Consider the following 53,431-nt stretch of genomic DNA (forward strand, 5'->3'; position numbering starts at 1 on the left):
GCGGCAGCGGCGCCGCACCGGGGCGATCCACCGCGGTGTCATAGCTGTAGCGGATGGGGGGCCAGATCGCCCAGCCGCGCACGATCTCTTCGCCCTCGATCATCCCGTCCTCGGCGTCCGCGATATAGCCTTCGGGATCATCGAAACACAGGTCCAGCCCGCCGGTGGCAATCAGGCAGCGCACCTCGGGGTCGCGATAGGCGGCCTCGGTCTGGAAATCCCCGCCAAAGTCCGTCTCGGGATAGAACTTGAAAATCGGCGTGAAATATTCGCCGCGATAGTTCACGACGATGGGTTTGTCGTTGGCCAGAAACTCGGCAAACAGCGACAGCACGAAGAGCACGAGGAAAATCCACAGCGACCAGAACGCGCGCTTGTTGCGCTTGAAGTTTCGCCAGCGCCGCTGGTTCAGCGGCGACAGCGCCATGCGGCGGCGCTTTTCGGGCTCGACCAGCGGCGGCGCATCGGTGGCGGGGGTTGGCAGAGGCTCCTGCATCAGCCTTCCCTCCGCTCGAAGTCGATACGCGGATCGACCAGCACATACATCAGGTCAGAGATGATCCCGACCAGAAGGCCGATCAGCCCGAAGATGAACAGCGTGCCGAAAACGATGGGATAATCCCGCGCCACCGCCGCCTCGAACCCCAGCCGGCCCAGACCGTCGAGCGAGAATATCGTCTCGATGATCAGCGAAGAGCCGAAGAACACCCCGATGAACACCGCCGGAAAGCCCGCGATCACGATCAGCATGGCGTTGCGGAACACATGACCGTAGAGCACGCGCCCCTCGCTCAGCCCCTTGGCGCGGGCGGTCATCACGTAGTGTTTCTTGATCTCGTCGAGAAAGCTGTTCTTGGTCAGCAGCGTCAGCGTCGCGAAGGCCGAAATGGTCGAGGCCAGCACCGGCAGCGTGATATGCCAGAAGTAATCCTTTACCTTGCCCCATGCGCTCAGCTGGTCGAAATTGTCCGATGTCAGACCGCGCAGCGGGAACAGCTCGTAGCAGGTCGGGTTGAATTTCGCGCCGCTTTCCCAGACCTCGGCCAGACCGGGGATGCGGAAACAGTTCGCGGGCACGAACAGCACCAGCAGCAGGATCGCGAACAGGAAACCGGGGATCGCGTAGGCCGCGATGATCGCACCGGAGGTCCATGTATCGAAACGCGTGCCGTCGCGCACCGCCTTCTTGATGCCCAGCGGGATCGAGATGAGATAGGCAATCAGCGTCGACCACAGGCCGAGCGTGATCGACACCGGCAGTTTCTCCTTTATGAGTTCGATGACCGAGATCGAGCGGAAATAGCTCTCTCCGAAATCGAACATCATATAGTTGGCCATCATGCTGAAAAACCGCTGGATCGGCGGCTTGTCGAAACCGAACTCGCGTTCCAGCTCGGCGATGAACTCAGGCGGAAGACCCCGCGCGCCCACGTAATTCTCGTTCGCGCCCGTGGCCTGGTTTCCCGCGTCGCTGCCTGATCCGGCAAAGCCGCCGAACACGTCACCGCCGCCCTGAATGCGGGCGATGGCCTGTTCGACCGGGCCGCCGGGTACGAATTGCACCAGCGCGAAGTTGACCAGCATGATCCCGAACAGCGTCGGTATGATCAGCAACAGCCGTCTGAGAATATAGGCGCCCATGAATTACCTCAGCGCGCCTGCCGCACGCAGTTCCGCTGCTTTTTCAGCGTCGTACCACCAGAAGTCCAGATAGCCCAGCGCGAAGGGCGGCTGTTCTTCGGGGTGGTCGTACTGGTCGTAATAGGCCGTCCAGAAGACATCGTTATACCACAACGGAATCATGATGAATTCATAGCGCAGCGCCCGGTCGAGCGCGGTCATCGCCGCCTCTTCCTCTTCGCGGGTGTCGGCGTTCAGCGATGCCTCGATGATGGCGTCGACCATCGGGCTGGCCAGCCCCGCGGGGTTGAACAGCGAATAGCTCGCCGCCTCGGACCCGTAGCGCTGCGCAAGCCCCGTGCCGGTCCCGAGGAAGGCCGCGTAGCTGTCGTAGATCATGTCATAGTCGCGGTCCCGCTCACGGGCGGTGTATTGCGAGGAATCGACCTTCTCCAGCACCGCGTCGATGCCATAGTTTTCCAGATTGGCCACGAAATTCTCGACCACGGCGGAAAGCGTCGCCGATCCCGAGGAGTTCAGCAGGAAGGTCAGGCGCAAGGGCTCTCCCTCGGCGTTGCGGCGCATCCCGTCATCGCCCACGGCCCAACCGGCCTCGTCCAGCAGCCGCATGGCGCGGCGGGCGTTGCGCCGGTCCAGCAGGCGTTCCGGCTCAGACACATGCGGCATCCGCACCTCTTCGATCAGCAATTCGGGCGCGACCGCATCGCCCAGCGATTGCAGGAACTCCAGCTCGGCGCCCTCGGGCGTGCCCGTGGCCATCAGCGGTGTATCCTGCGTGAAGGACGCCCGCGGCTTGAACAGCCCGTATTGCAGCGATTCATTGGTCCATTCGAAGTTGAACGCCAGCGATACCGCCTCGCGCACGCGCTTGTCCTGCAGCACCTCGCGCCCGAGGTTGAAGATGAAACCCGTCGGTGTCGGCGGCGACCCGTCTGCGATTTCCTCCTTCACGACATAACCGTCCTGCACCTTGGGGAAATCATAGGCCGTGGCCCACTGGCGCGAATTCCCTTCGGAGCGGAATGTATATTCGCCGGATTTGAACGCCTCGAAGGCCGAATTCTCGTCGCCGAAATATTCCACGCGGATGCGGTCAAAGTTGTTCCGGCCCACGTTGAACGGCAGATCCTTCCCCCAGTAGTCGGGGTTGCGCGCATAGACGATGCGCCGGTTCACATCGACCTCCTCGATCATGTAGGGGCCCGAGCCGGGCGAGGTCTCAAGGCGGCTTTCGTCCAGCCGCGCGCCTGATTCCTCGTACCATTTCTTCGACCACGCGGGCACGAAACCGACCTGATCGATCAGCGACCGGCGCGAGATGCCTTCGGTGAAATAGAACTTGATCGTGTGATCGTCGATCACCTCGACCTTGGGGATCCGCTTGCGCACCGCGTCGGCGTAGGATTGCAGCCCCTGATCTAGCAGCAGGTTGTGCGAAAACGCGATGTCATGGGCGGTCACCGGTGTGCCGTCCGAAAACCGCGCCTCGGGGCGCATGTGGAAGATCACCCAATCCTTGCTTTCGGGATACTCCAGGCTTTCGCACAGCAGGCAGTAGTATTCGCCGTAGACATCCGCGGGGGCCGCTTCGCCGCCCACCCCGTCGCCCAGCAGGCTTTCGAACATGATCGTGCTCAGCGCGCCGCCGCGCCCCTTGCGCGAATAGGGGTTCATCGAATCAAACGTCCCCAGCGTCGAGATCGAGATTTCGCCGCCCTTCGGCGCGTCGGGGTTCACATAGTCGAAATGCGCGTAATCCTCGGGGTACTTCAGATCGCCGTAGAAGGAATAGCCGTGACTGCGGATCATCGTCTCGTGCTCTTCGGCGGGGCTTGGCGTGGCCCAGACCATCCCGCAGCCCAGCGCAATCAGGCCGGACCACAAAAGCGCACGCGACTGCGCGGGCAAGACGGATAGGCGGCGAAGGGGGGTCGGTTTCATCGGCAAGCTCCAATCAGGCTGGTCGGTGGTCGTCTACGCGAAACCTAGGCTAACGATGACCGGTGCCAAGACACAAGTTGCAAACCTGTGATCTGGCGGCAATCCACCTGTAAAACGAAAAAAACCGCCCACGGGTGGGGCGGCCTTTGAGATGTTGCGCTGTTTTGGTAAGATCAGTCGTCGAGACTGTCGAGATAGGCGATCACATCGGCGCGATCTTCGGGCTTGTTCAGACCGGCGAAACCCATCGTGGTGCCCGGTGCCCAATCGCCTGGCGCTTCCAGAAAGCCGTTCAGCGCCGCGGTGTCCCAGGCGCCATCCTTGCCCTGAAGCGCGCCGGAGTATTCGTATCCGTCCGCCGAGGCAATGTCGCGACCGACAACACCGTGCAGGTAGGGGCCGGTTGCGTTCGCGCCGGGCTCAACCTTGTGGCAGGCGGTGCACTTGCGGAACACCTTCGCGCCATCGTCGACGCTGGCCTGCGCCATCAGTTCCTCGAACGGCACTTCTTCTTCGGCCTCTTCGGGCTCCGCGCTCGCGACCTCGATGGAATAGGACGGCTCGCCGTGCATTTCCGCGTGGTAAAGTTCCTCACCGGCCCAGCCGCCCAGCAGGAAAACCAGCCAAGCGCCCAACACACCGGCCGCAACTTTCGTGATAATCATTGAATCCATGGGTCAGTCCGTCATCTGAGTCTATTCTATCGGTTGAGGGGCTATCTATTGCTTTCCCTCCCTACAGGCAAGGTGTACTTACCGCGACGAAACGCCCTTCTTTCAGGATTTTTCGGGAGGATACAGCGATGACAGCCGCTTCGCAGCCGCGCATTGCCTTTCAGGGAGCGCTTGGCGCCTATAGCCACGAGGCCTGTCTGAACGCCCGTCCGGACGCCATTCCGGTGCCCTGCACGACGTTCGAGGGGGTGCTGCGCGCCGTGCGCGAGGGCGACGCCGACCTGGCCATGCTGCCCGTGGAAAACACCACCTACGGGCGGGTGGCGGACATCCACCGCCTGCTGCCCGAAAGCGGGATGCACATCATCGCAGAGGCGTTCGTGCGCGTCCGTATCGCCCTCATGGCGCGTCCGGGGACAACGCTCGACGACATTCGCCACGTGCGTGCGCATCTGGTGCTGCTGCCGCAGGCGCGCCGGTTCCTCATGGAGCACGGCATCACCTCAGAACCCGCCGCCGACAGCGCGGGTGCCGCCGAAGAGCTTGCCGCCGGCGGCCCGCCTCACGAAGGGGTGCTCGCAAGTTCGGTCGCGGCAAAGATCCACGGCCTCGAGGTGCTTGCCGACGGGATTGAGGATCTGGACCACAACACCACCCGCTTCTTGCTGATGGCCCCCGACATCGACACGACACGGCGCAGCGAAAAAATGATGACGACATTCGTCTTCGAAGTCCGCAACATCCCTGCCGCGCTCTACAAGGCGATGGGCGGCTTTGCGACCAATGGCGTCAACATGACCAAACTGGAAAGCTACATGGTCGGCGGCTCCTTCACCGCGACGCAATTCTACGCGGATATCGAAGGCCACCCCGAAGACCCGCCCGTGCGCCGCGCGCTGGAAGAGCTGGAATATTTCACCAACATGCTCGAAATCCTCGGCGTCTATCCCGCCGATCCGGACCGCGCGGGCATCCCGGGCTGAGGCGCGGCTTCACGCCACGCGCTTGTGGCGGTCCTCCAGCGACTTCGCGAATTCCGCGATACGTAGCTTGTATTTCTTGGTCAGCGAGGTCTTTGCCAGCTTCAGCGACTGGACCAGCAGGCGGGCCGACAGGTTCAGCGGCTTGATATCCGTCGACACCATGATCCGCGTGCGGCTGCGCGACAGCGCGACCAGTTCGACCGTCAGCATCGCGATCAGGTTGGGCGAGCGGCACTCGAAAACCATTTCGGTCGGACGGTCGTATGTAACCAGTTCGATGTCGACCTGACGCCGCTTGCCGCGCAGCGGAAAGGATGCGCGCCAGCCCATGCCGACACCGGGCACATTTTTCGTGTCGGTGCGCTGCACCTCGGCTCCGCGCCGCATGGCGGCACGCTCGAAGAATTCGAAATCGCCCAGCATGTCAAAGACAGCCTCAATCGGTGCTTCGATGTCTTCCTTGGTCGAAAACTTCATGCCGCCTCGTTCATTGTTCTGTTTGGGGCGCCCCCGCCCGCGTCGATAATGCGAGCAGGGCATTCGCCGGTCAACATCCCGCGCGCCTAATTGTTAATCGAGTGTATCCTCAAGCCAACGCTCAATCAGAAAATGTGCGATGGCCCCCTTGCGCGCGGGCTTGATCGCCGGATGAAACCCTGCGGAAATATCCATCATCTCCTCGCGGCTGATCCAGCGCGCGTCCTCGATCTCGACCGGGTCGATGGTGATCTCGGTGCTGGTGGCCTGCCCCCAGCAACCGAACATCAGCGAGGCCGGGAACGGCCACGGCTGGCTGGCGAGATAGCCGACTTCGCCCACCCGCACGCCCGCCTCCTCAAAGACTTCGCGGCGCACGGCGGCCTCCAGTGTCTCGCCCGGTTCGACAAACCCGGCCAGCAGCGAATACATCCCCTGCGGCCATCCGGGCGACCGCCCCATGAGAACCGAGTTCTCGTGCGTAATCAGCATGATGACCACGGGATCGGTGCGCGGGAAATGGCCTGCCTTGCAGGCGGGGCACTGGCGTTGCCAGCCGCCCTGCGTCATCTCGCTTTCGCAGCCGCAGCGGGCGCAGAAGCGGTGGATCTCGTGCCAGCCGAAAACCGCCTTGCCGGTCGTGGCCAGTTCCGCATCGCGCGGCGACAGCCACGTCATGATCCGGCGCAGTTCGGCAAAGACCATCCAGTCGGGCAGTTTCGGATGCCGCTGTTCGCTGGGATCCATGAACCCGCCGAGGCTGGCTTCGTCGACCGCATCCGGCGTCCAGGCCGACAGGTCGACCGCAAAGACCGGTGCGCCGTCCTCGCGGCCCAGCAGGATCGGGGGCATGGTGCTGTGGGCCAGGGCGGCGTGGTCCATCGGCAGGCGGATCAGACCCGCAGGCCGCTCCGGTGCGATCAACGGCTTGCCGCGCCACAACACGATCGCGCGCGCATCGGGATCCGCCGCCGCGGCGGCAAGCGCCGCCGGGTCATTGCGCAGCTCCCCGGCGCGGTCCAGCCCCGATCCTCCGAATGTGACATCCTCTGCGTTTTTCATCACGATCCCCCGTGGCTGACCTGTCCGGAACCGTGATCGCGATTGTCGACTTCAACCCATACTGGTACTTACGGGGCATGGGCAAAACACCAATCCTCGCGGCCACCAGCACCGCGCCAGACCGGGCGCGACTGAGAGTTCTGTCGACAACCGATTTGCACGGTCATTTGCTGGCCCATGACTACATCAAGGATCGCCCGACACAAGGTACGGGGCTTGCTTCTCTTGCGCCGCTCATCCACGCGGCGCGAGCCGAGGCGGCGGCCGACGGGCAGATTGCGCTGCTGCTCGACAATGGCGATACGTTTCAGGGCACCACGATGGCGCGCCACCTCGCGCGGCGGCCGGTCGCTGCGGATCACCCGATCGTCGCGGCCCTCAACGCGCTGGAATATGATGCGGTCGGCGTGGGCAACCACGATCTGGATCATGGTATGGACTATCTGCGCGCGGTGGCCGGAGAGCTGCGGATGCCGGTCTTGTCCACGAACCTCGTAGGCGCGAACCTGAGCCCGTTGCGCGCGGACACGATGATCGAGCGCCCCCTGCCCGGCAGCCCCCATGAGATCCTGCGCATCGGCGTGGTGTCGATCATGCCCGCGCAGACCGCCGCCTGGCATGGCGACCGTCTGGGCAATGACCGGATGCTTCTCGATCCGCAGGCTCTGGTGCGCGCGCGGGCCACCGCGCTGCGCGCGGCGGGGGCCGATCTGGTGCTGCTGCTGGCCCATCTGGGGATCGAGGACGGCCCGGGCGCACCGCAGGACAATGGCACGGCCCTTGCCATTGCCCGCAGCGGCACGGTGGACGCGATGATCCTCGGCCATGTGCACCGCCGCCTGCCAAGCGCCGACTACCACGGCTGGACAGGGATCGACGCCGAGGCGGGCGCGATTGCCGGCGTACCGGCGGTGATGCCGGGGCATGCCGGATCGGACCTCGGGGTCATGGACCTTGAGCTGCGCCGCGACGCGGAGGGGCGATGGTGCGTTGTCACGCACCGCAGCACGCTGCGGCGCAATCCGCAGGACGGACCCAGCGACCCGACAATCGCAGGGCTGGTAGCACCTGTGCACCGGATGCTGGTCGAACTGCTCTCCACTCCGGTCGGACGGACGACGAAGGCGCTGCACACCTATTTTTCGCTCGCCGCACCCGGGCCTGCGCAATCGCTGGTCGCGCGGGCGATGCAGCGGATGGTGCGCAAGGCGCTCGGGCCGGACGACGACCGCCCGGTCATCGCGGCGGTTGCGGCCCTTGCCGCGGGCGGGCGGGACGGGCCGGACAACTTTCTGGAAATCCCTGCCGGAACCGTGCAGCGGCGCCATATCGCGGGGCTCAATCCCTATGCGAACCGGACGCTGGGCGTCGCAATCACCGGCGCCGACCTGCACCGCTTGCTGGAGCATTCGGCGACCGTTTTCCAGCAGCTGACCCCCGGCAGCTGCGACCAGAATCTTGTCGATGCAGCCCTGCCCGGTTTCCAGTTCGATACGGTGTTCGGCGTCACCTGCGAGATCGACCCCCGTCGCCCTGCGGGCGCGCGGATCACGAATGTGCAGTATGCAGGCCAGCCTGTCGCAGCCGATCAGCGCTTCGTCCTGGCCACCACCCCGTTCCGGGCGGCGGGTGGAGGCGGCTATGTCGGTCACGCCCCCGAAAACGTCGTTGTGCCCGCGATACCGGGTCTGGAAGTGGCGATTGCGGACAGCTTTCACCCGCACGATCACAATGGTGCAGCGGAGTTCCCTGTGCCATGGCGCTTTGCCGCAGGAGACACGCGCCATGCGCTGCTGCGCACGCATCCGCGCGCACAGGCGTGGCTTGGCGATATCGCGCATCTGGCGCCCGAGCCGCTGATGACCGACAGCGACGGATTTCTGGTGCTGCGCCTGACGCTCTGAGGTTGCAAGGGAAAGCCGGTTTGCCTATATGGGGCATCGAGAGGTTGGTGCGGGCAGGCGCCTCGCCAACCCGGTCAGGTCCGGAAGGAAGCAGCCGCAACGAGTCCCGCTTGGGTCGTTATCAATCTCTCACCCCAGGGTTTTTCACGCCGTGAAAAACGCGGCGGCTCGGCAGGGGCATCCAAAGGATGCTCCCGGGAGGGCCCTGAATTCAATTCAGCATTTTTCTTCGCAGTCGGCGTCCGGGAATCGTGTCAACGCCACAGCGCCTCCCCGCGGGGCCGCGTTACCCACGGGTAACCTGCAGATTTCATTAAATATTATTACAAGATCCTCACCGCACCGCGCGTCCTGTTCACAGTTGCTGCGCCGCGAAGGTATCGCATTGGCCGATCTGGCCCGAATCGTAGCCGCGCGCGAACCAGCGGGCGCGTTGTTCGGATGTGCCGTGGGTAAAGGTGTGGGGCTGCGGAACCCGACCGGCCCGCCTTTGCAGGTAGTCGTCCCCGATCTTGCGCGCCGCGTTCAGCGCTTCTTGCAGGTCGCCCTTTTCCATCAGACCACGCACATTGCTGGCCCAGATGCCCGACATGCAGTCGGCCATCAGCTCCAGCCGCACGGTCAGCGCATTCGCCTCTGTCCGGCTGGCCCGCTGCCGGGCGGCGTTCACCTCGGACAGGATGCCGAGTTCGTTCTGGACGTGGTGCGCGACCTCATGGGCGATCACATAGGCGGCGGCGAAATCACCGCCCGCGCCCATCTGCCGGTCAAGCGCGTCGAAAAATCCGGTGTCGAGGTAGGCCTTGCTGTCCGCCGGGCAGTAGAAGGGGCCGGTTGCCCCATCGGCACCGCCGCAGGGGCTTTGGGTGACGCCGTCGAAGATCACCAGCCTGGGCGGCGTATAGGTCCGGCCGAGCTGGTCGCGAAACACCGCCGTCCAGACATCCTCGGTCGTGGCGAGCACCTGCGCGCTGAAGCCCGCGGCGGGATCGTCCTGTACCGATGCGGCGGGCCGGTCGTTCTGGACCGTGCCGCCCTGCAACAGCGGCGATACGTCGATGCCGGTGAAATAGCCGATCGCCAGCACGGCCAGCACACCGACAAGGCCCAGCCCGCCCTTGGCCGCGACACCGCCGCCGCGTCCGCGTCCGCGCATCTCTACATTCCGGCTGCGCCGTATTCCCCTGAGCCGCATCGTCTTCTCCCGCCGATCCTATCCATATTGCATGAGTAACGCGCCCGCGCCTGATATGTTCAATGCCCGACAGTAACGAACTTGCACAAGACCGAACCGACTGGGCCGAGGACCGTACAATCCTTGCCAATGAGCGCACCTTTGCGGGATGGATGCGCACCGGCATGGCGGCAGTCGCGCTGGCGGTGGGGCTGCGGGCGGTTTTCGGCCAATTCGATCCCACATGGCTGGCCAAGGCCGTTGCGACGATTTTCATCGTGCTGTCGCTCTTTATCTTCTGGGCGGCCGAACGGTCGGCGGCGCAGACCCTGAAACGGCTGAGCGACAATGCCGCGAACCCGCAGCCCATGGGGCGGATGCGCGTGATCTCGGTCATTCTCGCGGTCGGGGCGATATCGGTGGGCGGCATTCTCTGGGCGCTCTAGCGACACGGCCGCAGAGCGCAGGTTTACGGCACGGCTGACAGCGCATACCTTTAGGCCAGCCCCGAATCTTGCCCCAGGACCGATATGTCAGACGCCACAGCCTACCGCGTGCTTGCCCGGAAATACCGTCCGGAAACCTTTGCCGATCTGGTGGGGCAGGATGCGATGGTACGCACGCTCAAGAACGCCTTTGACGCCGACCGCATCGCGCAGGCCTTCATCATGACGGGCATCCGTGGCACCGGGAAGACGACCACGGCGCGGATCATCGCCAAGGGCATGAACTGCATCGGGCCGGAGGGAAACGGGGGCCCCACGACCGAACCCTGCGGCGTCTGCGAGCATTGCGTCGCGATCATGGAAGGCCGCCACGTGGACGTGATCGAGATGGACGCGGCCTCGAACACCGGTGTCGCCAACATCCGCGAGATCATCGACAGCGTGCATTACCGGGCGGCGTCGGCGCGCTACAAGGTCTATATCATCGATGAGGTGCACATGCTGTCGACGGGCGCGTTCAACGCGCTCTTGAAGACGCTGGAAGAGCCGCCCGAGCACGTGAAGTTCATTTTCGCGACGACCGAGATCCGCAAGGTGCCGGTGACGGTTCTGTCGCGGTGCCAGCGGTTCGATCTGCGCAGGATCGAACCGGAGGTGATGATCGCGTTGCTGCGCAAGATCGCCGGGGCCGAAGGTGCGCAGATCGCCGATGACGCGCTGGCGTTGATCACCCGCGCGGCGGAAGGATCGGCACGCGACGCGACATCGCTGCTGGATCAGGCGATCAGCCACGGTGCGGGGGAGACGACGGCGGTTCAGGTGCGCGCGATGCTGGGTCTGGCGGACCGCGCACGGGTGCTGGACCTGCTCGACATGATCCTGCGCGGCGACGCGGCGGGCGCGCTGACAGAGCTGGGCGCGCAATATGCCGAAGGCGCGGACCCGATGGCGGTGCTGCGCGATCTGGCCGAGATCACCCACTGGATATCGGTGGTAAAGATCACGCCGGATGCGGCGGAGGATCCGACGATCTCGCCCGAGGAACGCGACAGGGGCCGGACGATGGCCGACGCGCTGGCGATCCGCGTGCTGACACGGCTCTGGCAGATGCTGCTCAAGGCGCTGGACGAGGTCGCGGGGGCGCCGAACGCGATGATGGCCGCGGAGATGGCGATCATCCGCCTGACCCATGTGGCGGACCTGCCCTCGCCGGACGAACTGGTGCGCAGCCTGCAGAAAACGCCGTCCCCTGCACCCGGTGGCGGTGGCGCACCTGCCCGCCAGGGCTCCTCGCTCGCCTCCGGCCGCTCCTCGCAGGGGGGCACCGCGCCCCAGCAGGGTCATGGCCCGACGGCTGGCGGAGGCGGCGGCGGGACGGTCACCGCACTGGCCCCGCAGGCGCAAGGCGCGCTGGCCCACTACGCCAGCTTCGACCATGTGCTGGATCTGATCCGGTCGAACCGGGACGTGAAGCTGCTGGTCGAGATCGAAACCACCCTGCAACTGGCCGCCTACCAGCCGGGCAGGATCGAATTCGTCCCCACGGATGACGCCCCGCGCGACCTTGCGCAGCGTCTGGGCGCGAAGCTGCAACTGTGGACCGGCAACCGCTGGGCGGTCAGCGTGGTCAACGAGGGCGGCGCGCCCACGATCGCCTCGGTGCGCGACGCGCGCGAGAACGAGATGCGCGCCGAGGCGCAGGCCCACCCGCTGATGCAGGCAGTGCTGACCCAGTTTCCCAAAGCCCGCATCACGGCGATCCGCACCGCGCAGGACCTCGCCAGCCAGGCCACCGAAGAGGCGCTGCCGGAGGTGGAGGACGAATGGGACCCCTTCGAACAGGACTGACCGCGGCGGCCACAGCGCTCCTCGCCGCGACGTCCGCGGCCGCGCAGGACGCCTGCGCCGCACTGCGCCCGGGCTGGAGCGGCGACGCGCCCGCCAGCGTATTCGACGAAACCCTCGCGCTGATGATGACACCGCTGTCCTTGGCGCTGCTGGTCGCCAGCGCCGCTGCCATCCGGTTCCGCCACCAGTGGGGCGCCCTGATCGTGACGCTGGCGTGGTCGTTCTGGATCAGCGCCCTGGTGCTGCTGCCGCCCGATGCCGCGCGCCTCGCCGCAGCAGAGCAGGGATGTATCGGCAGCCCCACCTTGTTCATCGCCCTCGTCGCTGCAATATGTACAGGGATGATCGTTTACACCACGGGCCGCCAGGCGCGCCCCACCGACACGGAGACTTGATATGTTCAAAGGACTAGGCGGACTCGGCGACATGGCCGGGATGATGAAAAAAGCCCAGGAAATGCAGGGCAAGATGGCCGAGATGCAGGAAGAGATGCATAACATCATGGTCGAAGGCGAAGCGGGCGCGGGCCTTGTCAAAGCCACCTGCACCGCCAAGGGCGAACTCAAGGGCCTCGACATCGACCCGTCGATCTTCAACGGCGACGACAAGGAAGTCGTCGAAGACCTGATCCTCGCCGCGATCAAGGATGCCCAGAGCAAGGCCAGCGATCGCGCACAGGAAGAGATGAGCAAGCTGACAGAAGGCCTCGGCCTGCCCGCTGGCATGAAGTTGCCCTTCTGAGCGCAACCGGTGTCTCCATTTTGCCCCTAAACTCAATCCCGCCCCAACCGCAGGAAACCTTCGCTTGAGTTCGACCCGCGACATCGACGCCCTGATCGAACTGATGGCAAAGCTGCCGGGGCTGGGTCCGCGGTCGGCACGGCGTGCGGTATTGCACCTGATCCGCAAGCGCGCGCTGCTGCTGACCCCCCTCGCCGATACGATGCAGACCGTTGCGGCCACCGCGCGCGAATGCGTGAACTGCGGCAACGTGGGCACCACCGATGTCTGCGACATCTGCACCAGCGAAAAACGCGCCACCGGCGAATTATGCGTGGTCGAGGACGTGGCCGATCTCTGGGCGATGGAACGCTCCGGCGTGTTCAAGGGCCGCTACCATGTTCTGGGCGGCACCCTGAGCGCCCTGGACGCGGTCGGGCCGGAAGAGCTGCGCATCCCGCGCCTGATCGACCGCGTGGCGGCGGAAGGCATCACCGAGGTGATTCTGGCCCTGAACGCCACCATCGACGGGCAGACCACGGCCCATTACATCGCCGACCGGCTCGAAGACCGGGTCCGCCTGACGTCGCTCGCGCAGGGCGTGCCCATTGGCGGAGAGCTCGATTATCTCGACGACGGAACAATCAGCGCCGCGATGCGCGCACGCAAGCAGATCTAGGGCCGCGCGCGGCGGCATGAAACAGCCGGCGCTTGGCCAACCGGCACTGTCACGCAAGGTCACGCAAGATCCCGAAAATAGTTGGACCGTCCGTTCCTCCCAGACGGACGGCCCCACCACCGCACAGGATCAAGCCCTTAAAGGACGATCACATCCAGCGGCGGAAATCCGTTGAACCCGACCGAGCTGTAGCTGCTCGTGTAGGCTCCACAGTTACGGATCATTACCTTGTCACCGTCCCTCAGTGCAAGGGGTAGTTGAATCGGCGCCCGCTCGTAGAGGATATCCGCGCTGTCGCAGCTTGGTCCCGCCAGAACGCAGGGGCCTGTCGCGCCGCCGTCATGGGGGGTTGCGAACTGGTAACGGATCGCTTCGCCCTCGGTTTCGGCCAGACCCGAGAAACGCCCGATGTCGAGATAGACCCAACGGTGCATGTCGGCGTCGGATTTACGGCTGACCAGCATCACCTCGGCGGCGATATGGCCCGCCTCGGCGACCAGCCCGCGGCCCGGCTCCGCCATCACGTCCGGCACATCGCCGAAACGCTCGGCCACGGCCTCCATCACCGCAGCGGCGTAGCTGCGTTTGGTCTGCACGGCTTCGCCGTAGAACGCGGGGAAACCGCCACCGAGGTTCAGCAGTTGCAGGTCGTGGCCCGCGGCGCGGGCGGCGTGCCACAGACCGGCCATCTGGTCGAGGACCGGATGCCAGAATTCGGCACGGCGGGTTTGCGATCCGACGTGGAACGACAGGCCGTAGACGACGAGACCCAGAGAGGCCGCAAGGTCCATCAGCGCGGGCAGTGCCACGGGCGCGCAGCCGAATTTGCGCGACAGCGGCCAGTCGGCCATGGAGTTCTCGACGATCACGCGCAGGTACACGCGCGCGCCGGGGGCGTTGGCGGCGATCTTGTGCAGTTCCGCGTCGCTGTCGGCGGCGAAGAGGGTCACACCGGCCTCATGGGCGAAGGCGATGTCGGACGCGCGTTTGATGGTGTTGCCGAACGACAGGTTCTCGGGGCGCGCACCCTGGCCGAGGCAGAGCTCGATCTCGCCGCGCGAGGCACAGTCGAAGCCCGAGCCTTTCTGCACGAGGGTGTGGATGATTTCAGCCGCAGGGTTCGCCTTGACCGCGTAGTGGATCCGCGCCTTTCCCAGACCTGCTTTCAGCGCGTCGTAGGCATCGGCCACGACGGCACGGCTGACGACCAGCGTGGGCCGGTCGAAATCATGCGCAGCGATATAGTCGGCTGCGGGATCGGCAAAGATAGGGGTTGCGGCGCGCAGGGCGCCGGGGACTGTAGCGTTCATGGTCATCTCCAAAGAGCAAGCGGAGCGATAGCCCCAATTGTCGTTTCAAGAGACGTTACCGTCGCTACATAAACGCGGGTCAGTCAGTGTGTAACTGACCGGCCAGAGGCGCGTGCGTTGGCGTCTGTATCGGCCCATTTAAGCCATTCACGGATTCCCGCAATAGGAAAAATGCATCGCGCTGTAATTATTTACGCGGCCCTCCGACTGCGCCAAATTTGTCACGCCCGCGGCCTGCCCGAACGCTCCGGCAGAGGCGCCCCGAAGGGGACGATCAGTCCTCGTCTTCCCAGTCGTCGCCGATGGGTTTTCGGTCGCGCTTGCGCTCTTCGTCGATCATCTCGCGCACTTCTTCGGTCTCTTCCTCGTCCGCCTCGCCGGTTTCTTCGGTGCGGGCCTTGGACTGGCCGAGGGCGAGGGCAAAGGTGACCGGGAAATGGTCCGATCCGATCTTGGGCAGGCGTTTCATCTCAAGCAGGCGGAACTGCGGGTCGTGGAACAGATGGTCGAGCGGCCAGCGCGCCCACCAGTGAAAGGCGCTGAAGGTATTGTAGAACCCGCGCCCCACGCGCGGATCGGCCAGCCCCGATAGCCGCTGGAAACGGCGCGTCGTGGTGGACCATGCCACATCGTTGAGATCGCCGGTGACGATGGTGGGCAGACGGTCCTCGGCGGCTTCCATGCCGACCTTGGCGATTTCGCCGTCGCGGCCCTTGGTATCGTGGTTGATGACAGGCGGTTCGGGGTGCACAACATAGAGCCGGATCTGCGCGCCCGACCGCAGGGTCAGGATCGTCCGGATCGAGGGCACGCCTTCGATCAGCAGGTCGCGCACCTGCGGTTCGGCCAGTTCCAGCCGCGACAGCAGGCAGATGCCGTAGCCCGTATCGCGCGGCACCCGCAACTGGTGGGGATAATGTTCGCCCAGCTCGTCGATCAGCGCGTCGCACCACGCGTCGTCCGTTTCAATCGCAACAAGGATATCCGGCGCCTCGGACCGCGTGAGGTCGATCAGCCGGTCGTAGGCGCGGTTGGACAGTTTCACATTCGCCGTGAGGATACGGATATGGCGGCGGTTGTCTTCGACGAGGGCGCGATCGGCGTCGAGCGACTGCTTGCGCCAGATCGGCGTGAACTTGGCGACATAGACCATCTGGAGCGCCGCGATCGACAGCAGGACGACCACGGTCGGCCCCGCCCCGATGACAAAGAACGCCACCACCGCCAGCAGCAGGGTGATCCAGAAAATCTGCACTCTGGGAAAGGCTAACCCACGGACCGCGCCGAAAGGCACTTTCATCAGGGGAAGGACGCTGGCCAGTACGAAAAGGCCCGTCACTATCTGAATGATCAGACCTGCGATGTCCTGCATGTGCGCCCCCTGTGACATTTTGTAGCTGCCGGAACAGCGATGGCTCAACCGCTGTCCCGGCAATGCGTTCCGTCGGGGGGATTATTTGTCGTCGTCGTCTTCGTCGTCGCCGTCGTTGTCGGGGATCTTGAAGAAGCTTTCCGCATCCGCGAAATCGCTGTCTTTCTTTTCCTCTTCCTCGTCGTCGTCATCGTTGCCCGAGAGCGTGAAGGTTTCGAGACCCTCGATCGCGCTTGGCATCTTCGGTTCGGGATCCATGCCGAGGCTCTGCTCGGTGCTGACCAGCTTGCGGCGCTCGTCGTCGGTCATGACCGCGCCCTCGGCGGCCTTCTTCGCGGCGGCGATCTGGACGGCGGCGTCAAGTTCGGACTGCTTGCACAAGCCAAGCGCGACAGGGTCGATGGGCTGGATGTTGGCGATGTTCCAGTGCGTGCGCTCGCGGATCGCCTGGATCGTCGGCTTGGTCGTGCCGACCAGCTTGCTGATCTGGCTGTCGGCCAGTTCGGGGTGGAACTTGACCAGCCACAGGATCGACGCGGGCCGGTCCTGACGTTTGCTCAGCGGTGTGTAGCGCGGGCCGCGCCGCTTTTCCTCGCCCTCGGCGGCGGCGTTCGGCTTGAGCTTCAGGTTGACCATCGGGTCCTTCTCGGCGGCTTCGATCTGCGCGGCTTCGAGTTGGTTGTTGGCGACCGGGTCGAAGCCCTTGACGCCGGTGGCAACGTCACCGTCCGCGATGCCCTGAATTTCCAGCTCGTGCATATCGGTGAAATCCGCGATCTGCTTGAAGCTCAGCGTGGTGTTGTCGACCAGCCAGACGGCAGTGGCCTTCGGGTGCAGCAGTTTGGCCATGTGACCTCTCCTTAGAACAAGACTTTCCCGCCGCCTGAAACAGGCTGTCCCGGGGGCCGGAACCGTTTCCATTGTGGGGGAACTCAGGCGGTATATAACGGGGGACGTGCCATAAGGAAAGACCTCAGATGATGACCCGCCTGATCGCGATTTTGTGCCTGCTTGCCGCCACGCCCCTGCGGGCCGAAGGCGAACGCGCGGGGGATTTCGATTACTATGTCGTGGCGCTCAGCTGGTCGGCAAACTGGTGCGCGATCGAAGGCGATGCGCGGCGGTCGCCGCAATGCGACGCGGCGCGCGATCACGGCTGGATCCTGCACGGTCTCTGGCCGCAGTACCACCGCGGATATCCGTCCTATTGCCAGACCGCGCAGCGGCCCCCCTCGCGCGGGATGACCGCCGCGATGGCCGACATCATGGGCACCTCCGGGCTTGCGTGGCACCAGTGGAAGAAGCACGGCAGCTGTACCGACCTCAGCGCGCAGGACTACTATGCGCTGTCGCGCGCGGCCTACGCGCGGATCACCCGCCCGGCGGTCTTTCGCAAGGTCGAGCGGCCCCTGCGCCTGCCCGCCGCCGTGGTCGAACAGGCCTTTCTGGAGGAAAACCCCGATCTGACTGCGGATGGCATCACCATCACCTGCCGCAACGGCTATATTCAGGAGGCGCGGATCTGCCTGTCGCGCGACCTGACGCCGGTGCCCTGCGGGCAGGACGTGGTGAAGGACTGTACGCTGAAGGACGCGCTGTTCACGCCGATGCGCTGATCTTCGTCTCTGCCGGCGCCCGCCCCTCGGGGCGGGCCTGCGCCGTGGCGCGGAGGGGGCCGCCCCCCTCCGCCCTGTGCCGCCGGGTCTAGCCCGCGACCTTGAGCACGATCTTCCCGATGTGCCCGCCGGCTTCCATGCGCGCGTGCGCTTCACTGGCGTCGGCAAAGTCGTATTCGCTGTCCATCACCGGCGCGATCTTGCCCGCGTCGAGCAGCGGCCACACCGCTTCGCGCAGTTCCGTCGCGATGGCGGCCTTGGCCTGATCGGACTGCGGGCGCAGGGTCGATCCGGTGATCGTCAGGCGGCGCATCATCAAGGGGGCGAAATTGATCTCGGCGGTCGGGCCGGAGAGGAAGGCGATCTGCACCAGACGCCCCTCCATGTCGAGCGATTGCAGGTTGCGCGCGATATAGTCACCGCCGACCATGTCGAGGATCACGTTCGCGCCACCTTCGGATTTCATCACCTCGACGAAATCCTCCTCGCGGTAGTTGATGCCGCGCACGGCACCCAGATCGGTACAGGTCTTGCATTTCTCCGCCGATCCGGCGGTTGCGAAGACCCGCGCGCCAAAGGCATGGGCCAGCTGGATCGCTGTCGTCCCGATGCCCGACGATCCGCCGTGCACGAGGAACCGCTCGCCGGCTTTCAGGCCGCCGCGCATGAAGACGTTCGACCAGACGGTAAAGAAAGTCTCGGGCAGGCAGGCCGCTTCCTTCATGCCCATGCCCTGGGGGATCGGCAGGCAGTGGGCGGCCGGCGTGGCCACATATTCGGCGTAGCCGCCGCCGGGCAGCAATGCGCAGACCTTGTCGCCCAGCGACAGGCCCGACACGCCCTGCCCCAGCGCCACAACTTCGCCGGATGCTTCGAGCCCGGGCAGATCGCTTGCGGTGGGCGGCGGGGCGTAGTTGCCCGCGCGCTGCAGCGCATCGGGGCGGTTGACGCCTGCGTAGGCGACCTTGAGCACGACCTGCCCCGGTGCCGCCTCGGGCATGGGCCGTTCGGTCAGTTTCAGCACATCGGGGCCACCGGGTTCGGTGATTTCAACGGCTTGCATGGTCTGCGACATGGGGTCCTCCTGATTGATATGCGGGCGCACGGGCCCTTTGACGGGCAACATAGGCGAGCCCGTGGGAATGTGCACCCCCCGACGATATGGCGGCGGCGCGCGACGGGTGATAAGGCGGAAACCATGGAACCGTTGCTGTCCCCGACCGCGCCCGCGCGCTTTGCCCTGCACCCGCAGGCGCGGGTATTTGCCGGCGACATCGCGCTGGCCCCCGCCCCCGCGCCCGAGGACCGCTGGATCGGTCCGGCCCCGCTGGCCCAGCGGCTGGCGGCGGTGATGGGGGCGGTGGCGCAGGGCGTGCCGTTCTGCCTGTCCGACACCCGCCCCGCCGGTTTGCACAGGCTGGGACCGGACCGGTTTGCCACGCTGACCGGCGGCAGTGCCGGCCGGCCCAAGGTGGTGGCCCGCAGCCAGGCGAGCTGGACCGCAAGCTTCGAGATCGCCGCGACGCGGTTCGGGATCGGACCGCGCGACAGCGTGGCGGTCATCGGTGATCCGGTGCATTCGCTGGCTCTCTACGCGGCGGTCGAGGCGATGCATCTGGGGGCCGGTTTCCACGCGCTGGGCGATCTGGCGCCGCAGGCTCAGGCCGCGCGGATGCGTGCCGCCGGAACAAGCGTGCTTTACGCCACGCCGACGCAGCTGCGGGTGCTGGCGGCCCGCAATACGGATCCGCTGCCCGGTCTGCGGCTGATCCTGTGCGGCGGCGGCACGCTCGATGCCGTGACGCGCGGGGCGGTGGCGGCGATGTGCCCCAAGGCCGATATGCATGTTTTCTACGGCGCGGCGGAGACGAGTTTCATCACCCTTGCCGATGCGCAGACACCGCCGGGCAGCGTGGGCCGCGCCTATCCCGGGGTCGAGATGCGGCTGACCGGAGATACCATCGCGGTGCGCAGTCCCTACCTGTTCGACGGCTATTTGCAGGGCGAAAGCGCCCATACCCGCTGGCTGGACGGTGGCTGGCTGACGCTGGGCGAATACGGCAGGCGCGATGCGGCGGGGTATCTCTATCTGCGCGGGCGCGCGGGGCGGATGATTACCGTGGCGGACCGCAGTGTGTCGCTCGACGAGATCACGGACCACCTCGCGCCGCTGGCGCATCCGCGACACCTTGCGGTGATGGCCCGCGCGGACGGGTTGCGCGGGCACCGGATCGCGGTGGCGGTCAGCGGCGTGGCGGACGACGCGCTGGCACAGCGGCTGTCCGAGGCCTGCCGCGCCGAATTTGGCGTGGGGCCGCAGGCTGTGCGCGCCTTCGATCCCTTCCCGCTGCTGCCCTCCGGCAAACCCGATCTTGCTGCGCTGGAGCGTCTGGTATGAGCGCGCATGTCCTTGCGGCCTGCCGCTCGGCGGTGGCACCGCGCGGCGGGGCCTTTGCGGCACTCGGGCTGGCCGATCTGGGCGCGCCGGTGCTGCGGGCGGCGCTGGCGCACTCGGGAATCGCGTCGGACGCGGTGGACGAGGTGATCGTGTCGAACGCCATCGGCGGGGGCGGCAACCCTGCACGGCTGGTGGCGCTGGCCGCCGGTCTGCCCGAAGGCATCGCGGGCCTGAGCATCGACCGGCAGTGCGCAGGGGGCCTCGACGCGCTGCTGCTGGCGCGGCAGATGATCCTCGCAGGGGATGCCGATGTGGTGATCGCGGGCGGGGTGGAAAGCTATTCGCGCAGGCCGCTGCGCCTGCGCACCTTCGCGGACAACCGCCCGGCCGAGCCCTATGACCAGCCGCCGTTCACGCCGTGGCCCGACCGCGACCCCGATATGACCAACGCTGCCGAGGCGCTGGCCGTGGCCGCCGCGATCCCGCGCGCGCGACAGGACGCATGGGCGGTCGACAGCCACGCCAAGGCACGGGCGGCCACCTTCTCCGACGCGGAAATCGTGCCTTTGCAGGGGCTGGCGCGCGACGCTTTCACCCGTAACCTGACGCCTGCCCTGGCAGCGCGCGCCAAGGTGCTGGCGGGCAGCGTGACAGCGGCAAATACGGCGGTCGCCGCCGATGCCGCGGCTTTTTGCGTGGTCGTCTCGGACAGATACCGCAGCGACGGTGCGGTGGAGATCCTTGGCGGCGCAACCGTCGGGGACACGCCCGAACTGCCCGGCATCGCGCCTGTTGCCGCCAGCCGCCGCGCCTTGCAGCGCTGTGGCCTGACGGTGGAGGACATTGATCTGGCCGAAGTGATGGAAGCCTACGCCGTGCAGGCGATTGCCTGTGTCGATGCGCTGGGGCTGGATCCTGCGCGGGTCAACGCGGGCGGCGGGGCGCTGGCGCGCGGACACCCCATCGGGGCGTCCGGTGCGATCAACGCGGTGCGTCTGTTCCACGACCTGCGCGGGCGCGGTGGCGGCACGGGGCTTGCCACCATCGCCGCCGCAGGCGGGATCGCCAGCGCGGTGATCCTACGCGCGTGACCCGATGCTTTGCGGACGCGCACGGTAGAGACCGTGGGTAATCAGCCCGGTCAGCACCGCCTTGATGATATCGCCGGGAACGAATGCCGTGACCAGCAGCGCCGCCTCTGTCCAGGCGCGGTCGAGCATGATGGAAAGACCGGTGATCCCGAAAAGATAGAGCACGACAACGCCCCCTGCGATCGCCGCGAGGCCCGCGCCCCAGCCAACGGCCATGCCGTGCAACCGCTCCATCACCAGCCCGGTGGCGAATGCGGCGAAGGGAAAGCCCACGACGAAACCGACCGTTGGCGAGGCGAAGACACCCAGGCCCCCGCGCCCGCCCGCCAACAACGGCAGACCCAGCGCGACAAGACCCACGAACAACAGCGCCGCCAGCCCGCCGTTGCGCGCCCCCAGAACCGTACCGCACAGCATGACACCAAGGCTCTGCGCCGTGATCGGCACGCCGAAGGCCAGCGTAAGTTGCGGGATCAGGCCCAGCGCCGCGATCAGCGCGGCGAAAAGGGCGATTCGTGTAAGGCTGTGTTCCATATCAGGATCCTGTCTCAGTCATTCATACCACCACGGGCGCGCAGCGCATCGGCCACATCGTCCGCGTCTTTCAGCGCCAGCGCCATGAAGGGCACGATGACCCTCCAGCCCGGTTTGCGGCGCGACCGGGCGCGCCACGCATCGGCAAGGGCGGCGCCCTTCTGCGTCAGAACCGGGGTAAAGCGGATCACCAGCGCAACCGCAAGCTCGATTGCGCGCGGACGCACCCCCAGCCGCACGAAAGGGCGCAGGAGCCGGCGCACCACCGCCATCATCGCATCGAGCCGCGTTGTCATCGTCACCAGATTGGCCAGCGCGACAGCGCTGAGCATCCGCAGGCCGACGACAGCCCCTTCGGCCCATGTGCCGGTGATCCCGTGCCAGAGCGCGAGAAGCACGACAAACGGCCAGAGCGGGCGCAGACGGCCCAGCCCGTACCGCAGGAACACGGCCCCCGGCAGCGCGTAGAGCGTCAGCACCCCCAGCGCCACGACCGCCTGCGCGCGCACATCCTCCAGCGCGAACAGACCCAGCGTCGCGGCGCAGAGCGCCGCCAGCTTGACCCCGGCGGGCCAGTCGTGGGCGCGGGTCCTAACCGGCGACGTCAGTGAGATCATCGCTCGCCCCCAGTTCTTCCATCCGCGCACGAAAGGCTTGGGCGACCTCGCCCGCGGCGCCCTGCTGCACGATCCGCCCGCTGTCGAGCCAGAGCGCGTGGTCGTAGCCCGTCACCGACGCGGGATCGTGGGTGATCTGCACCAGCGCCACATCGATGCGGTCCAGCACCCGGCGCAACTGCATCGCTGTCGGGATATCGAGACCCGCAAAGGGTTCGTCCAGCACGATCAGCCGGGGCTGCATGGCAAGGATCGCCATCAGGCAGACCAGTTGCTTCTGACCGCCCGACAGCGATTGCACCGGCGCGTCCCGCCACGCGGTTTTGCCGAAACGCGCAAGGATCGCGTCCACCCCCCGTGCGGCGGTGGCCCGGTCCTGTCCCATCTGCATAAGCCCGAAGGCGAGCTCCTCGGACACGGTGGGGAAAATGATCTGGTGATCAGAGTTCTGGAACAGGATCCCGACTGCGGCGAGCGCACCGCGCCGGTCGCGGCCCACGTCGATGCCCGCAATGGCCACCTGGCCCCCATCGGGGCGTTGCAGCCCGGCGATGACCCGCGCCAGCGTGGTCTTGCCCGATCCGTTGCGCCCCAGCACGGCGATCCGCCGCGCATCCGTGCGCAGGGTCACGTCGCGCAGCACCGCGCGCCCGTCGAGGGTCAGATCGACATCGCGAAGATCGAGAAGACTGTCAGATGCGGTCACGGGGGCACGGGCCTTGCAAGCGGAAGGGTCGCGCTGACCTAGCAGGCCCGCCGCCGCCCGAAAAGCGAAAGCTGCCCTGCCCGTCCGCCCGCGCTAGCGCCGCGACCAGCTGCCCGGCAGGCCCTGCCGCTTGAACTTCTGCGGGGCCTTGATCTGGCCCAGCAGCCAGTTCGGGCCGGTCATCAGGCGGCTCAGGACCGGGTTGTTGTTAACGCCCGCCTTGATCTTTTCGATCTGCATGATGTCGTCGATACGGCGGTCGAGGAACGCCCACGTCGCCTCGTGCCCCTCGCTCTGGTCGCCGAGCCAGAACAGCACGGTGGCGGAATAGACCGCGCTGAGAGTGGCGCGCTTGGTGTACCAGTTCACGTCATCGGAGGTGTCGCCCAACGCGTCCCAGATCGCGTCCGCCGTGCCCCAGATCGCCCGCGCCCCGTCCGGTGCATAGACCGGCAGCGCAAAAAGCGTGGTGCCCCGGCGCACGGCTTCCTTGTCGTCGACTGCTTCGAGCCGGAAGCGCACCGCCGCCGCCACACGGTCGCGAAAGCGCATGTCGGCGAGATCGGCTTCGGCCAGCCTTGCCAGCATCGCCTCGTCGCCCTTGCGGTGGTAATAGAGCGCAAGGTCCACCGGCCCGCGGGGAAAGAGGCTGCGCGCGACGGTGTTGTCCACATCCGCCTCGTTCACCGCAGCGTCAAAGGTGGTCTGCGACCAGCCGTCGAATGCCACGTGCATCATCGCGGCATCGAGAATCCGGTCCTTGGGGGGCAGTGGCGATTCGTCGGTCATTGCGGGTCTCCTTTGGGAGCAGCCTATAGCGCGGGCGGGGTATTGGGTACTGGACAAACTAGCACGGCTTTGGTATCAGGCCACCTCCTGCAAATCCTTGCAACTCAACTTAGAAAGGTGGTGAAAACCACATGCAGGTTAGTGTTCGCGATAACAACGTCGATCAAGCGCTGCGCGCCCTGAAGAAGAAACTTCAGCGCGAGGGTGTGTTTCGTGAAATGAAGCTCAAGCAACATTTCGAGAAACCGTCCGAGAAGAAAGCACGCGAGAAAGCCGAAGCGATCCGCCGTGCCCGCAAGCTGGCACGCAAGAAAGCACAACGCGAAGGTATGATGTAAATCATCCCCGCAGCTTTCATTTACGAATAGAGCCCCCGATGCCTTGCCGCTTCGGGGGTTTTGCTTTGTCCGCCGGTCAGTCGGCGGTGATCCATGCCTTCGCAGCGGCGAAATCGTTGCCCCCGAAATACCGCGCTTCCTTGCCGATCAGGCGTTTGACCACCTGCACGACCATCCCTTTCCAGCGCGCGTTGCCGACGATGGCGGCCCTGTCCAGCTGGCCTGCGTGGTCGCGCACCAGCCGGAAATGCGCCGCCAGCGCGGTCAGCCCCTGCCAGCCGTCGAACTGCCGGATATCGAGCAGCAGGCGAAAGCGGTCGTTGGCGCGGATGAACGCGTTCAGGTCTTCGGTTTCGGCCTCGTAGACATCCGCATCGATCTTGCCCAGCAGCGCGATGTGCAGCACGCCGCCGCCCAGATCGGTCTGGTGGATGGCCCCCAGAGATTCGGAGAGCCAGCGCCGCGCGTCGTCCTCGGCCCCCTTGGCAAAGACCGAGACCGGACAGGGCATGAAGATCGAAAAGCCGCGGATCAGCCGCGCGATGCCCTCCTTTGCCGTGACGATGGCCACCCGGTCGAAGCCGTTCCAGCGCGACAGGCCGAGGCGGGCATCGTCCCAGAGCGCGCCCATGGTGAAATCGGACAGGTCCGCGTCCAGCACCACCAGCATCCGCACCTTGTCGACCCGCGCCAGCGCCGCGTCGAGTGCGGGGATTAGAACATCGCTGTAGTCGTTGTCGGTGACGGGGCCGGTCATGTGAATTTCCAGCAGGTCGTCCTGCACCGCAGTCTTGACGTCGATCATCGTGGATCCTCCTGTTTTGCGATTCTCCGACAGTATCACCCGCTGCACGCGCGAACCTTGATCCACATCACATCGCCCCTGCCCCGGACGCGCAGCTTGCGCGGGGGCGAATATCGGCTAGCGTCGGCGGGGTCTGCAAAAGGGAACGGGGGAAAGCGGGTGCTGTGCAAAATCGGTGAAGTCGAGGTCTGGCGTATTCTGGACATGAACGGGCCGTTCCTGACGCCGGAAGACCTGTTTCCGAACGCGGGGCCGGATGTGGCCCGGATCTTCGCCGATCTGGTGCCCGGGGGGCTCTGTGCGCAGACCGGCAAGCTGATCCTGCCGATACAGGGCTTCTTGCTGAAAACGCCCGCGCATCTGATTCTGGTCGATGCCTGCGTGGGCAACGACAAGACGGTGCCGGGTCTGCCCGACTGGCACCAGCGGTCGGACACGCGGTTCATGGCGGCGCTGACCGCCGCGGGGGTGACGCCGGACGATGTGGATTACGTGCTCTGCACCCATCTGCACACCGACCACATCGGCTGGAACACCCGGCTGGAGGACGGGCGTTGGGTGCCGACCTTCCCCAATGCGCGCTACCTGCTGCCCGCAGCGGACGAGGAGGTGCCACGGGTGCGCGGAAGCGATTTCTACCGCGAGAGCGTTCTGCCGGTCATCGAGGCGGGACAGGCGGAGATGGTCACCGAGGGTCACGCGCTTGGCGACGAGGTGACGCTGATCCCGACACCGGGCCACACGCCGGGCCATGTGTCGGTGCGGGTGCGCAACGGCGGGGCCGAGGCGATCATCACCGGCGACGCCCTGCACACCACGGCCCAGTGCTTCCATCCCGAATGGCATTTCAAATTCGATGTCGACGCGCCGCGTGCCGTCAGTTCGCGCATCGCGCTGCTGCAGGACGCCTGCGAGAGCGGTGCGACCGTGTTGGGCAGCCACTTCGCGCTGCCGTCGCTGGGGCGGGTGCGCGCGGACGGCAAGGGGTTCCGCTGGGAGCCCTGACCGCTCAGACCGGCAGGGCGGTCGTCCTGAACACGGTTCTCAGCGCGAAACTGGACTGCATGCCCTGCACGCCGGGCAGCCGGGCGAGGTGTTGGCGGTGGATCCGCGCGAAATCCTCGGTATTTTCCGCCACCACCTTGAGCAGATAGTCGGCGGAGCCCGCCATCAGGTGACATTCCAGCACATCCGGGATGCGGGCGACCGATTTCTCGAAGGCGTCCAGCAGCTCGTCCGCCTGCCCCTGAAGCGTGATCTCGACGAAAACCGTGGTCGGCACGCCCAGCTTGCGCGAATCCAGAAGCGCCACGTAGTCGCGGATGTAGCCTTCGGTTTCCAGTCTTTGCACCCGCCTGTGGCAGGCCGAAGGAGACAGGTGCACCTTCTCGGAGAGTTCCGCATTCGACATCCGGCCGGCGCGTTGCAGGGCCGCAAGAATGCTTCGGTCTATGGTATCCAGCGCCATTCGTGACAATCCCTTGCGCAAATCGGTCGATTCTTCGCAGACTATTCGAAAAGGCAGGGGGGCGGCGACCCGTAATCGACGCCAAATTGCGCGCTATCGGGCGTATATCCCGATCATCACATCATCGACGGGAGGATACGTCATGAAGATCGGTTGCCCCAAGGAAATCAAACCACAGGAATTTCGCGTCGGGATCACCCCGAACGCCGCCCGCGAGGCCAGGTCGCACGGGCACGAAGTACTGATCGAGACCGGCGCGGGGGCCGGTGCGGGGTTCGAGGACATCGCCTATACCGAGGCGGGCGCGCAGATCATCGACACCGCCGAGGAAATCTTTGCCAGCGCGGATATGATCGTGAAGGTGAAGGAGCCGCAGGCGGTGGAGCGCAAGATGCTGCGCGAGGGACAGGTGCTGTTCACCTATCTGCACCTCGCCCCCGATCCGGCGCAAACCAAGGATCTGCTCGACAGCGGCTGTACCGCCATCGCCTATGAGACCGTGACAGACCGCAGCGGCGGCCTGCCCCTGCTGGCGCCGATGTCCGAGGTTGCGGGCCGTCTGGCCCCGCAGGTCGGCGCGTGGACCCTGCAAAAGGCGAACGGCGGGCGCGGTGTGCTGATGGGCGGCGTGCCGGGCGTCACCCCTGCCCGCGTGGTGGTGATCGGCGGCGGTGTCGTCGGCACCCACGCGGCGCGTGTCGCGGCGGGCATGGGCGCGGATGTCACCGTTCTGGACCGGTCGCTGCCGCGGATGCGCTATCTCGACGATACCTTCGCGGGCGTGTTCAAGACCAGCTTTGCCAGCGCGGGCAACACCATGGATCTGGCGCGCGAGGCGGATATGATCATCGGCGCGGTCCTGATCCCCGGTGCGGCGGCCCCCAAGCTGATCAGCCGCGAACAGCTGTCCGAGCTCAAACCCGGCGCGGCGCTGGTGGACGTGGCGATCGATCAGGGCGGCTGTTTCGAGACCTCGCACGCCACAACCCACGAGGACCCGATCTATGACGTGGACGGGATCATGCACTATTGCGTGGCCAACATGCCCGGCGCGGTGGCCCGGACCTCGACCATCGCCCTTGGCAACGCGACGATGCCCTTCATGCTGGCACTGGCCGACAAGGGCTGGAAGCAGGCCTGCGCGGAGGATGAACACCTGCTGGCCGGCCTGAACGTCCACGCGGGCAAGCTGACCTACTATGCGGTCGGCAAGGCGCTGGGGCTCGATGTGGTATCGCCATCGCTGGCACTGAAGATGTGATCCCTCGGGGTGCGGGCGGCCCTCACCGGTCGCCCTACCCCTCAGAGCAGCAGCGCCTCGGACGGCTTCGCCTTGTGCTCGGGCTCGACATGGATGGTGACGGCGCAGTTGCTGATCGCCTCTTTCAGCGCCGCCTCGACCCGGTCGCAGATCGCATGGGCGTCAAAAACCGTCATGTCCTCCGGCACGACCAGATGGAAATCGATGAAGGTGGCGGCCCCGGCGTGACGCGCGCGCAGATCATGCGCCTCGATCGCGCCGCCCGCATGCGTCTGCACAATGTCGCGCATCTGGGCCAGATCGCTCTCGGGCACCGATTCGTCCATCAGCCCGCCGATGGAGGCGCGGATCACCACCCAGCCGGACCACAGGATGTTGACCGCCACCAGCGCCGCCAGCACCGGATCGAGCCACCACCAATCCGTGAGGACCGCCGCTGACACACCGACCGTCACCCCCAGCGATGACACCACATCCGCCATCAGATGCCGCCCGTCCGCCGTAAGCGCGGGCGACGAGAACCGCCGCCCCGCCCGCAGCAGCACGAAGGCCCAGACACCGTTGAGCGCGCCAGCGAAGAGGTTGATCGCCAGCCCCGCGAAAGGCGCGTCTATCGCCTGCGGCGCCATCAGCCCACGGGCCGCCGAATGCAGGATCAGCGCCGCCGCGATGACGATCAGCACCCCTTCGAGCACCGCCGAGACATATTCCGCCTTGTGATGTCCAAAAGGGTGTTTGGCATCCGCAGGCCGCGCCGCCACGCTGAGCGCCACCAGAGCCGCGACGGCTGTCGCCACGTTCACGACGCTTTCCAGAGCGTCCGAAAACAAGGCGACCGATCCGGTGATCCACCAGGCCAGCGTCTTGATCGCGAGCACCACGAGGCCCACGGCGATGCTTGCTCTGGCGATGGTCAGGGCGGATGTCATGTCGCTGTCCTTGTGAGTCAGCGCCCCGTCTACCCACGAAAAAGGGCGGGGAAAACCCCCGCCCCGACAGACCCGGCCTGAACCTGCCTTACTTTTTCAGCGCATCGCGGATTTCCAGCAGAACGTCCAGCTCGCTCGGGCCGGTGTTGACGTCGGGTGCCACGTCGTCCGGCGTCTCGGCGGCGGCCTTGATGCGGTTGACCATCTTGACCAGCATGAACACGACAAACGCGATGATGAGGAAGTTGATCACGGCCATGATGAACTTGCCCACGGCAAAGACCGGCACGCCGGCTTCCGTCGCCGCTTCGATGGAGGCGAATTCGCCATCGCCCAGCACGTAGAACCAGCCTGAGAAGTCGATACCGCCGGTAAACAGCGCGATGATCGGGTTGATGATGTCACCGACCAGCGATGTGACAATCGCGGTGAAGGCCGCCCCGACGATGATACCAACGGCCATGTCCATGACATTGCCCTTGGCGATGAAATCCTTGAATTCGTTGATCATTGACGTTTTTCCTCTGCCATAAAGTCAGGTGGCAAATTCCCCTCGCCCCCCGCCGAACATCTGGTAGCAGAAAAATGCGCCGCTCAAAGACTGTTTTGCGGGGAAAAAGCGCCTAGGTCTTGCATTGGATTAAAGGAGCACACCCTATGACAGACCTAAGCGCATTCCCGATCACCTCACGATGGAAACCCGTTAACAGCGACGTTCTTCAACTCTATTCCTTCCCCACGCCCAACGGCGTGAAAGTCTCCATCGCGCTCGAGGAAACCGGCCTGCCTTACGAGGCGCACAAGGTCACGCTGGCCGATGCGGACGTGAAAAGCGCGGAGTTCCTGTCGCTTAACCCCAACAACAAGATCCCCGCGATCATTGATCCCGATGGGCCGGAGGGCAAACCCGTGGGGCTGTTCGAGAGCGGCGCGATCCTGATCTATCTGGCCGAGAAAACCGGAAAGCTGCTGGGCGAGGGCCCCGAGGACAAGGCCAAGGCGATCCAGTGGCTGATGTTCCAGATGGGCGGGCTCGGGCCGATGCTGGGACAGCTGGGGTTCTTCTACAAGTTCGCGGGTTCCGAATGGGAGGACAAGCGCCCGCAGGAACGCTATATCAACGAGGCCAAGCGCCTGCTCGCGGTGCTGAACCTCGAACTCGCGGGCAAGGAGTGGATCACGGGCAGCCACTATACCATCGCCGATATCGCCATCGCACCCTGGCTGCGCGCGCTGGATTTCTACGGCGCGAAAGAGGTGGTCGGCTGGGACGATCATACCAACCTGATCGACTATCTGGCCCGGTTCGAGGCCCGGCCGGCGGTCCAGAAAGGTCTGGTAACCCCGCCGCGCGACTAGATCCTGCGCGCCACGATAAAGCGGCTCATCGCCGGAAAGCTGCCGGTTTCGACGATGTCGAAACCGGCGGCGGCGATGGCGGCCTCGGCCCCTGCAAAACTCAGCCGCCGCACGAAGGGCGCCATGCCGATCGCCTGCATGGCAGGGATCATCGCGGCAAAGGCAAAGCGCTTCACGCCCAGCGACGGATCGGCGAGGCAGGCGGTTTTCGAGATGAAATATCCCCCCGCGGGCAGTGTGGCATGGACCGCGCGCAAAAGGCCCTCCAGATCCTCGACCAGATGCAACAGGTTGAAGGCCAGCACCACATCCGCGCCATCCGTCTGGCCCAGCGTCTGCGCACCCGCGCCCACTTCGAACCGCAGCGCGTCCAGCCCGGCCTCTGCGGCTTTCGCCCGCGCGATGTAGATCATCTCGGCCGAGATATCCGTTCCCAGATAGGTGCCGCTATGCGGGGCCAGACGCAGCGCCGTCGTCCCCGTCCCGCAGCCGATCTCGATGACCCGCTGGCCGGGATCCAGATAGGTGATGGTGCGCGCTATCGTATGGTCATAGGCCACTTCGTCCCCGATCGGGGAGGCCGCGTATTTCGCCGCACGCTTGTCCCAGAACGAAGACTGGTCTCTCCTCATCGCGGCACTCTCCCGGGGCGGGCGGTCAGGGCAGTTTGCCGGTCAGCACGTAGCGCAGGATATCGACCACCTGCTCCGGCTCGGACGCGACCGCAAGCGCCGCGGCGTCCACCTCCTTCAGCGCATGCGCGTGATCGGGCCCGTGCAGGATCACCAGCGATTTGCCCAGTGCCGCGGCATATCCCGCGTCGAAGGCGGCATTCCACTGCTTGTACTGGTCCCCGAAGCGCACCACGACCACATCCGCCTCCTCGATGCCCTTGCGGGTACGGATCGCATTGATCTGCGCGCCCTTCCGGTCGTGCCAGAACTTGTCCGGCTCGGCCCCGAGGATCGCAACCCCGCAATCGTCACTGGCCGCGTGATCCGTCACCGGGCTGTCGAACACGACATCGAGGTCCTGCGCCCCTGCCACGATCCGCTCGCGCCAGTCGGTGTGGATTTCACCCGAAAGATACACTTTCAACATCGTCGTTCCCTCCTGCGCCTTCCGGCCTTGCGATGCGCCGCCGGGGCTTCTCCATTTTGCCAATAAACTCAATTCCGCGCCCGCAGCCCGCGCGACGCCCGTGATTATCCCCGCAACGTCCCGCCGGTGGCTTTCGCCACTTTCTCCACGACCCGCTGGCCGATCGCCTCGATATCCGCGTCCTTCAGCGTGGCCTCGACCGGTTGCAGACGCACCGTGATGGCGAGCGATTTCTTCCCCTCGCCAAGGCTTCCGCCGATGAATTCATCGAAGACCCGCACGTCGCTGATCAGGGTCTTGTCGGCCCCCATCGCGGCATTGACCACGGTCAGCGCCTCGACATCGGCATCGACCACGAAAGCGAAATCGCGCTCCACCGCCTGAAGGTCGCTCAGCTTCAGCGCCGGGCGCGTGGCACCGGATTTACGCGGCAAGGGTACCTCGTCGGGATAGAGCGTGAAGGCGACCACGGGGCCCTTCACATCCATCTCGCGCAGCACCTTGGGGTGCAATTCACCGAAGACACCCAGAACCTTCTTCGGGCCGAGGCAGATTTTCCCGTGACGGCCCGGATGCCACCAGCCTTCGGCGCCGCGCATGATCTGTACTTTCGCGGGCGCGCCCATGGCCGCAAGGATCGCTTCCGCGTCCGCCTTGGCGTCGAACACATCCACCGCCCGCGAAGCCCCCAGCACATCCTTGGGGCCTGTCCGGCCCACGAGGATGCCGGTGATCAGGCTGCGCTGCTCGCCCGGCTCGCCGCCGTCGAAAACGGGGCCAAGCTCGAACAGCGCCATATCCGCCTGCCCCCGCGCCTGATTGCGCGCGGCGGCCTGCAACAGGCCCGGCAGCAGATCGGGGCGCATGTGGCTCATGTCGCTGCTGATCGGGTTTTCCAGTTGCGTCGCCTGCGTGCCGCCACCGAACAGCGCCGCCGAGGCGCTGTCGATGAAGCTGTAGCTCACGCATTCGTGGTATCCCAGCGCCGCCGCCGTGCGCCGTGCAGAGGTCGCACGGCGCTGCGCGGGCGACAGCACGGGGCGCGGCACCCCGTCGCTCAGACGCGGCAGGGGCCGGCCCTGCAGTTTGGTCAGCGATGCGATGCGGGCGACTTCCTCGACCAGATCGGCCTCGCCCTGCACGTCGGGGCGCCAGCTGGGCACATGGGCCATGTCGCCCTCCAGCCGGAACCCCAGCGCGGTCAGCGTCTGGCGCTGGTCGCTCTCGGGGATTTCCATCCCAACGAGGCTGATCACGCGCTTGGCATCCAGACGGTAGGCGCGCGCGGTATCGGGCACGCGGCCCGCCACGACAACCTCGGACGCCTCACCGCCCGCATGATCGAGGATCATCCGCGTGGCATGTTCGATCCCGTAGGGCGTCCATTCCGGGTCGATCCCGCGCTCGAACCGGTAGCGCGCGTCGGAGTTGATCTTGAGCGCGCGGCCCGTGTAGGCGGTACGCACCGGATCGAAATAGGCCGCTTCGATAAAGACATTCTCGGTCTCTTCCGTCACGCCGGAGGGCAGCCCCCCCATGACGCCCGCGATGCTTTCCACCCCGTTCGCGTCCGAGATCAGGGTCATCCCCTCGGAGAAGGTATAGTCCTTCTCGTCCAGCCCCTTGAGCGTCTCGCCGCCCTTGGCGCGGTGGACGCGCAGGGTGTTGCCCGCGATCTTGTCCGCGTCGAAGACGTGCAGGGGACGGTTGCGATCGAAGGTGAAGAAGTTCGTCACATCCACGAGAAAGCTGATCGGGCGCAGACCGATGGCACGCAGCGCATCCTGCAACCACGCGGGGCTCGGCCCGTTCTTCACACCGCGGATGACGCGCCCGTAGAACACCGGACAGGCGTCGAGCGTATCTTCGTCGATGGTCACGCTGACCGGACAGGCAAACGCGCCCTCGACCGCGTCGCAGTCGCGTTTCTTCAGCTTGCCCAGACCCCGTGCCGCAAGATCGCGGGCGATGCCGCGCACGCCCAGCGCATCGGGCCGGTTGGGTGTGATCGCGATCTCGATCACCGGATCGACCTTGGCCGGATCATTTTCGGCCAGCCAGTCGACAAAGCTGTCGCCGACCTTGCCCGAGGGCAGTTCGATGATGCCGTCATGTTCGTCCGACAATTCCAGCTCGCGCTCGGAGGCCATCATGCCGAAGCTCTCGATCCCGCGGATCTTGCCCACGCCGATGGTGGTGTCGATGCCCGGCACGTAGACACCCGGTTTGGCGACCACGACGGTGATCCCCTCGCGCGCGTTCGGCGCGCCGCAGATGATCTGCTGCACGCCCTCGTCGGTCTGGACCTGACAGACGCGCAGGCGGTCCGCATCGGGGTGCTTTTCGGCGCTTTCAACGTAACCGAGCGTGAAATCGGCCAGCTTCGCGCCCCGGTCCTCGACGCCTTCGACCTCGAGCCCGAGATCGGTCAGCGCATAGGTGATCTCGTCCAGCGACGCGGTGGTGTCGAGGTGATCCTTGAGCCAGGAGAGGGTGAATTTCATTTTATTACTCCTTTGACCGGTACGAAGCCGTGCCAGACGTTTTCACAAGCTGAAATCGCCGCTGTCACCTGCTCAGCCCGCTATGCAAATTCGGCTGGTCCAGTGACGCGAAGCCGTAGTGGCGCAGCCAGCGCAGGTCTGAATCGAAGAACGCCCGCAGGTCGGGGATGCCGTATTTCAGCATCGCGATCCGGTCGATGCCCATGCCAAAGGCAAAGCCCTGCCATTCGTTGGGGTCGATCCCGCCCGCTTGCAGCACCTTGGGGTGGACCATGCCGGAGCCCAGCACTTCGAGCCAGCCGTCGCCTTCGCCGATGCGCAGCTGGCCGTCGACCCAGGAGCACTGGATGTCGACCTCGGCCGAAGGTTCGGTGAAGGGGAAGTGCGAGGCCCGGAAGCGGGTCTTGATGCCGTCGATTTCGAAGAAGGCCGAGAAGAATTCCTCGAGCGTCCATTTCAGGTTCGCCATCGAGATGTCGCGGTCGATCGCGAGCCCTTCGACCTGATGGAACATCGGCGTGTGGGTCTGGTCGTAATCGGCGCGGTAGACACCGCCGGGGCAGATGATGCGCAGCGGCGCACCTTCGGCCTCCATCGTGCGGATCTGCACCGGGCTGGTGTGGGTGCGCAGCACGTGGGGCGGGCGGTCGTCGCCCTCGGCCCGCGCCATATAGAAGGTGTCCATCTCGGCCCGGGCGGGGTGGTGGCCGGGGATGTTGAGCGCGTCGAAGTTGTACCAGTCGGTATCGATGCGCGGGCCTTCGGCAACGGAGAAGCCCATTTCGGCGAAAATCGCGGTCAGCTCTTCGGTGACCTGGCTGACGGGGTGGATGGTGCCCGCAGGGCGCACGCGCCCCGGCAGGGTCACGTCCAGCCATTCGGCGCGCAGACGCTCGTCCAGCGCGGCATCGGCGAGCGCTGCTTTCTTGGCGGCGAGCGCGCTGTTGATCTCGTCCTTGAGCGCGTTCAGCGCGGGGCCTGCGGTCTGGCGTTCCTCGGGCGTCATCTTGCCCAGTTCGCGCATCTTCAGAGCGACTTCGCCCTTCTTGCCGACGGCGGCAAGACGGATATCCTCGAGCGCGGATTCGTCGCCCGCATCCGCAATCTGGCTGAGGTATTTCTGCTTCAGATCATCCATGCCCGTTTCCTCGTTTGTCCTTGGCGTTGCTAATCGCGGGTCTGTCCGATTGCAAGCGCGCTGGACAAGCCGCCCGCCCTGCCCCTAGCGTTGTACGATCCAAGGGGAGGACAGGATGACAAACCACACCGGACGCTGCTACTGCGGCGAGATCACCTACAAGATTACCGGCGCGGCGCAATGGCAGGCCCAGTGCCACTGCCGCGAATGCCAGTATATCTCGGGCGGGGGGCCGAATTACTTCATGATCGTGGCGGCGGATGATTTCACCATCACCAAGGGCACGCCGACCCAGTTTGCCCGCGCCGATCTGGACAGCCCGCGCCGGCGCGATTTCTGCCCGACCTGCGGCACCCATCTGGTGACCCGCCTGCCCGACCGCCCTGCCGTGGTGGTCAAGGTCGGCACGCTGGACGATCCGGCTGCCTATGCCGGACCGGCGGCGGCGATCTTTACCTGCGACGCGCAGCCCTATCACCGCATACCCGACGACCTGCCCGCCTTCGACAAGCTGCCCCCGCGCTGAGATCGCGGCACACCACCCGCACCGGAAACGAAAAAGCCGCCCCCGAAGACCGGGAGCGGCTTTGATTTTACAGACCGGTGCCGGTTCAGGCGGCCAGCGCGTCCTGTGCGGACTTTACGATGGCGCCGAATGCTTCGGGCTCGTTCACGGCCAGATCGGCCAGAACCTTGCGGTCCACTTCGATCCCCGCCAGTGTCAGGCCGTTGATGAAGCGGCTGTATGTCAGCGCCTCGTCGTGGCTGCGCACGGCTGCGTTGATCCGCTGGATCCAGAGCGCGCGGAAGTTGCGCTTGCGGTTCTTGCGGTCACGGGTTGCGTATTGGTTGGCCTTGTCGACCGCCTGCGAGGCGACCTTGAAGGTGTTCTTGCGACGACCGTAGTAACCTTTGGCCGCCTTGACGATTTTCTTGTGGCGCGCGTGGGCGACTGTTCCACCTTTGGTACGGGACATTTCAGGATCTCCTTATCAGCGGTCGTAGGGCATGAAGCCCTTGATGATCTTTGCATCGGGCTCCGACAGGACTGTCGTGCCGCGTGCGTCGCGGATGAATTTCTTGCTCCGCTTGATCATGCCGTGGCGCTTGCCGGCCTGACCGCCGATGACCTTTCCGGTCGCCGAGATCTTGAAGCGCTTCTTGGCGCTCGACTTCGTCTTCATCTTGGGCATTTCCGTCTCCTTGTCGTCTACGGTTTACGCACGACTCGGCATGCCACTGTCGGCCGGCCGTGCAGGAATGAGTTGGGCGTATAGGACGCGCCGCCGCGCGAGGCAAGAGCCGATTTTGCCAGCCGCCGCCGTCCGCCGTCAGGGCATGTAGCGCGCGGCCACTTTCACGAAGACATCGGGGATTTCCTGAAGCGAGTAGCCGCCGGGTTTGCCCGCGATTGCGAAAACGATCAGGCCGCCCGCGATCAGGACGGTGATCGCCGAAGCCCGCGGCGCGCGCCGGTCGCTGATCGCCGACAGGATCGAGGGGATGGAAAGCGCGGCAATGATGATGCCAAGGACGAGGGCAAGATCGAGGTCCATCACGGCACTCCGTTGGTCATATTGACCCCACGTTACTCTGGATCGGACGCAAAGATCAAACGCTCATCACAGGGGGCAACGCGCAGGATATTGGTGCTGCCGGGAACGTTGAAGGGCACGCCCGCCGTCACCACGACGAAATCGCGCTCTCCGGCGAAGCCCTCTTCGCGGGCGGCGCGCACGGCGCTGACCACCGCCTTCTTGAAGCGGTCCACCGTGCTGGTCACCGTGCAGTTGCACCCCCAGCTCAGCGCCAGCCGCCGGGCCGTGCTGCGCAGGGGCGTCAGCGCGATGATCGGCACGCGGGGCCGCTCGCGCGCGGTCAGCAAAGCGGTGGTGCCCGACTGGGTAAAGCAGCAGATGGCCGCGATATCGGTGGTCTCGGCGATCTCGCGCGCGGCGGCCACGATGGCATCGGCGACCGAGGTCAGACCCTCTGTGCGGCTCGATTCGATGATCTGGCGGTAGGTCGGATCCTGTTCGACCTCGGTGGCGACGCGGTCCATGGTCTGCACGGCCTCGACCGGATAGCTGCCGGCGGCGGATTCGGCGGACAGCATGACCGCATCCGCCCCCTCGTAGATGGCCGTGGCAACGTCGGAGACTTCCGCGCGGGTGGGCATCGGGCTTTCGATCATCGATTCCAGCATCTGCGTCGCCACGATCACCGGCTTGCCCACCGCACGGCACCGGCGCACCAGACGCTTCTGGATCGGCGGCACCGCCTGCACGGGCAGCTCCACCCCCAGATCGCCGCGGGCGATCATGATCCCGTCGGACACGGCCAGAATGTCGTCGAACCGCTCAACCGCCGAGGGCTTTTCGATCTTCGACAGGATCGCCGCACGCCCTCCGGCCAGTTCGCGGGCCTCCTGCACATCCTCGGGCCGCTGTACGAAGCTGAGCGCGAGCCAGTCGACCCCGAGGTCGCAGACGAATTCCAGATCGGCGCGGTCCTTTTCGCTGAGCGCAGCCAGCGGCAGCACGACATCGGGGACGTTGACCCCCTTGCGGTTCGAGATCGTCCCGCCTGTGACCACCTCGCAATCGGCAAAATCCTTGCCGCAGTCGCGGACTTTCAGGCGTATCTTGCCGTCATTGACCAACAGGCTGGCCCCCGGTTCGAGCACCGCAAAGATTTCGGGATGGGGCAGGCAGACGCGATTCACATCCCCCGGCGTCTCGTCGAGGTCGAGCCGGAAATCTGCGCCTTCGGCAAGTTCCTCGCTTTCGTCAGCGAAGGTGCCCACACGCAATTTCGGCCCCTGCAAATCCGCGAGAATCGCGATGGAGGATCCGGTCTCTTCCTCGATCTGGCGGATCATGCCGTGCTTGGCGCGGATTTCCTCGTGGCTGCCGTGGCTCATGTTCAACCGGAACACATCGGCGCCCGCGTGGTGTAGCGCGCCGATCATCTCGGGCGTCTCCGAGGCGGGACCTAGGGTGGCGACGATCTTTACATTGCGCTTGCGTCTCATCGGGGCAGTTCTCTCTAGTTTGTTAGCGGTCACATCACCCGCGAAGCGGCAGATTGTCCAGCCCCGCGGGGCCGCGTGACCGCAGTAAATCACGTCGCGGCAGCGGACGCACCCCCGTCGTTCGGTTGACCGCCCTTCCCGGCGCCCCCATCTTGGGCTGACATGGACAGGAGCCAACCAGATGAGCACACCCACACAGCAGGAAATCGAACTTCAGGCCGCCGCCTTCCGGCGTCTGCAAAAGCACCTGATGGAAGACCGCACGGACGTGCAGAACATCGACCTGATGAACCTCGCCGGATTTTGCCGCAACTGCCTGAGCCGCTGGTATCAGGAAGCCGCCGCCGAACGCGGGATTGAGATCGGCAAGGAAGAGGCGCGCGAGCTTTTCTACGGCATGACGATGGACGAATGGAAAGCGGGCTACCAGACCGACGCCAGCGCCCCGCAGGAAGAAGCGTTCAAGAAAGCGTTCGAGGAAAACGTCGGCAAAGGCTGAAGCGCCGCGCCTCACCTGGCGCCTTGCCTGCAGAGCGTTTTGGGGCGCGGCGCGTCTCGCCGGACTGTCTGACGCCAGCGGCGACGCCACAGGCGCCTGACACTCTGGATCACCGACTTGGATGTCGCGCGGACCGCCAGCGCGGGAGGACACCGAGCGGGCCGCGCGCCCGCTCGGGCAGCAAGTGGGGTCAGACAGCCGCCTTGCGCATCTCGTCGAGATAGATCTCGCGCAGGCGCAGCGCCACGCGTCCGGGCGTGCCATCGCCCAGCGACACGCCGTCGATCTCGACCACCGGCATCACGAAGGCCGACGCGGATGTGGTGAAGGCCTCGTCCGCCGCCTGCGCCTCTTCGATGGTAAAGCTGCGCTCTTCGACCTCCATCTGCGCCTCGCGGGCAAAGCGCAGGACGGCGGCGCGGGTGATCCCGTGCAGGATCTCGTTGCCCAAGTGCCGCGTGATGATCCGGTTGCCCTTGACGATATAGGCGTTGTTGGAGGTTCCTTCGGTCACGAAACCGTCCTCGACCATCCACGCATCGTCGCAGCCCGCCTTCTTCGCCATCATCTTGCCCATGGACGGATACAGCAGCTGCACCGTCTTGATGTCGCGGCGGCCCCAGCGGATATCCTCGATGCTGATGACCTTGGCGCCTTTCTTGGCCGCCGGGCTGTCGGCCAGACCGGGTTTGTTCTGGGTGAACAGCACGATGGTCGGCTCGGTATCGTCAGCGGGAAAGACGAAATCGCGGTCGCCATCCGATCCGCGCGTGATCTGCAGATACACCAGACCCTCATCGATCTCGTTCAGGCGCACCAGTTCGCGGTGCACCTCCAGCAGGTCTTCCTTGGAAATCGGGTTCTTCATGTCCAGCTCGTTCAACGACCGGCTGAGCCGCACCGCATGGCCGTCGAAGTCGATCAGCTTGCCGCCCAGCACGCTTGTCACCTCATAGACGCCATCGGCCATGAGAAAGCCCCGGTCAAAGATCGAAACCTTGGCCTCGGTTTCGGGAAGGTAGTCGCCGTTCACGTAAACTGTGCGGGTCATCGTGGTTTCCTTTTCGTCATGTCGGGGCCAGCCCGGTGATATCGGCGGCGCTCAGCCTGCCGGTGTTCAAAAGGTGGCTCAGCGCGGTGGCCACAGCCGCCGCATCGGCGCGCGCGTCATGGGCAGGGCCCGGCGCGTCGAGCCCGAAATGGCCACAGATCGTATTGCTGCGCAAGCGGTGCACCGTCTCCAGATCCTCGCCCGCCGTAACCAGAAGCGGCGGCGCGTTGCGAAACTGCGCCGCGGGGATCGGGCTGGTGAGCCCCTGCACGAACAGCGAGGGCGCAAAGGTCAGAAGCTCGTCCTTGCCCCAGCCGAGCAAAAGGCTGCCGCGCGCGAAATCCGACAGGGCGGCAAGGGCGTCGGCCAGCGCCAGCCCCTCGGCCTGCAACTGCGCATCGGTGATCCCGCAGAGCCGCGTCAGCAGCGGGTCGACCGGCGCGATCTGCCCGTCGCGGTCGCGGGGCGACACATACCAGCCCACGGGGTCCGAAACCGCGAAGGGCGCGCCGAGCGACAGGTGGACGGCGCCGATCTGCACGCACAGCGGGTCGGGATCGTCCGGCCCGCACCAGAATCGCGCCGGCGCACCGGGTGCCGTCAGGAATTCGCAGTCATAGACCGTGACGAAATCCATCTCACCCCCAAAGCGCCGCAACCGGCGGATGCACACCGTCGCCGTCGAACACCAGCGGCGGGTCGCGGTCCTCGGCCAGCAACAGCGGACCGTCCAGGTCAACGACTTTCGCGCCCTGCGCGACCAGTGTCGCGGGTGCCATCGCCAGCGACGACCCGACCATGCAGCCGACCATCACGTCATATCCCTCGGCCAGCGCCGCCTTTCGCAAGGCCAGCGCCTCGGTCAGGCCCCCCGTCTTGTCGAGCTTGATGTTGACCACATCATACTTGCCCTTCAGCCCGGCAAGACTGTTGCGGTCGTGGCAGCTTTCGTCGGCGCAGACAGGCACCGGACGCTCGATGCCCAGCAGCGCATCATCCTCCCCCGCAGGCAGCGGCTGTTCGACCAGCGCAACCCCCAGGCGCACAAGGTGCGGCGCAAGGTCGGCATAGACATCGGCGCTCCACCCCTCGTTCGCGTCGACGATGATGGTGCTTTGCGGTGCGCCCGCGCGCACGGCCTCGAGACGCGGCATGTCGTCGGGGGTGCCCAGCTTGATCTTCAACAGCGGCCGATGGCTGTGTTTCGCGGCCTGCGCACGCATCGCATCCGGCGTATCCAGAGACAGCGTATAGGCTGTCACCTCCGGCCCCGGCGCGTCCAGCCCGGCCAGGTCCCAGACCCGCTTGCCCGCGCGCTTGGCCTCCAGATCCCACAGCGCGCAATCGACGGCGTTGCGCGCCGCCCCCGCTGACAACAGGTCATAGAGCGCGGCACGGTCCAGATCCGACGGCAGGCTCTCGATCTCGGCGGTCACACTCTCCAGCGTCTCGTCGTAGCGCGCGTAGGGCACGCATTCGCCCCAACCGCTTGCCGTGCCATCGCTGATGCGCACTGTCAGCACCTTCGCCTCGCTGCGCGATCCGCGCGAGATGGTGAACACCTGCGCCAGCTTGAACACGTCACGGGTGACTTCGATCCGCATCACTTTCTCCTTCGCCGCCCCGATCACCGGTCCGCCGAGGTCAGGCGCACCGGCGTCGGGGCTTCTCTATTTTGCCCTTAAACTCGATCCCGCACCCTCCACGGGCGCGACAGATCAAAGCGCTTCCAACGCCTCCGCCAGACGCTCGGCCCCGTGGCGGAACGGATCCACCGCGGGCAGGCCCATTTCTTCCTCGACCTTGGCAAGATAGGCGCGCGCATCCGCATCGCTCATGTGCTGGGTATTGACCGAAACGCCCACGACCTCGCAGGCGGGGTTCGCCACCCGCGCCAGCGTCAGCGCCACATCGCGCACCGCCTCGAGGCTCGGAGGGGTATAATCGGGCAGACCCCGCATATGGCTGCGCGTGGGCTCATGGCACAGGATCAGCGCATCGGGCTGCCCGCCGTGGATCAGCGCCAGCGTCACCCCCGAATAGCTGACGTGAAACAGCGATCCCTGCCCCTCGATGATGTCCCAGTGGTCGTCGTCGTTGTCGGGCGTAAGGTATTCGATCGAACCGGCCATGAAATCCGCGATCACCGCATCCAGCGGCACGCCCTCGCCGGTGATCAGGATGCCGGTCTGGCCGGTCGCGCGAAAGCTCGACTTGAGGCCGCGCTCCTTCATCGCGGCGTCCAGCGCCAGCGCCGTATACATCTTGCCCACCGAACAATCTGTGCCCACGGCCAGCACCCGCTTGCCGCTGCGCTTCACGCCGTTGGCGATGGGGTATTTTACCGACGGGATGCGCACATCGTGCAGCGTCCGCCCGTTGGCCGCCGCCGCCGCGGCCAGATCGGCCTCGTCGCGCAACAGGTTGTGCAGCCCCGAGGCCACGTCGAATCCCATCTCGACCGCCTCGATCAGGACGGATTTCCACGCCGCCGAGATCATGCCGCCGCGGTTCGCCACGCCGATCACCAGCGTCTTGGCACCGGCGTCCCATGCCTCGGCGAGGGTCATGTCGGTCAGGCCGACGTCGGCCTTGCAGCCCTCCATCCGGAACTGGCCGACGGCGTTGTCGGGGCGCCAGTCCTTGATCCCCTGCGCGACTTTCGCGGCAAGCTGGTCCGGCGCATCGCCGAGGAAGAGCAAATAGGGTGTCTTGATCATGGTCCGAATCTCCGCGCGTATTTCAGTCGCGCGCAGATTGCGCGATGTTGCACGCAATTCAATCGCATATCCCGCGCCACAGGCAGACTGGTTGCAAGAAACCTGCGCAACGGCGTCGATCTGTGCATAATTTGTGCGCGAGCTGTCATGCTGCACCTGCAAAACCGGCTTGCAGCATGCAGCGCAATTTTATAATCCGCAGGGGCAAATAATCGAAACATTATGTCCCGCAAAGGATCGCACCCCATGAGCTTTCGCATTCAGCCTACGCCGCCTGCCCGTCCGAACCGCTGCCAGTTGTTCGGCCCGGGATCGAACAAGAAACTCTTCGAGAAAATGGCGGCTTCGGCGGCTGACGTGATCAACCTTGATCTGGAGGATTCGGTCGGACCCAACGACAAGGACCTCGCCCGCGCCAACGTGATCGAGGCGATCAATACCGTCGACTGGGGCAAGAAGACGCTGTCGGTCCGCATCAACAGCCTGGACACGCCTTACTGGTACCGCGATGTCGTCGACCTGCTCGAACAGGCGTCGGAGCGGCTGGATATGATCATGATCCCGAAAGTGGGCTGCGCGGCAGATGTCTATGCCGTGGACGCGCTGGTCACGGCGATCGAGGCGGCCAAGGGACGCAGCAAGCGGATCGCGCTGGAAGTCATCATCGAAAGCGCTGCGGGCATCGCCCACGTCGAGGAGATCGCCGCCTCCTCTCCCCGTCTGGAGGCGATGAGCCTCGGCGCTGCCGATTTCGCGGCCTCGATGGGCATGCAGACCACCGGCATCGGCGGGACGCAGGAAAACTACTATATGCTGCACGAGGGTGCGAAATACTGGTCCGATCCGTGGCACTGGGCGCAGACCGCGATTGTCGCCGCCTGCCGGACGCACGGCATCCTGCCGGTCGACGGGCCTTTCGGCGATTTTTCGGACGACGAGGGCTGCCGCGCGCAGGCGCGCCGCTCCGCCACGCTGGGCATGGTGGGCAAATGGGCGATCCACCCCAAGCAGATCGCGATCAGCAACGAGGTCTTCACCCCCTCCGACGAAGCCGTGGCGGAAGCCCGCGAAATTCTCGAAGCGATGGAAACCGCGAAGCGCAACGGCGAAGGCGCGACTGTCTACAAGGGACGGCTCGTCGATATCGCGTCGATCAAGCAGGCCGAGGTCATCGTGCGCCAGCACGAGATGATCACCGCCTGATCCGCAAACGTGAAACGGCCCGCCTGACCAAGGGCGGGCCGTACACAGGATGAAAATTCTGTTGCGCTAATGAACACCGCGCATCGTCTACATCACAAAATTCCGTTGGTGCGCATGCCATCCCGCCCCGGGCACGGGATCCGCCTGCGAAGACATGTCTACTTTGGCCATGAAAAAGCTGAGCGCAACCATCGTTCCGACCAGCCCCGCCAGCAGATAGTTGATCATGACCATATCGGACCCCTTTTTCGACACAATGCCGCCACATTCCGTTTGCACAGCCTGCGGCACCGCGCGGGGCTAAGCAAATAAAACAGGGTAAACAGTGTGTTTCCTGCGCCGCATCAGCCTTGATTACGCCATAATTCAGGTTCTGTTGCCAGAGGGGAAACGATCAGCCCCTTTCGTCCTTGGAGGACCCCATCACCACATAGGACACGATCGACGACACCTGGGGCACCGCGCCCAGCCGGTCGGTATGGAATCTCTTGTAGCTGGCAAGGTCGGCACATTCGATCCGCTACAGATATTCGATGGTGCCGGTGATGTTGTGGCACTCCACGACTTCGGGCGCACGGCCGATGGCCCGCTCGAATGCCTCTTGCGCCGCTTTCGAATGGTCGCGCAGCCCGACGCCGACATAGGCCACAAAGCCGAGCCCGCGCTGGTTGCGGTCGAGCACCGCGCGGTAACCCTTGATCACGCCACGACGTTCAAGATCCTGAACCCGCCGCAGGCTGGCCGAGGGCGACAGGCCCACCCGTTCGGCCAGATCCAGATTGCTGATCCGGCCGTCCCGCGCGAGGACGCGCAATATCTCTTCGGATTTGGCGTCTATATCGGCCATAAATTGCACACTTTCAGAGTTTTCATCAAATTCTGCAATTTCATGCCGCAAGGATCAACCGATCATTGCGCCATGACAGTCGAAACACTCACCGCGCTGGCGATCTTTGCCTTTGTCAGCTCTGCCACGCCGGGGCCCAACAACCTGATGCTGATGGCATCGGGGGCGAATTTCGGCTTCCTGCGCACGATCCCGCATATGCTGGGCATCTCGGTGGGGTTTGCCGTCATGGTGGTGCTGGTGGGCGCCGGGCTGGTGCAGATCTTCGACCGCTTTCCGGTGATCTATACGATCCTCAAGATCGCGAGCGTGCTCTACATGCTGTTTCTGGCGTGGAAGATCGCCCATGCAGCACCCGTGCGCAAACGCGAGGACGGGGGGCGCCCGATGACCTTCCTTCAGGCTGCCGCCTTCCAGTGGGTCAACCCCAAGGCCTGGGCCATGGCGCTCACGGCGATCACGGTCTACGTGGGCGACACCGGACTGGGGCTGCTGGCTGTCGCCGCGATCCTGTTCGCGCTGGTCAATCTGCCATCGGTCACGATCTGGACGGTGGCCGGCCAGCAGTTGCAGCGTGTCCTGACCAACCCCGTGCGCCTGCGCGTCTTCAACTGGACGATGGCGGTCCTTTTGATCGTCTCTCTCTATCCGGTCCTCGGGCTCTGATTGCATTGCCTGCGCGGGCAGGCCATATACACATGCAATCAGGCAGCGCGGAGCGTCCAATGACACAGTATATGGATTTCGAAAAACCTCTGGCCGAGATCGAGGGCAAGGCGGAAGAACTGCGCGCCATGGCCAAACGCGATCCCGAGACGGACGTGTCTTCCGAAGCCAAGGCCCTTGATGCCAAGGCGGCCAAGATGCTCGACGATCTTTACAAGAACCTTACCCCGTGGCGTAAGTGTCAGGTCGCGCGGCATCCCGAACGGCCCCATTGCAAAGACTACATCGAGGCGCTGTTCACCGAATATACGCCGCTCTACGGCGACCGCAATTTCGCCAACGACGAGGCCGTGATGGGCGGGCTCGCGCGGTTCAACGACCGTCCGGTCGTCGTGATCGGCCACGAAAAGGGCAACGACACCAAATCCCGGATCGAGCGGAATTTCGGCATGGCGCGGCCCGAAGGCTATCGCAAGGCCGTGCGGCTGATGGATCTGGCACACCGGTTCGGCCTTCCGGTCATCACGCTGGTGGACACACCCGGCGCCTATCCCGGCAAGGGCGCCGAAGAGCGCGGCCAGTCCGAGGCGATCGCCCGCGCCACCGAAAAATGCCTGCAGATCGGTGTACCGCTGGTCAGCGTCGTCATCGGCGAAGGCGGATCGGGCGGGGCCGTTGCCTTTGCCACCGCGAACCGTGTCGCGATGCTGGAACACTCGGTCTATTCGGTGATCTCGCCCGAGGGCTGCGCGTCGATCCTGTGGAAGGACTCCGACAAGATGCGCGAAGCCGCCGAGGCGCTGCGCCTGACCGCGCAGGACCTCAAGCAACTGGGCGTCAATGACCGGATCATCCCCGAACCGAAGGGCGGCGCGCACCGCGACCCAAAGGCCGCGATTGCCGCCGTCAAGGAAGCGCTCGTCGAGATGCTGAAATCGCTCGACGGGAAGGACGCCAAGGCGCTGATCAAGGACCGGCGCGAGAAATACCTCGATATGGGCGACCGGGGGCTGGCCGCCTGATCCGTCCGCTGCTGACGCAGGCGCCTGGTGCGCTGTATCTTGTGGCGCGCCCGGCGCAGGACAATCCGCGCGCCGATCTGGACCGCATCCGCGCGGCGGGCATCGACACGGTTGTGTCCCTGCTGGAACGCCACGAGGCAGCGGCACTGGGCCTGCAGGACGAGGCGCTGCTGTGCGACCGGGCGGGCCTGCGGTTTCTGAACCATCCGATCCCCGACATGGCCTTGCCCGAGGCGGCCTCCTTCAATCGTCTGGTTGACGATCTGGCCGCGCGGCTGCGCGCGGGCGAAAGCGTGGCGGTGCATTGCCGCGCCTCTATCGGGCGCACCGGCATGGTCTGCGCGGGCGTTCTGGGGCGGTTCGGCAGGGGCGCGGAGGACGCGATCGCAACCGTCAGCGCGGCGCGCGGCGTAACGGTGCCGGACACCGCAGAGCAGGCCGCGTTCATCCACGCCATGATCCCTACCACCTGATCCGGAAACGCGGCCCGGGCGGCGGCAGATCGTCAAAGCCCATGGCGCGGTAGACCGCTGCCGCCGGTGCGTTGCCGGGATGGGTGCCGACTGTCATGTATCGGCAGCCGGCCTCCCGTGCCAGCGCGACCGAAGCGTCGATCAGGGCGCGGGCGACGCCCTGTCCCCGCGCCTGCGGCACGACGTAAAGATGGTGCATGTCCATCCCGCGCACACCGAACTGAAGCTGCGCCAGCGGGACCAGTGCGGCGTAGCCGACCACGCTGTCGTAACGCGCCAGAAGCACCCGCAGCCATGGCGCAGGCCCGAGCACATCACGCTCCAGCGCCGCGCGGGTGATCTGTGCGGCGTCCCCGTGGTGTCGTGCAAGCGCGCGGACCATTTCAAGAAGGGGGTCGATATCCTGCGGCCTGACCGCGTCAATTCTGAGGGGAAGCATGGATCGGGGCTCCGGAAGGGGGGCCGCCAGGGGGGCGAACACCAAAACCGCCCCGATGGCGGTACGATGACGTCAAAAAGAAGGGATCGTCCGCGCGCGTTTCAGCGGGCGTAATAACGGGAGTGGCGAAGGGGCACGGACGCGTTCATGCCCGCAAAGCTGTCACAGGCGGACAAACCGGTCAATCGCGGTGTCAGCTGGCCAGCATCCGCAAGCCTTGCGTCACATCCGACCGGACCGCCAGCCGCAAGCCCGGCTCATCCCCCGCCTTCAGCGCCGAGATGATCAGACGGTGGAACTGTGGCGGCTCCGTGCGCCGCAGCCGCCCGTAGAGCGCGCGCATCGTCGGCCCCATCTGCAGCCAGACGGTTTCGGCCATCGCCAGCATCGCGGGCGCCTGCGCACGCAGGTAGAGGGTGCGGTGGAATTCGAGGTTCGTGCGGATATAGCTCACAGCATCGCGCTGGGACACGGCCTCGGCCACCTTGGCGTTGATGTTCTGCAACCGCTCGATCAGCGCCAGATGCGCACGCGGCAGCGCACGGGAGGCCAGCTCGACCTCCAGCAGGGCGCGCAGCGCGGCCAGCTCCTCGATCCGTTCGCCGCTGAGTTCCGGGGTCGAGATGCGGCCCGAGTTCGACATGGTCAGCGCGCCCTCGGCCACCAGCCTGCGCACCGCTTCGCGGGCGGGGGTCATCGACACCTCGAATTCCTTCCCGATCCCGCGCAGGGTCAGCGGCTGTCCGGGCGCCATGTTGCCGTGCATGATCCGCGTTCTGAGCTGACGGAACACGCGGTCGTGCGCCAGTGGCGTGGGGTCTATGGGGCGCGGTGCGATGCTCATGCACCGGTTGTGATCACAAACGCCCCGACGGTCAAGCGTGACGACACGCAAGCCCACTGCATAGCGCGCGCCTCAGCCGTCCTTCAGCGGATCGTGCCCCCAGTTCATCAGCGAATAGCGCCAGTCCGACGTCTCGACGCCCTCGTCGGGGCCACCCTGCGACAGATGCCGTTTGATGTAGCCTACGACCGTCGCCATATGGTCCCACTGGTCGTCCGCCAGATCGTCCTTGTTGGTGCGCTTGATCTTCACGATGCGACGGCCCGATTTATGGCCCGTCGATTCGCCGGTGTCGCTGTCACCCACGGATCTGGACTCTTCCGTGTCCAGCCAGTCGTCGAGTTCCTGCGGGGCCATGTTCACCAGATCGCGCCATTCGTCCCAGATTTCATCGCGGGATTTGGATGATGACATGGTCCTGTTCCTTGCAGCTGTTACGGTCTGGAAGGGAACGCGCGGGATTGCGGATCAGTTCGCCGCGAATTTGTACCGGTGCAGCCCGCTGCCATTCTCGCGCAGCCAGCGGCGCGGCGCGCGGTAGTCGCCATAGATCGCCTCGACCTGCGCCCAGAAGGCGGGCGAATGGTTCATTTCGGCCAGATGCGCCACCTCATGGGCGGCGACGTAATCCAGCACCTCGGCGGGGGCCATGATCAGCCGCCACGAGAACATCAGCCCCCCGTCCGAGGTGCACGAGCCCCAGCGCGACCGGGTGTCGCGCAGGCTGAGCCGCGCGTAGGGCCGCCCGAGCCGTGCCGCGTAATCGTCGCAGGCCCCCGCAAGGCGGTCGCGGGCAAGCTCCTTGAGATGCGCCATCAGACGCGGGCCGACGCGGGCCGCATCGCCCGGCACATGCACGGCAGATGCCGAAATCTCGACCCGCCTGCCGCTGCCCGCGCGCACGGGGATCAGCCGCCCGCCCAGAGGGATCTCGGCCCCGTGGCCGACCGCGATGTCGTCGCCGCGCGCGTCGAGATGCTTGCGAATCCAGTCTTCCTTGGTGCGCGCGAAATCCAGCGCCTCGTCCACGGGCAGGCGTTTGGGCAGCGTCAATGTCACCCGCCCGTCCAGTTGCGAGATCCGCAGGCTGATGCGGCGGGCCTGCCCGGAGCGGCGCAGGATCAGGGGAATCGGCGGATTGCCAAGCTGATATTGGTCGGACATTGCTACCTATCGCCGGGGCCTCACGGCGTGAGGGGTGGACAGCACCCCCTGCATATGGCAATTGCGCTGAATCATCTAGACACGAGCACCAGTTTAAGAGGGGAAATTCATGCCCAAAGAAGAATGGGGAACCAAGCGCCTGTGCCCCACCACGGGCAAGCGTTTCTACGACCTGAACGCCGACCCGGTCATCAGCCCCTACACGGGCGAAGTGGTCGAAGTGGACCAGTCGAAATCCCGCATGATCGCAGCCGACGCCGAGGATGCCGTAACGGCCAAAGCCAAGAAAGCCGAAGGCAAGACGGACGACGATGAAGATCTGGTTGATGACGACGATGTCGATGTCGATCTGGACGACGATCTTCTGGACGACGACGAAGACGACGACGATACAGTTCCGCTCGAAGAAATCGCGGACGTGGCGTCTGACGACGACGATAGCTGATTTGGTCGGGCGGGGTGCGTTTTTTCGCTTGATCCCGCCCCGCCGAGCGCTTAGATCACGGCGCACCGGCCCTTTCGGGGGCAACCCTTCGGCCTACGCCGGAACGGGGCATTAGCTCAGCTGGGAGAGCGCCTGCATGGCATGCAGGAGGTCAGCGGTTCGATCCCGCTATGCTCCACCAAGGGTTTTTCGCAAAGCGAAAAGCCCGTCGTCCCGACAGTGTCTTCGCACAGCGAAGATCACGAGAGGGACAAACGTTTCCCAACAAAACCAGTGACTTTCACACGCTGACCGACGCGCGTCGGCTGTGCCGCCACGCTGGGTCAGCGGTTCGATCCCGCTATGCTCCACCAAGGGTTTTTCGCAAAGCGAAAAGCCCGTCGTCCCGACAGTGTCTTCGCGCAGCGAAGATCACGAGAGGGACAAACGGTTCCCAACAAAAACAGTAACTTTCATACGCTGACCGACGCGCGTCGGCTGTGCTTCACCCCGCCCACTAGGCGGACGCCTGCGCGCGACACGGCGGCCCCAGCGATCGCTTGCCGCCGCGCGTGGTGCTAGGGCGGGGGCTCCGGCATAGCGCCTGCCCCCGCCCTTCCCAGACGTTATCGTTATGCCGGCTAGAATGCGCCGTTTAGCTCCAAGGGGTGACGAGGTACTTCTCGCCGGTCTTCATCGCGCGGTAGTCGGTCACCGCCTCCTTGGTCAGCATCTCTTCGAGATTGACGCGCTTCTTGTAGTGGCTCGCGAAGGTCGTGGTCAGGTTCTCGAGCACGCGCTTGCGCATCCGGCCCACGGTTTCCGCACCGGCCGCTTGCAGGAACGGGAACAGCAGCCACCCGGAGAGCGTCCAACCGAAGCCATAGCTCGGCGACAGGATCGTCGGACCGGTGTCCAGACGTCCGTAGATGAACATGCGCTTTGGCTGGTTGGAGCCATAGCGCGAGTATTCGGTCATCTTGGTGACCGCGACCTGTTCCATCGCCTTGAACACGCTGTCGACAGTCTTCCCGCCGCCGATCGGATCAAAGCCGTAGAAGGCATCGGTGTCGTCGATCGCCGACCGCAGTTGCTGCGCGAAATCGTCATCCGATGAATTGACCACATGGGTCGAGCCGAGCTTCCTGAGCAGATCGACCTGATCGTCCTTGCGCACGATATTGACCAGACCAAGGCCGTCCTCCTTGCAGATGCGCGTCAGCATCTGGCCAAGGTTCGACGCGCCGACGGTGTGCAGGATGGCGTCCTGCCCGTCGCTTTTGGCGTTCTCCGCAAAGCCCAGCGCGGTCATCGGGTTGACGAAGGCGCTTGCGCCGTCCTCGGCCGAGTGATCGCCCAGAGGCAGGCACATAGCAGCCTCGGCCATGCAATACTGGCTGTAGGCATTGCCGGGCACGCAGGCCACGCGCTGGCCCATCAGCGCCTTGGCGGCGTCGCTGTCACCGGTGGCGACAACCGTTCCCGCGCCTTCGTTTCCGGCAGGCAGTTTCAGGCCGTGTCGTGCCTTGGACCCTGAATTGAACGGCTCGGGCATGGTCGCCACGTATTTGCCGGGCGAATAGTCGGCGTTTTCCAGATCGGCCGCGCCGGCAAGAATGGCAAGGTCGGACGGGTTGATTGGCGCCGCCTCCATCTTCACCAGAACCTGATTGCCTGTGGGATCGGGAAAGGTCACATCCTCGATCGCGACCGTGAGTGTGCCATCGCTTTCGAGGGTGGTGAACAGTTGCTTGCCGGTGGTGCTCATCTTGGGCTCTCCAAACTGGGTTTTCCGGTCGGAGGGCATCGGTTCGACGCTCCGACAGGATGTGTCGAAAATGCCCGGACACCCGCGATGCATGGCAGCCGGACAGCAGAGGCCCACCTGACCATAGCCCGCTACCGGGGCGCAACCGCTAACTCATCAGGGTCCGTCCGCCTGCGTGGCGCACGGACCGCGCCACGCGGACGGGTCCTGCCCGCCTATTGCAGGAAGTTCGGCAACCACAGCGCGATGCCCGGAAAGGCGATCAGCGCAAAGGCCATGGCCAGCATCGTCAGGCAGTAGGGCAGCGCGCCCAGCATCACCTCGTTCAGGCTGCCGGATTTACGCGCGCCCTGCACAACGTAGAGGTTCAATCCCACCGGCGGCGTGATCAGCGCCATTTCGATCAGAACGATCATCAGGATCCCGAACCAGATCGTGTCATAGCCCTGCGCCACCACCAGCGGCACGATGATCGGGATGGTGACAACCATCAGCGACAGCGTCTCGATGAAGAAACCCAAAACGATGTAGAGCACCACCACGACCATGATGGTCCAGAGCGGCGTCAGGCCGAGCCCCTCCATGAAGCTGGTCAGTTCGCGGCCCAGTCCGGCGGAGGCGAGCGTGAAGTTCAAAAAGGATGCGCCGATGACGATCAGCATGATCATGGCGGTGATCTTTACCGTGCCCGTCAGGCTTTGCATCATCATGTCCACCGAGACGCCCCCGAAGGCCAGCGCGATGATCAACGCCCCCGCGACGCCGACGGCGGCGGCCTCGGTCGGGGTGGCCCAGCCCTGATAGATCGAGCCGACGATCAGGCCGAACAGGATCAGGATCGGCACCAGATCGACCAGCGCGCGCAACATCTGCCCGAAGGGGAAGGTGCGGCGCTGGCCCCCCAGATGCGGCCAGATGATGCACAGGATCGCGGTGACGGCCATGAAGGCGAGCGCCAGCAGGATGCCCGGCACAAGACCGGCAAGGAACAGCTGCGGAATGGAGGACTGCGTGAGAAAGCCGTAGACGATCAGGTTGATCGACGGCGGGATCATGATGCCCAGCGTGCCGCCTGCCGCGATGGCGCCGGAGAAGAGCTTGGGGTCATAGCCCAGTTTTTCGGCCTGCGGCATGGCAACGGTCGCCACGGTGGCGGCGGTCGCGACCGACGACCCGGAGGTGGCCGAAAACATCGTCGCCGTCGCCACGTTGGCGTGGACCAGCCCGCCGGGCAGCCAGCTGACCCAGCGGTCCAGCGCGGCGTAGGTGCGCGTGGCCACACCGGAGCGCACGAGGATCTCGCCCAGCAGGACAAAGAAGGGAATCGCGATCAGCGTGGCCGAGTTGGAGGAGGACCACACCATGTTGCCCAGCCCCCGTGTCAGCGGAAAGCTGGAAAAGAACGCGTCGATCCCGAAGCCCAGCAGAAACAGAACGATCCCCACCGGAATGGAGAGCGCCAGAAGCCCCAGAAGGCCGACAGAGACATAGAGGATCATTGCAGCGTCTCCTGTTCGGCGAAGGCGCCGGCAAAGCTTTCGGTTTCCGCGTGGCGGCCCTTCAGCAGAAGGCTGAGGGCCGCGAAGGTCACCAAGCAGCACATGAGTGCGAACCAGACCCAGCCCGCGAACCACGGCACCTGCACCCAGGCCAGCGGCGTCTCGAGCGGGGTATTGGCGCGCGATCCCATGGTGACGGAGCGCGCGACAACCGGCCAGGACTTGATCGCGATCAACACGATCACGCCCGACATCACGACCATCGAGAAGACGTCGAACAGTGCGCGGCCGAAGCTGCCCGCGCGGGTGCGCAGCAGGTCGATCCGCACATGCCCCAGTTCGACAAGGGCGTAGGACATACCCCAAGAGGTCGCGAGCGCCATGGCATAGCCCGCGATCTCTTCGGTGCCACCAAGGGACGTGCCGAACCGGCGCATCAGGATATCCGCAAGCACGAAGGCCGCGCAGAGCAGCAAGCCGAAACCGACCACGAGCGCCACGCCCCTGTTCAGTCGCCTCAGGAAATCAATCAGTCGCAGTTCCATCGCACGCCCCCTGTTGGATTTGCCGTGTTGGCCGCCTTATTCGATTGTCACACCGACAACCTGACCGACGCTGTCGTTCCAGCGCTGTGCCCAGTCACCGCCCGCGCGCTCGGCCCATTCCGGCAGAACTTCGCTTTTCAGGATTTCCTGAGCACGGGCGAAATCCTCGTCCGACACTTCCACGAGGGTCATGCTGCGCGCCTCGCCGGCGGGGCATTCACCGTTGCCGGTCAGGCAGGCGATATCATTGACCAATGCGTCCTGCGCGCTGTCCCACGCGGGATCTTCGAAATTCGCCTTGATCTCGCTCTGGATCAGTTCCTGCGTTTGCGCGTCGAGGCTGTTCCA

At 65.3% G+C, this 53,431-nt stretch carries 61 protein-coding genes, 1 tRNA gene, 1 other RNA gene and 1 pseudogene (2 of these 64 running past the window's edge); 23 read left to right on the forward strand and 41 right to left on the reverse strand.

Annotated features, from left to right (window positions below; translation table 11 throughout):
• The 4 genes from ABMC89_RS09665 to ABMC89_RS09680 form a co-directional block, all read right to left on the reverse strand.
• Positions 1-427, reverse strand: partial view of an ABC transporter permease gene (locus ABMC89_RS09665; RefSeq protein ID WP_349568582.1) — the 5' portion only. It extends 680 nt beyond the left edge of the window; only the first 427 of its 1,107 coding nucleotides appear in the window; its start codon is at positions 425-427; its stop codon lies off the left edge, out of view.
• 68 nt (positions 428-495) lie between these two features.
• The gene (locus ABMC89_RS09670) at positions 496-1,641 is read right to left on the reverse strand and encodes a microcin C ABC transporter permease YejB (protein WP_349567608.1); all 1,146 of its coding nucleotides are present in this window, start codon (positions 1,639-1,641) and stop codon (positions 496-498) included.
• 3 nt (positions 1,642-1,644) lie between these two features.
• Positions 1,645-3,492, reverse strand: coding sequence for an extracellular solute-binding protein (locus ABMC89_RS09675; RefSeq protein WP_349568584.1), 1,848 nt, complete (start codon positions 3,490-3,492; stop codon positions 1,645-1,647).
• 263 nt (positions 3,493-3,755) lie between these two features.
• Positions 3,756-4,256 carry a c-type cytochrome gene (locus ABMC89_RS09680; protein WP_349567610.1) on the reverse strand — a complete coding sequence of 167 codons (501 nt, stop codon included), beginning with the start codon at positions 4,254-4,256 and terminating at the stop codon, positions 3,756-3,758.
• A gap of 128 nt (positions 4,257-4,384) precedes the next feature.
• On the opposite strand from ABMC89_RS09680, the gene ABMC89_RS09685 reads away from it, so the two are divergent.
• Entirely contained in the window at positions 4,385-5,239 is an 855-nt protein-coding gene (locus ABMC89_RS09685; protein WP_349567612.1) for a prephenate dehydratase, read from the forward strand.
• A gap of 9 nt (positions 5,240-5,248) precedes the next feature.
• Here the strand turns inward: ABMC89_RS09685 and ABMC89_RS09690 are convergent, their stop codons facing one another.
• Positions 5,249-5,716 carry an SRPBCC family protein gene (locus tag ABMC89_RS09690; protein WP_349567614.1) on the reverse strand — a complete coding sequence of 156 codons (468 nt, stop codon included), beginning with the start codon at positions 5,714-5,716 and terminating at the stop codon, positions 5,249-5,251.
• A 93-nt stretch (positions 5,717-5,809) separates the two neighbouring features.
• A complete protein-coding gene (gene nudC, locus ABMC89_RS09695) occupies positions 5,810-6,778 on the reverse strand; it encodes an NAD(+) diphosphatase (protein ID WP_349567616.1) in 969 nt (322 codons plus the stop codon).
• A gap of 11 nt (positions 6,779-6,789) precedes the next feature.
• Here nudC and ABMC89_RS09700 point away from each other — a divergent pair, with 11 nt between their 5' ends.
• Entirely contained in the window at positions 6,790-8,682 is a 1,893-nt protein-coding gene (locus tag ABMC89_RS09700; protein ID WP_349567618.1) for a 5'-nucleotidase C-terminal domain-containing protein, read from the forward strand.
• A 37-nt stretch (positions 8,683-8,719) separates the two neighbouring features.
• Positions 8,720-8,817: signal recognition particle sRNA small type (gene ffs, locus ABMC89_RS09705), an RNA gene on the forward strand.
• A 220-nt stretch (positions 8,818-9,037) separates the two neighbouring features.
• Here ffs and ypfJ read toward each other — a convergent pair.
• The gene (gene ypfJ / locus ABMC89_RS09710) at positions 9,038-9,877 is read right to left on the reverse strand and encodes a KPN_02809 family neutral zinc metallopeptidase (RefSeq protein WP_349567620.1); all 840 of its coding nucleotides are present in this window, start codon (positions 9,875-9,877) and stop codon (positions 9,038-9,040) included.
• A 62-nt stretch (positions 9,878-9,939) separates the two neighbouring features.
• Here ypfJ and ABMC89_RS09715 point away from each other — a divergent pair, with 62 nt between their 5' ends.
• The 5 genes from ABMC89_RS09715 (at position 9,940) to recR (ending at position 13,549) form a co-directional block, all read left to right on the forward strand.
• Entirely contained in the window at positions 9,940-10,302 is a 363-nt protein-coding gene (locus ABMC89_RS09715; RefSeq protein WP_349567622.1) for a YidH family protein, read from the forward strand.
• 84 nt (positions 10,303-10,386) lie between these two features.
• Positions 10,387-12,150 (forward strand): DNA polymerase III subunit gamma/tau, encoded by a 1,764-nt coding sequence (locus tag ABMC89_RS09720; protein WP_349567624.1) that lies wholly within the window; start codon positions 10,387-10,389, stop codon positions 12,148-12,150.
• Entirely contained in the window at positions 12,126-12,545 is a 420-nt protein-coding gene (locus ABMC89_RS09725; protein WP_349567626.1) for a hypothetical protein, read from the forward strand. The genes ABMC89_RS09720 and ABMC89_RS09725 overlap by 25 nt, the downstream gene beginning before the upstream one ends.
• 1 nt (position 12,546) lies before the next feature.
• Entirely contained in the window at positions 12,547-12,891 is a 345-nt protein-coding gene (locus tag ABMC89_RS09730) for a YbaB/EbfC family nucleoid-associated protein (RefSeq protein WP_349567628.1), read from the forward strand.
• 64 nt (positions 12,892-12,955) lie between these two features.
• Complete coding sequence (gene recR / locus ABMC89_RS09735) at positions 12,956-13,549, forward strand: recombination mediator RecR (protein ID WP_349567630.1); 594 nt, start codon at positions 12,956-12,958, stop codon at positions 13,547-13,549.
• Between the two features lie 137 nt (positions 13,550-13,686).
• Here recR and ABMC89_RS09740 read toward each other — a convergent pair whose 3' ends face one another.
• The 3 genes from ABMC89_RS09740 to ABMC89_RS09750 form a co-directional block, all read right to left on the reverse strand.
• Positions 13,687-14,865 carry a type III PLP-dependent enzyme gene (locus tag ABMC89_RS09740; protein WP_349568586.1) on the reverse strand — a complete coding sequence of 393 codons (1,179 nt, stop codon included), beginning with the start codon at positions 14,863-14,865 and terminating at the stop codon, positions 13,687-13,689.
• Positions 14,866-15,133: 268 nt separating this feature from the next.
• Complete coding sequence (locus ABMC89_RS09745; protein ID WP_349567632.1) at positions 15,134-16,231, reverse strand: endonuclease/exonuclease/phosphatase family protein; 1,098 nt, start codon at positions 16,229-16,231, stop codon at positions 15,134-15,136.
• Positions 16,232-16,312: 81 nt separating this feature from the next.
• Positions 16,313-17,080, reverse strand: coding sequence for a DUF1013 domain-containing protein (locus tag ABMC89_RS09750; protein ID WP_349567634.1), 768 nt, complete (start codon positions 17,078-17,080; stop codon positions 16,313-16,315).
• A gap of 131 nt (positions 17,081-17,211) precedes the next feature.
• Between ABMC89_RS09750 and ABMC89_RS09755 the strand changes: the two genes are divergently transcribed.
• Positions 17,212-17,847, forward strand: a complete 636-nt coding sequence (locus ABMC89_RS09755) for a ribonuclease T2 family protein (RefSeq protein WP_349568588.1) — start codon at positions 17,212-17,214, stop codon at positions 17,845-17,847.
• Positions 17,848-17,935: 88 nt separating this feature from the next.
• Here the strand turns inward: ABMC89_RS09755 and ABMC89_RS09760 are convergent, their stop codons facing one another.
• Positions 17,936-18,922: an NAD(P)H-quinone oxidoreductase gene (locus ABMC89_RS09760; protein WP_349567636.1), complete on the reverse strand. Its 987-nt coding sequence runs from the start codon at positions 18,920-18,922 to the stop codon at positions 17,936-17,938.
• 123 nt (positions 18,923-19,045) lie between these two features.
• On the opposite strand from ABMC89_RS09760, the gene ABMC89_RS09765 reads away from it, so the two are divergent.
• Both ABMC89_RS09765 and ABMC89_RS09770 read left to right on the forward strand, forming a co-directional pair.
• Positions 19,046-20,245: an AMP-binding protein gene (locus tag ABMC89_RS09765; RefSeq protein ID WP_349567638.1), complete on the forward strand. Its 1,200-nt coding sequence runs from the start codon at positions 19,046-19,048 to the stop codon at positions 20,243-20,245.
• The gene (locus tag ABMC89_RS09770) at positions 20,242-21,336 is read left to right on the forward strand and encodes an acetyl-CoA C-acyltransferase (protein WP_349567640.1); all 1,095 of its coding nucleotides are present in this window, start codon (positions 20,242-20,244) and stop codon (positions 21,334-21,336) included. Before ABMC89_RS09765 ends, ABMC89_RS09770 begins: the two co-directional genes overlap by 4 nt.
• Here ABMC89_RS09770 and ABMC89_RS09775 read toward each other — a convergent pair.
• The 4 genes from ABMC89_RS09775 to ABMC89_RS09790 all read right to left on the reverse strand — a co-directional run bounded on the left by ABMC89_RS09775 (position 21,325) and on the right by ABMC89_RS09790 (position 23,982).
• Positions 21,325-21,870 (reverse strand): biotin transporter BioY, encoded by a 546-nt coding sequence (locus tag ABMC89_RS09775; RefSeq protein WP_349567642.1) that lies wholly within the window; start codon positions 21,868-21,870, stop codon positions 21,325-21,327. The genes ABMC89_RS09770 and ABMC89_RS09775 overlap by 12 nt on opposite strands.
• Positions 21,871-21,884: 14 nt before the next feature.
• The gene (locus ABMC89_RS09780) at positions 21,885-22,487 is read right to left on the reverse strand and encodes an energy-coupling factor transporter transmembrane component T family protein (protein ID WP_349567644.1); all 603 of its coding nucleotides are present in this window, start codon (positions 22,485-22,487) and stop codon (positions 21,885-21,887) included.
• Positions 22,462-23,193: an energy-coupling factor ABC transporter ATP-binding protein gene (locus ABMC89_RS09785; protein ID WP_349567646.1), complete on the reverse strand. Its 732-nt coding sequence runs from the start codon at positions 23,191-23,193 to the stop codon at positions 22,462-22,464. The genes ABMC89_RS09780 and ABMC89_RS09785 overlap by 26 nt, the downstream gene beginning before the upstream one ends.
• Before the next feature lie 93 nt (positions 23,194-23,286).
• Complete coding sequence (locus ABMC89_RS09790; protein ID WP_349567648.1) at positions 23,287-23,982, reverse strand: COQ9 family protein; 696 nt, start codon at positions 23,980-23,982, stop codon at positions 23,287-23,289.
• 131 nt (positions 23,983-24,113) lie between these two features.
• On the opposite strand from ABMC89_RS09790, the gene rpsU reads away from it, so the two are divergent.
• A complete protein-coding gene (gene rpsU, locus ABMC89_RS09795; protein ID WP_007118112.1) occupies positions 24,114-24,320 on the forward strand; it encodes a 30S ribosomal protein S21 in 207 nt (68 codons plus the stop codon).
• 76 nt (positions 24,321-24,396) lie between these two features.
• On the opposite strand, the gene ABMC89_RS09800 is transcribed toward rpsU, so the two are convergent.
• Positions 24,397-25,125, reverse strand: coding sequence for a SpoIIAA family protein (locus ABMC89_RS09800; protein WP_349567650.1), 729 nt, complete (start codon positions 25,123-25,125; stop codon positions 24,397-24,399).
• 159 nt (positions 25,126-25,284) lie between these two features.
• Here ABMC89_RS09800 and ABMC89_RS09805 point away from each other — a divergent pair, with 159 nt between their 5' ends.
• Positions 25,285-26,130, forward strand: coding sequence for an MBL fold metallo-hydrolase (locus ABMC89_RS09805; protein ID WP_349567652.1), 846 nt, complete (start codon positions 25,285-25,287; stop codon positions 26,128-26,130).
• Between the two features lie 4 nt (positions 26,131-26,134).
• Here ABMC89_RS09805 and ABMC89_RS09810 read toward each other — a convergent pair whose 3' ends face one another.
• Entirely contained in the window at positions 26,135-26,593 is a 459-nt protein-coding gene (locus ABMC89_RS09810) for an Lrp/AsnC family transcriptional regulator (protein WP_349567654.1), read from the reverse strand.
• A gap of 142 nt (positions 26,594-26,735) precedes the next feature.
• Here ABMC89_RS09810 and ald point away from each other — a divergent pair, with 142 nt between their 5' ends.
• Positions 26,736-27,854: an alanine dehydrogenase gene (ald, locus tag ABMC89_RS09815; protein WP_349567656.1), complete on the forward strand. Its 1,119-nt coding sequence runs from the start codon at positions 26,736-26,738 to the stop codon at positions 27,852-27,854.
• 41 nt (positions 27,855-27,895) lie between these two features.
• Here the strand turns inward: ald and ABMC89_RS09820 are convergent, their stop codons facing one another.
• Together ABMC89_RS09820 and mscL are read right to left on the reverse strand one after the other, a co-directional pair.
• Positions 27,896-28,783, reverse strand: coding sequence for a cation diffusion facilitator family transporter (locus ABMC89_RS09820; protein WP_349567658.1), 888 nt, complete (start codon positions 28,781-28,783; stop codon positions 27,896-27,898).
• 88 nt (positions 28,784-28,871) lie between these two features.
• The gene (gene mscL / locus ABMC89_RS09825) at positions 28,872-29,294 is read right to left on the reverse strand and encodes a large conductance mechanosensitive channel protein MscL (protein WP_349567660.1); all 423 of its coding nucleotides are present in this window, start codon (positions 29,292-29,294) and stop codon (positions 28,872-28,874) included.
• Positions 29,295-29,440: 146 nt separating this feature from the next.
• Here mscL and ABMC89_RS09830 point away from each other — a divergent pair, with 146 nt between their 5' ends.
• On the forward strand, positions 29,441-30,142 hold the full coding sequence (locus ABMC89_RS09830) for a glutathione S-transferase family protein (protein ID WP_349567662.1): 702 nt from the start codon (positions 29,441-29,443) through the stop codon (positions 30,140-30,142).
• Here ABMC89_RS09830 and ABMC89_RS09835 read toward each other — a convergent pair.
• From ABMC89_RS09835 to pheS, 4 genes are all read right to left on the reverse strand, one after another.
• Positions 30,139-30,774: a class I SAM-dependent methyltransferase gene (locus tag ABMC89_RS09835; protein WP_349567664.1), complete on the reverse strand. Its 636-nt coding sequence runs from the start codon at positions 30,772-30,774 to the stop codon at positions 30,139-30,141. The genes ABMC89_RS09830 and ABMC89_RS09835 overlap by 4 nt on opposite strands.
• A gap of 25 nt (positions 30,775-30,799) precedes the next feature.
• Complete coding sequence (locus ABMC89_RS09840; RefSeq protein ID WP_349567666.1) at positions 30,800-31,243, reverse strand: YtoQ family protein; 444 nt, start codon at positions 31,241-31,243, stop codon at positions 30,800-30,802.
• A 104-nt stretch (positions 31,244-31,347) separates the two neighbouring features.
• Positions 31,348-33,747 carry a phenylalanine--tRNA ligase subunit beta gene (pheT, locus tag ABMC89_RS09845; protein WP_349567668.1) on the reverse strand — a complete coding sequence of 800 codons (2,400 nt, stop codon included), beginning with the start codon at positions 33,745-33,747 and terminating at the stop codon, positions 31,348-31,350.
• 64 nt (positions 33,748-33,811) lie between these two features.
• Positions 33,812-34,885, reverse strand: a complete 1,074-nt coding sequence (gene pheS, locus ABMC89_RS09850) for a phenylalanine--tRNA ligase subunit alpha (protein WP_349567670.1) — start codon at positions 34,883-34,885, stop codon at positions 33,812-33,814.
• 115 nt (positions 34,886-35,000) lie between these two features.
• Between pheS and ABMC89_RS09855 the strand changes: the two genes are divergently transcribed.
• Positions 35,001-35,411: a GFA family protein gene (locus ABMC89_RS09855; RefSeq protein WP_349567672.1), complete on the forward strand. Its 411-nt coding sequence runs from the start codon at positions 35,001-35,003 to the stop codon at positions 35,409-35,411.
• Positions 35,412-35,496: 85 nt separating this feature from the next.
• Here ABMC89_RS09855 and rplT read toward each other — a convergent pair whose 3' ends face one another.
• The 4 genes from rplT to pyk all read right to left on the reverse strand — a co-directional run bounded on the left by rplT (position 35,497) and on the right by pyk (position 37,919).
• A complete protein-coding gene (gene rplT, locus ABMC89_RS09860) occupies positions 35,497-35,862 on the reverse strand; it encodes a 50S ribosomal protein L20 (protein ID WP_349567674.1) in 366 nt (121 codons plus the stop codon).
• A 15-nt stretch (positions 35,863-35,877) separates the two neighbouring features.
• Complete coding sequence (gene rpmI / locus ABMC89_RS09865) at positions 35,878-36,078, reverse strand: 50S ribosomal protein L35 (protein WP_212704060.1); 201 nt, start codon at positions 36,076-36,078, stop codon at positions 35,878-35,880.
• A gap of 138 nt (positions 36,079-36,216) precedes the next feature.
• Positions 36,217-36,441 (reverse strand): hypothetical protein, encoded by a 225-nt coding sequence (locus ABMC89_RS09870; RefSeq protein ID WP_349567676.1) that lies wholly within the window; start codon positions 36,439-36,441, stop codon positions 36,217-36,219.
• Positions 36,442-36,473: 32 nt separating this feature from the next.
• Positions 36,474-37,919 (reverse strand): pyruvate kinase, encoded by a 1,446-nt coding sequence (gene pyk / locus ABMC89_RS09875; RefSeq protein ID WP_349567678.1) that lies wholly within the window; start codon positions 37,917-37,919, stop codon positions 36,474-36,476.
• 181 nt (positions 37,920-38,100) lie between these two features.
• On the opposite strand from pyk, the gene ABMC89_RS09880 reads away from it, so the two are divergent.
• Entirely contained in the window at positions 38,101-38,418 is a 318-nt protein-coding gene (locus tag ABMC89_RS09880; RefSeq protein WP_349567680.1) for a DUF1244 domain-containing protein, read from the forward strand.
• Positions 38,419-38,608: 190 nt separating this feature from the next.
• Here ABMC89_RS09880 and ABMC89_RS09885 read toward each other — a convergent pair whose 3' ends face one another.
• The 4 genes from ABMC89_RS09885 to dgcN all read right to left on the reverse strand — a co-directional run bounded on the left by ABMC89_RS09885 (position 38,609) and on the right by dgcN (position 42,189).
• Positions 38,609-39,469, reverse strand: a complete 861-nt coding sequence (locus ABMC89_RS09885) for a D-amino-acid transaminase (protein WP_349567682.1) — start codon at positions 39,467-39,469, stop codon at positions 38,609-38,611.
• A gap of 16 nt (positions 39,470-39,485) precedes the next feature.
• Positions 39,486-40,106, reverse strand: a complete 621-nt coding sequence (locus ABMC89_RS09890) for an exonuclease (protein WP_349567684.1) — start codon at positions 40,104-40,106, stop codon at positions 39,486-39,488.
• Position 40,107: 1 nt separating this feature from the next.
• On the reverse strand, positions 40,108-41,073 hold the full coding sequence (gene dgcA / locus ABMC89_RS09895) for an N-acetyl-D-Glu racemase DgcA (protein WP_349567686.1): 966 nt from the start codon (positions 41,071-41,073) through the stop codon (positions 40,108-40,110).
• Between the two features lie 114 nt (positions 41,074-41,187).
• Entirely contained in the window at positions 41,188-42,189 is a 1,002-nt protein-coding gene (dgcN, locus tag ABMC89_RS09900) for an N-acetyltransferase DgcN (RefSeq protein ID WP_349567688.1), read from the reverse strand.
• 246 nt (positions 42,190-42,435) lie between these two features.
• Between dgcN and ABMC89_RS09905 the strand changes: the two genes are divergently transcribed.
• Positions 42,436-43,392 (forward strand): L-malyl-CoA/beta-methylmalyl-CoA lyase, encoded by a 957-nt coding sequence (locus tag ABMC89_RS09905; RefSeq protein WP_349567690.1) that lies wholly within the window; start codon positions 42,436-42,438, stop codon positions 43,390-43,392.
• 87 nt (positions 43,393-43,479) lie between these two features.
• On the opposite strand, the gene ABMC89_RS09910 is transcribed toward ABMC89_RS09905, so the two are convergent.
• Positions 43,480-43,626, reverse strand: a complete 147-nt coding sequence (locus ABMC89_RS09910) for a hypothetical protein (protein WP_349567692.1) — start codon at positions 43,624-43,626, stop codon at positions 43,480-43,482.
• 160 nt (positions 43,627-43,786) lie between these two features.
• Positions 43,787-44,239, reverse strand: a pseudogene (locus ABMC89_RS09915) (Lrp/AsnC family transcriptional regulator).
• 72 nt (positions 44,240-44,311) lie between these two features.
• On the opposite strand from ABMC89_RS09915, the gene ABMC89_RS09920 reads away from it, so the two are divergent.
• The 3 genes from ABMC89_RS09920 to ABMC89_RS09930 are packed head-to-tail and all read left to right on the forward strand — an operon-like array spanning position 44,312 to position 46,400.
• Positions 44,312-44,905, forward strand: coding sequence for a LysE family translocator (locus ABMC89_RS09920; protein ID WP_349567694.1), 594 nt, complete (start codon positions 44,312-44,314; stop codon positions 44,903-44,905).
• Positions 44,906-44,964: 59 nt separating this feature from the next.
• Positions 44,965-45,927, forward strand: a complete 963-nt coding sequence (locus ABMC89_RS09925; RefSeq protein ID WP_349567696.1) for an acetyl-CoA carboxylase carboxyltransferase subunit alpha — start codon at positions 44,965-44,967, stop codon at positions 45,925-45,927.
• A 41-nt stretch (positions 45,928-45,968) separates the two neighbouring features.
• A complete protein-coding gene (locus ABMC89_RS09930) occupies positions 45,969-46,400 on the forward strand; it encodes a phosphatase domain-containing putative toxin (protein ID WP_349567698.1) in 432 nt (143 codons plus the stop codon).
• Here ABMC89_RS09930 and ABMC89_RS09935 read toward each other — a convergent pair.
• The 4 genes from ABMC89_RS09935 to ABMC89_RS09950 all read right to left on the reverse strand — a co-directional run bounded on the left by ABMC89_RS09935 (position 46,390) and on the right by ABMC89_RS09950 (position 48,847).
• The gene (locus ABMC89_RS09935) at positions 46,390-46,839 is read right to left on the reverse strand and encodes a GNAT family N-acetyltransferase (RefSeq protein WP_349567700.1); all 450 of its coding nucleotides are present in this window, start codon (positions 46,837-46,839) and stop codon (positions 46,390-46,392) included. The genes ABMC89_RS09930 and ABMC89_RS09935 overlap by 11 nt on opposite strands.
• 193 nt (positions 46,840-47,032) lie before the next feature.
• Complete coding sequence (locus ABMC89_RS09940) at positions 47,033-47,683, reverse strand: GntR family transcriptional regulator (RefSeq protein ID WP_349567702.1); 651 nt, start codon at positions 47,681-47,683, stop codon at positions 47,033-47,035.
• Positions 47,684-47,755: 72 nt separating this feature from the next.
• Positions 47,756-48,097 (reverse strand): DUF3140 domain-containing protein, encoded by a 342-nt coding sequence (locus ABMC89_RS09945; protein WP_349567704.1) that lies wholly within the window; start codon positions 48,095-48,097, stop codon positions 47,756-47,758.
• A gap of 54 nt (positions 48,098-48,151) precedes the next feature.
• Positions 48,152-48,847 (reverse strand): M48 family metallopeptidase, encoded by a 696-nt coding sequence (locus ABMC89_RS09950; protein WP_349567706.1) that lies wholly within the window; start codon positions 48,845-48,847, stop codon positions 48,152-48,154.
• A 109-nt stretch (positions 48,848-48,956) separates the two neighbouring features.
• On the opposite strand from ABMC89_RS09950, the gene ABMC89_RS09955 reads away from it, so the two are divergent.
• Together ABMC89_RS09955 and ABMC89_RS09960 are read left to right on the forward strand one after the other, a co-directional pair.
• The gene (locus tag ABMC89_RS09955; protein WP_349567708.1) at positions 48,957-49,292 is read left to right on the forward strand and encodes a TIGR02300 family protein; all 336 of its coding nucleotides are present in this window, start codon (positions 48,957-48,959) and stop codon (positions 49,290-49,292) included.
• Positions 49,293-49,397: 105 nt separating this feature from the next.
• Positions 49,398-49,473: transfer RNA gene (locus ABMC89_RS09960), tRNA-Ala, on the forward strand.
• A gap of 453 nt (positions 49,474-49,926) precedes the next feature.
• On the opposite strand, the gene ABMC89_RS09965 is transcribed toward ABMC89_RS09960, so the two are convergent.
• From ABMC89_RS09965 to ABMC89_RS09980, 4 genes are all read right to left on the reverse strand, one after another.
• Positions 49,927-51,039, reverse strand: coding sequence for a zinc-binding dehydrogenase (locus ABMC89_RS09965; RefSeq protein WP_349567710.1), 1,113 nt, complete (start codon positions 51,037-51,039; stop codon positions 49,927-49,929).
• A gap of 215 nt (positions 51,040-51,254) precedes the next feature.
• Positions 51,255-52,538: a TRAP transporter large permease gene (locus tag ABMC89_RS09970; RefSeq protein ID WP_349567712.1), complete on the reverse strand. Its 1,284-nt coding sequence runs from the start codon at positions 52,536-52,538 to the stop codon at positions 51,255-51,257.
• The gene (locus tag ABMC89_RS09975; protein ID WP_349567714.1) at positions 52,535-53,083 is read right to left on the reverse strand and encodes a TRAP transporter small permease subunit; all 549 of its coding nucleotides are present in this window, start codon (positions 53,081-53,083) and stop codon (positions 52,535-52,537) included. The genes ABMC89_RS09970 and ABMC89_RS09975 overlap by 4 nt, the downstream gene beginning before the upstream one ends.
• 36 nt (positions 53,084-53,119) lie before the next feature.
• On the reverse strand, positions 53,120-53,431 hold the final stretch of the coding sequence (locus ABMC89_RS09980) for a TRAP transporter substrate-binding protein (protein WP_349567716.1). The gene runs 720 nt beyond the window's last position; 312 of the gene's 1,032 nt are visible here — the last part of the coding sequence; its start codon lies off the right edge, out of view; its stop codon occupies positions 53,120-53,122.

It is taken from the genome of Sulfitobacter sp. HNIBRBA3233 (assembly GCF_040149665.1).
In the GTDB taxonomy this organism is placed as follows: Bacteria; Pseudomonadota; Alphaproteobacteria; order Rhodobacterales; family Rhodobacteraceae; genus Sulfitobacter; species Sulfitobacter marinivivus.

Excerpts from the sequence above, each read along its gene's own strand:
- ABMC89_RS09670 (WP_349567608.1), bottom strand. The coding sequence starts at position 1,641 with ATGGGCGCCTATATTCTCAGACGGCTGTTGCTGATCATACCGACGCTG.
- ABMC89_RS09675 (WP_349568584.1), bottom strand. The coding sequence starts at position 3,492 with ATGGTCTGGGCCACGCCAAGCCCCGCCGAAGAGCACGAGACGATGATC.
- ABMC89_RS09680 (WP_349567610.1), bottom strand. The coding sequence starts at position 4,256 with ATGGATTCAATGATTATCACGAAAGTTGCGGCCGGTGTGTTGGGCGCT.
- ABMC89_RS09685 (WP_349567612.1), top strand. The coding sequence starts at position 4,385 with ATGACAGCCGCTTCGCAGCCGCGCATTGCCTTTCAGGGAGCGCTTGGC.
- ABMC89_RS09690 (WP_349567614.1), bottom strand. The coding sequence starts at position 5,716 with ATGAAGTTTTCGACCAAGGAAGACATCGAAGCACCGATTGAGGCTGTC.
- nudC (WP_349567616.1), bottom strand. The coding sequence starts at position 6,778 with ATGAAAAACGCAGAGGATGTCACATTCGGAGGATCGGGGCTGGACCGC.
- ypfJ (WP_349567620.1), bottom strand. The coding sequence starts at position 9,877 with ATGCGGCTCAGGGGAATACGGCGCAGCCGGAATGTAGAGATGCGCGGA.
- ABMC89_RS09715 (WP_349567622.1), top strand. The coding sequence starts at position 9,940 with ATGCCCGACAGTAACGAACTTGCACAAGACCGAACCGACTGGGCCGAG.
- ABMC89_RS09720 (WP_349567624.1), top strand. The coding sequence starts at position 10,387 with ATGTCAGACGCCACAGCCTACCGCGTGCTTGCCCGGAAATACCGTCCG.
- ABMC89_RS09725 (WP_349567626.1), top strand. The coding sequence starts at position 12,126 with ATGGGACCCCTTCGAACAGGACTGACCGCGGCGGCCACAGCGCTCCTC.
- ABMC89_RS09730 (WP_349567628.1), top strand. The coding sequence starts at position 12,547 with ATGTTCAAAGGACTAGGCGGACTCGGCGACATGGCCGGGATGATGAAA.
- ABMC89_RS09740 (WP_349568586.1), bottom strand. The coding sequence starts at position 14,865 with ATGACCATGAACGCTACAGTCCCCGGCGCCCTGCGCGCCGCAACCCCT.
- ABMC89_RS09745 (WP_349567632.1), bottom strand. The coding sequence starts at position 16,231 with ATGCAGGACATCGCAGGTCTGATCATTCAGATAGTGACGGGCCTTTTC.
- ABMC89_RS09750 (WP_349567634.1), bottom strand. The coding sequence starts at position 17,080 with ATGGCCAAACTGCTGCACCCGAAGGCCACTGCCGTCTGGCTGGTCGAC.
- ABMC89_RS09755 (WP_349568588.1), top strand. The coding sequence starts at position 17,212 with ATGACCCGCCTGATCGCGATTTTGTGCCTGCTTGCCGCCACGCCCCTG.
- ABMC89_RS09760 (WP_349567636.1), bottom strand. The coding sequence starts at position 18,922 with ATGTCGCAGACCATGCAAGCCGTTGAAATCACCGAACCCGGTGGCCCC.
- ABMC89_RS09765 (WP_349567638.1), top strand. The coding sequence starts at position 19,046 with ATGGAACCGTTGCTGTCCCCGACCGCGCCCGCGCGCTTTGCCCTGCAC.
- ABMC89_RS09770 (WP_349567640.1), top strand. The coding sequence starts at position 20,242 with ATGAGCGCGCATGTCCTTGCGGCCTGCCGCTCGGCGGTGGCACCGCGC.
- ABMC89_RS09775 (WP_349567642.1), bottom strand. The coding sequence starts at position 21,870 with ATGGAACACAGCCTTACACGAATCGCCCTTTTCGCCGCGCTGATCGCG.
- ABMC89_RS09780 (WP_349567644.1), bottom strand. The coding sequence starts at position 22,487 with ATGATCTCACTGACGTCGCCGGTTAGGACCCGCGCCCACGACTGGCCC.
- ABMC89_RS09790 (WP_349567648.1), bottom strand. The coding sequence starts at position 23,982 with ATGACCGACGAATCGCCACTGCCCCCCAAGGACCGGATTCTCGATGCC.
- rpsU (WP_007118112.1), top strand. The coding sequence starts at position 24,114 with ATGCAGGTTAGTGTTCGCGATAACAACGTCGATCAAGCGCTGCGCGCC.
- ABMC89_RS09800 (WP_349567650.1), bottom strand. The coding sequence starts at position 25,125 with ATGATCGACGTCAAGACTGCGGTGCAGGACGACCTGCTGGAAATTCAC.
- ABMC89_RS09810 (WP_349567654.1), bottom strand. The coding sequence starts at position 26,593 with ATGGCGCTGGATACCATAGACCGAAGCATTCTTGCGGCCCTGCAACGC.
- ald (WP_349567656.1), top strand. The coding sequence starts at position 26,736 with ATGAAGATCGGTTGCCCCAAGGAAATCAAACCACAGGAATTTCGCGTC.
- ABMC89_RS09820 (WP_349567658.1), bottom strand. The coding sequence starts at position 28,783 with ATGACATCCGCCCTGACCATCGCCAGAGCAAGCATCGCCGTGGGCCTC.
- mscL (WP_349567660.1), bottom strand. The coding sequence starts at position 29,294 with ATGATCAACGAATTCAAGGATTTCATCGCCAAGGGCAATGTCATGGAC.
- ABMC89_RS09830 (WP_349567662.1), top strand. The coding sequence starts at position 29,441 with ATGACAGACCTAAGCGCATTCCCGATCACCTCACGATGGAAACCCGTT.
- ABMC89_RS09835 (WP_349567664.1), bottom strand. The coding sequence starts at position 30,774 with ATGAGGAGAGACCAGTCTTCGTTCTGGGACAAGCGTGCGGCGAAATAC.
- ABMC89_RS09840 (WP_349567666.1), bottom strand. The coding sequence starts at position 31,243 with ATGTTGAAAGTGTATCTTTCGGGTGAAATCCACACCGACTGGCGCGAG.
- pheT (WP_349567668.1), bottom strand. The coding sequence starts at position 33,747 with ATGAAATTCACCCTCTCCTGGCTCAAGGATCACCTCGACACCACCGCG.
- pheS (WP_349567670.1), bottom strand. The coding sequence starts at position 34,885 with ATGGATGATCTGAAGCAGAAATACCTCAGCCAGATTGCGGATGCGGGC.
- ABMC89_RS09855 (WP_349567672.1), top strand. The coding sequence starts at position 35,001 with ATGACAAACCACACCGGACGCTGCTACTGCGGCGAGATCACCTACAAG.
- rplT (WP_349567674.1), bottom strand. The coding sequence starts at position 35,862 with ATGTCCCGTACCAAAGGTGGAACAGTCGCCCACGCGCGCCACAAGAAA.
- rpmI (WP_212704060.1), bottom strand. The coding sequence starts at position 36,078 with ATGCCCAAGATGAAGACGAAGTCGAGCGCCAAGAAGCGCTTCAAGATC.
- ABMC89_RS09870 (WP_349567676.1), bottom strand. The coding sequence starts at position 36,441 with ATGGACCTCGATCTTGCCCTCGTCCTTGGCATCATCATTGCCGCGCTT.
- pyk (WP_349567678.1), bottom strand. The coding sequence starts at position 37,919 with ATGAGACGCAAGCGCAATGTAAAGATCGTCGCCACCCTAGGTCCCGCC.
- ABMC89_RS09880 (WP_349567680.1), top strand. The coding sequence starts at position 38,101 with ATGAGCACACCCACACAGCAGGAAATCGAACTTCAGGCCGCCGCCTTC.
- ABMC89_RS09885 (WP_349567682.1), bottom strand. The coding sequence starts at position 39,469 with ATGACCCGCACAGTTTACGTGAACGGCGACTACCTTCCCGAAACCGAG.
- ABMC89_RS09890 (WP_349567684.1), bottom strand. The coding sequence starts at position 40,106 with ATGGATTTCGTCACGGTCTATGACTGCGAATTCCTGACGGCACCCGGT.
- dgcA (WP_349567686.1), bottom strand. The coding sequence starts at position 41,073 with ATGCGGATCGAAGTCACCCGTGACGTGTTCAAGCTGGCGCAGGTGTTC.
- dgcN (WP_349567688.1), bottom strand. The coding sequence starts at position 42,189 with ATGATCAAGACACCCTATTTGCTCTTCCTCGGCGATGCGCCGGACCAG.
- ABMC89_RS09905 (WP_349567690.1), top strand. The coding sequence starts at position 42,436 with ATGAGCTTTCGCATTCAGCCTACGCCGCCTGCCCGTCCGAACCGCTGC.
- ABMC89_RS09910 (WP_349567692.1), bottom strand. The coding sequence starts at position 43,626 with ATGGTCATGATCAACTATCTGCTGGCGGGGCTGGTCGGAACGATGGTT.
- ABMC89_RS09920 (WP_349567694.1), top strand. The coding sequence starts at position 44,312 with ATGACAGTCGAAACACTCACCGCGCTGGCGATCTTTGCCTTTGTCAGC.
- ABMC89_RS09925 (WP_349567696.1), top strand. The coding sequence starts at position 44,965 with ATGACACAGTATATGGATTTCGAAAAACCTCTGGCCGAGATCGAGGGC.
- ABMC89_RS09935 (WP_349567700.1), bottom strand. The coding sequence starts at position 46,839 with ATGCTTCCCCTCAGAATTGACGCGGTCAGGCCGCAGGATATCGACCCC.
- ABMC89_RS09940 (WP_349567702.1), bottom strand. The coding sequence starts at position 47,683 with ATGAGCATCGCACCGCGCCCCATAGACCCCACGCCACTGGCGCACGAC.
- ABMC89_RS09945 (WP_349567704.1), bottom strand. The coding sequence starts at position 48,097 with ATGTCATCATCCAAATCCCGCGATGAAATCTGGGACGAATGGCGCGAT.
- ABMC89_RS09950 (WP_349567706.1), bottom strand. The coding sequence starts at position 48,847 with ATGTCCGACCAATATCAGCTTGGCAATCCGCCGATTCCCCTGATCCTG.
- ABMC89_RS09955 (WP_349567708.1), top strand. The coding sequence starts at position 48,957 with ATGCCCAAAGAAGAATGGGGAACCAAGCGCCTGTGCCCCACCACGGGC.
- ABMC89_RS09965 (WP_349567710.1), bottom strand. The coding sequence starts at position 51,039 with ATGAGCACCACCGGCAAGCAACTGTTCACCACCCTCGAAAGCGATGGC.
- ABMC89_RS09970 (WP_349567712.1), bottom strand. The coding sequence starts at position 52,538 with ATGATCCTCTATGTCTCTGTCGGCCTTCTGGGGCTTCTGGCGCTCTCC.
- ABMC89_RS09975 (WP_349567714.1), bottom strand. The coding sequence starts at position 53,083 with ATGGAACTGCGACTGATTGATTTCCTGAGGCGACTGAACAGGGGCGTG.